The sequence below is a fragment of the Streptomyces sp. NPDC052036 genome (genome assembly GCF_040680495.1).
In the GTDB taxonomy this organism is placed as follows: domain Bacteria; phylum Actinomycetota; class Actinomycetes; order Streptomycetales; family Streptomycetaceae; genus Streptomyces.
The window spans coordinates 1-57,671 of the sequence record NZ_JBFAWW010000003.1 but is presented as its reverse complement, the minus strand read 5'-3'; the positions used below and the strand labels follow the sequence as shown (position 1 = coordinate 57,671).

Below are 57,671 nucleotides of genomic sequence, written 5' to 3'. Positions count from 1 at the left end.
TCTGGCTGGCGAGCGACGAAGCGGCCTTCGTCCACGGCACCGTGGTGGATGTGGACGGCGGCAGGACAGGGGTCGCCGTCATCGCGTCGTAGCCGCTCAGGACCCGACCCCTGTCTGCCGGGCTCGCCGGGCTCGCCGTGTCTGCCGCGCGAGGGCGGCCGACACCCGAGCCCACGCGCTGCTGCGGCGGGCTCGGGCACGGCACATGCGCGGTCGATCCCCAGTGACGTTCCCTGGTTACCTGGTTACGTTCCCCGGTTACGTTCCCCGGTTCCGATCCCCGGTTACGATCCCCGGTTACGATCCGCTGTTCCCCTGCACGGTGAACGAGTAGTCGTAGGGCGCCGTCTGGAGACCGGAGCGGGTCGTCGCGTAGACCGTGAGGTCGGAGTAGCCGTCCGAGGCGGGGGTCCAGTCGATGCGCGCGGTGTGGTGGGCGTGCGCGGCGACCGTGACCTCCGGCTCCCCGTTGAAGGAGTACGTGTAGCTCACGACCCCCTTCACCTTCGGTGTGAAGGTGAAGGTGCCCGGGACGCCCACACCGCCGCCCGAACCGTTCTCGGGGTAGACCTCCGAGGCGACGGTGGGAGTGGTGTCGTAGCCGGTGCTCCACGAACCCGCGTCGCTGACCCAGCCGTTCGCGCTCTTGCTGGTCACCGAGAGGGACTCGCCGTAGAGGCCGTCCAACGTGAGCTTCACCTTCGCCGTGCCGTCCGCCGCAGCCTTGACGTCGACGGTCTCGTCGCCGTTGGGGCTGCCGACGGTGTGCACGGAGTAGCCGACGACCGGGCTCGTCGACTGAAGCGCGGCGTCGGGCAGGAGCGTGAACGTGGTCGGCCTGCCGAACTCGGGCGACGGGACGTCCGAGGTGACGGCGGGTGCCGTGGAGCTGACGAGGAAGCTGTAGCTGCTCATCGCCGACACGTTGTAGGCCCGGTCCAGGCTTCGCACCCACAGGGTCATCGGACCGGAGCCCGTCGGCGGTACCAGACTGAGGGTGGCCGAACCGCCCGGGGCGTCGGCGCGCGTGAAGTATCGCGGGTCCGCGTACGGGTCCACAGGCTGGGGAACACCGTGGTCGCCGATGGGCGTGCCGATGACCGGGAGGTCCTGCTGCCAGGAGTACTCGAACCCGGTGACGTCGTCGACGCCGTTGGCGCTCAGCGTGAACCTGACCGGCTCGCCGCCCCGGTTCCATGTGTCCGGCGGATAGTTCGGCGAGGAGACGGTGGGCGCGTTCGCCGGGCGGGTGTCGTCGATCGTGACGTAACAGGGGGCCGACCAGTCCGAGGCGGTACTTCCGGCCACCGTCTGCGCCCGCCAGGCGTAGGTCTGCCCGTCGGCGAGCGCGTCGGAGGGCAGTTGTCCGGGGGCCTCGAAGCCGGGGGTGGCGTGCTCACGGGTGACCGTCGTGGTCTGCGCCGGGTCGGTGACCGGCCAGACCTGGTACTGCACGCTGACCGACGGGTTGCCGGTGGTGTCGGTGGTGGCGGGAATGCCCTCGACGACAAGGCCGGTGCCGGCCCAGACGTAGGTGGGCCGGTCCGCGTCGGTCGAGCAACTCCGGTTGCCGTTGAACAACTGCGTGGGTGTGGTGGGCGTCCCGCCGGCCGCGCTCGCGGGCGACGCGACGGCCAGTGCCAGGCCGAGGGTTCCCAGAGAAGCGAGGACGGCACGCGAGCGCGCGCCGAAGGGCATGGTCAAGTGGTCCCTCCCGTTCGGATGCCCGCATAGGGTGCTGATGCGCACTGGTGTGCGGGCGGCGAGGGGATCGTATGAGGTGTCACAGGCCGGCGCATGAGAATTACGGGAGTTGAGGGAACCGGACGGCCGGACCGGGCCGCCCGGACAGGAAACGGCGTGCTGCGTACGGTCGTCACGACCGGGCGGCGGACGTCACCTGCCATGGCACTAGGATCCGGCCCATGGCGCTGACCATGAACGACGTGGACCGGTTCGAGGCCTCCAGGTCCCGCCTGGAGGCCATCGCCTACCGCCTGCTCGGCTCCGCGAGCGAGGCCGAGGACGCCGTACAGGAGACGTTCCTGCGCTGGCAGGCCGCCGACGTCGAGCACATCGAGGTCCCCGAGGCATGGTTGACGAAGGTTCTCACCAACCTGTGCCTCAACCAGCTCACCTCGGCCCGCGCGCGCCGCGAGACCTATGTGGGCCAGTGGCTGCCCGAGCCGCTGCTCGCCGGAGACCCGATGCTCGGCCCGGCCGACACCGCCGAACAGCGCGAATCGGTCTCGTACGCGGTCCTCGCCCTGCTGGAGCGCCTCTCCCCCGGCGAGCGGGCGGTGTACGTGCTGCGGGAGGCCTTCGCCTGTCCGCACCGGGAGATCGCCGAGATGCTCGACATCACCGAGGCCGCGAGCCAGCAGATCTTCCACCGCGCCAAGAAGCATGTCGCGGCCGGCAAGGCCCGCACCGAGATCGACGAGGCCGCCGCCCGGCGGATCATCGATGAGTTCCTGGCGGCCGCCACCACCGGCCGGACCGAACCGCTCGTACGGCTTCTCACCCAGGACGCCGTCTCGATCGGCGACGGCGGCGGAAAGGTCCCGGCCCGCGCCAAGGCGTTCGAGGGTGCCCTCGCGGTCGCGAAGTTCATGCGGGGCCTGTTCAAGCCCAGCAAGGCCAAGAGCGCCCTGGTCGGCGGTTCACCCGAGCTCTACGCCACGACCGCCAACGGCGGCCCCGCCGTGGTGGCGGTCGTCGACGGCCGGGTCATCGGCGTCATGTGCCTGGAGATCACCACCGAGGGCATCGCCGCGTTCCGCAACCAGGTCAACCCCGAAAAGCTCGACCGCGCGAGCCGGCGATGGGCGGCCGCCGACCGCGGCGAACCACTGCTCCGGCTCTTCTGACCCGATGTGAGGTGCTTCACATCGCGCTGCTGTCAGGAAAGGGCGGCCCGCCCGGTTCAAGGGGCGAACCCGCCGAAGACAGGAGCCAGGACATGCAGTACCGCATCGTCGTCCTCGGAGCCGGATACACCGGCGCCATCGCCGCCGGCCGCCTCGCCAAGCGCCTGCACCGCGAAGACGTCGCCATCACCCTCGTCAACGCCGAGCCCGACTTCGTCGAGCGCGTGCGGATGCACCAGCTCGCGGTCGGCCAGGACCTCATCCCCCGGCCCTTCAGCGAGATGTTCGCGGGTACCGGCGTCGAACTGAAGCTCGCCCAGGTCACCGCCGTCGACGTCGACCGCAGGACCGTCGCGGTCCTCGGCGCGAACGGCGCCGAGACACTGGAGTACGACACCCTCGTGTACGCCCTCGGCAGCGGCTGGAACGGCCAGGGCGTCCCCGGCACCGCCGAGCACGCCCACGAGATCGCCAGTCGCCCCGGAGCGCTCCGGCTGCGCGCACGCCTGGCCGGCCTGGACGCCGGACAGCCCGTGGTCGTGGTCGGCGGCGGCCTCACCAGCCTGGAGGCCGCCGCCGAGATCGCCGAGGCCCGCCCGGACCTCGACATCGCCCTCGTCGCCCGCGGCGCCCTCGGCAACTGGCTCTCGCCCAAGGGCGCCCGGCATCTGCGGAAGGTCTTCGGCAAGCTCGGCATCACGGTGCACGAGCACACCGTCGTCACCGGCGTCGAGGCCGACCGCGTCACCACCGCCGACAACACGACCGTCCCGGCCGCGGTCACCGTGTGGACCACGGGCTTCGCCGTCCACCCGATCGCGACGGCCACCACCCTGGAGGTCAGCGACACGGGCCAGATCGTGGTCGACGGGACCATGCGCTCGGTCTCGCACCCGGACGTGTACGCCATCGGCGACGCGGCCCTGGCGATGGGCCCGGGCGACAAGCCGCTGCGGATGTCGTGCGCCTCGGGCACCCCCGCCGCATGGCAGGCCGCCGACGCCATCGCGGCACGCCTGACCGGCGGGAAGCTCCCGAACGTACCGCTCCGCTACTTCAACCAGTGCATCTCGCTGGGCCGCAGGGAAGGCCTGATCCAGTACGTCACCGCCGACGACCGCGCGGTCCGGGCGGCCCTGACGGGACGGCCGGCCGCCGTCTACAAGGAACTGGTCTGCAAGGGCGCGGCCTGGGGCGTCGCCAACCCGACGATCGGCCTGCCGACCCGACGCCGCCGCGTCGTCGCACCGGAGCCGGCCCGGCCGGACTCGACGGCCAGGACGCCTGCCTGACGCACACCGTGAAGCGGGCTCCTTCGGCTCGGGGCGGCGCCCGCTTCACGGAGCCCTTGTCACAGTCCGAACAGCGTTGCCGCGTTGTCGTGGCACACCGCCCGCAGCCACTCCTGCCCGAGTCCCAGCCGCTCCAGGGCGTGGAGCTGGTGCACATAGGGATAGGGGATGTTGGGGAAGTCGGAGCCGAGCAGGATGCGGTCGCCGAGCCCGGCGAGCCGGGGCAGGGCCCGGCGGGGGAACGGCATGAACCCCTCGGCGAAGTCGGTGAACGTCATCGTCGTGTCCAGCCGCACCTGGTCGTACCGCTCGGCGAGGCCGAGGAACTCCTCGTACTCGGGCATCCCCAGATGCGCGACGATCAGCCGCAGCCTCGGGTGCCGCGCCAGCACCCGCGCGATCGGCTCGGGGCCGGTGTACTTGCCGGGCGCGGGCCCGGAGCCGCAGTGGATCACCACGGGGATCCGTGCCTCGGCCAGCACCCCCCAGGCCCGCTGGAGAAGTTCGTCGGCCGGGTCGTACGCCCCCACCTGCACATGCGCCTTGAACACACGCGCGCCCGCCTCGACGGCCTCGCGGACGTACGTCTCCACACCCGGCTCGGGATAGAGAGTGGCGGTGTGCAGACAGTCGGGGGTGCGGTGGGCGAAGTCGGCAGCCCATCCGTTCAGCCACCGGGCCATGCCGGGCTTGTGCGGATAGAGCATGGCGGTGAAGGTCCGGACGCCGAACTCCCGCAGAAGGGCGGTCCGTTCCGCCTCCTCCTTCCGGTAGGCGATCGGCCACTCGAGCCCGCCGATCAGCGGTCCGTTCGTGTCGAAGTAGTCCCAGACCTTGTGCAGGACACGTTCGGGCATGAAGTGCGTGTGGACGTCGATCAGCCCGGGAAGACCGAGCCGACCCCAGAAACGACGGACCTCCCCGGCCTCCTCGCCCGACGCCACGTCGTCACGCGTGGTTCCCGGTACGCCCGCGACCCCGCTCGCCCTCGGCGATCCGGCACCGTGCGAGGGGCCGTGGGAGGGGGTGGGTTCGGCGGAGCCGGCAGGGTCGACGGAAGCGTCGCGGTGATCGTCCATGCCGCTCACGATCGGCCTTGACGGGGGGACGGGTCCACCCCTCTCGACCCGCACCCTGGCTACGGAGGCCGAGGGGTGCCCGGAACGCAGCGTTCCGGACACCCTCGGTGTCGGCCGGTCAGTACAGGGCCTTGTAGCCCTGCCAGCCGGTGGCGATCTCGGCGCGGGGACCGATGGAACCCTTGCCGTCGCCGTGGTTGCGCCACAACTTGCCGGAGGTGTCGCGGGAGACGATGTCCGCCCTTCCGTCCCCGGTGATGTCGCCGGCGCCCACCACGACGTTGCAGGAGGCACCCCAGTTGTCGGCCACCTCGACCCGCGCCCTGAAGCTGCCGGTCCCCGTGCCCGCGTACCGCCACAGCTTGTTCGACGTGTCCTGTGCCAGCAGGTCCCCGTACCCGTCACCGTTGAGGTCGCCGACACCAATGATCTTCTTGTAACCGGTCCACTTGTGATCTTCTTGTAACCGGTCCACTTGGAGAAGATCTTCACCCGCGCCGAGAGCGTTCCGCTGCTGGTGGCCTTGTACAGGTAGATGTCACCGGCGGACGCCTGGCGGGCGATCAGGTCCGCCCGGCCGTCACCCGTCAGTCGCCCGGCGAGGTCAGCACGTTGTACTGGTTCCAGCCCGACGTTCCCCGAGTGGTGTACGTCGTGGATGTCGTCAGGGCTTTGCCGCACCCAGGGCGGTACGCCCGCAGCGCACCGCTGTTGAGCCGCACGAGCACGTCATCGCAGCGGTCACCGTTCAGGTCTCCGAACGGCACCGCCATGATCGAGGCCGGCCGGCCCGAAGCCGTCGTCTTCGTCGAGAACTTCCCCGCGCCGTCGCCTTGGTGGAAGGTGAGCGCGCCCGAGGGGGTGAGCGTGAGCAGGTCACCGATCCCGTCGGACCCGACATGGTCGCGTCTCACCGCGGCACCACCGGTCAGCTTCAGCGAGCCGGACGCCGTCGCCGACGCGCCGTGCTTGTCGGCCGGGGCCACCGTCAGCGTCCAGCTGTATGTGCCGCTGGGCACGTACGCACCCGTCGACGTCCTGCCGTTCCAGGACGTGCGGACCGCGTCGTGCGCGGCTCCACCGGACAGGGTGCGCAGGGTGGCGCCGGTCGCCCTGTTCCGGAACACCAGCGTCCATGACGCGGCCGGCTTCGACAGCCCGGTCCAGGACGGAGACCTCCCCGGCCGTGTTCCGGGTGACCGCCCGGCCGTCACCCGTACCCATCAGGTCGGGACAGCTCCCGTGGTCCCCGTCCATCACCCCGCACCTCTGGGTCGCTCCCCGGTCCGTGCGTGTGCCTGCCGTCAGGGTGCCCGCCGTGGCCAGCGAGCGGCTGTACAGATGCGTCGCCCCGTCGCCGGACTCGTACGTCATCAGCGGAGCCACGCATGAAAACATGACGAGTCACTTGGTTTCCCTCCCCTGCGGAGGGCCCCATCCCCCCGAACAAGCGGGCGGACCCTAGCACTTGTCGGGCACCACTTGATCAGACGTATCTCCTTGCCTTGATCTGTCATGTGCGTGGCGTGACTAAGATTGGCCGACTTCGGGTTCGGAGGGGGAATTGATGAGGGTGCGACGGAGATCGCTCGCTTTCGTCGGCGTGGCCGCGCTGGTACCGCTGGTCGCTTCCGCCGCTTCCACGCAGGCGGCGTCGGCCTCGCTGGCCGTCACCACGCTGGGGCGGCACGGCGGAAAGGTCTCGACGACGGTCACCGTCGTCGCCGTGCCGTCCGGTCAGACGTACATCGTCAGGTCCGGCAAGCGGATCAGCCTGCCGTCGGGGCGCTACATCGCGATGACCGACATCTACGAGAGCGCCACGGACGGTCTGGGCACCGACACCATCGGCGCTCAGGTCGTACAGGTGTCCGGCAGCAAGTCGGTGACACTCGACGCGCGCAAGGGCAAGACCGTCAAGGTGTCGCTCGATACGCCCGCCGACGTGACCGGCCCGCCGCGGATCAGCGCGCAGGTGTGCGCCGCCACCGTCAGCAACATGCCCTCCGCCTTCAGCGCGGGCGGCTGGAACGACGAGGGAGCCCTCTACGCCATCCCGGACTCCTCCAAGCTGCTGCAGTTCGGGTACATGGCGCAGTGGTCGGGAAGCGACAGCTACGTCGCCGTGCAGAACACCACGGGTATCCCGACCGCGCCCGGTGGGTCGTTCAAGCGGTCGAAGCTGGCGACGATGCGCTTCTCGGTACACAGCGGTACGCAGATGGCCGGCCGGAACGACACCGCGCTCCAGGCACGGCCGAAGACCGACGACTGCACGACCGACCTGATGGCCGGGGTCCGCGACGACAGCGCACCGTACAGCGCCGTCGTCCATGTGACTCCCGGGACCTGGCAGCCGCGCGACGACATCTTCGCGAACAACGGCGACGACATCGGCGGCGGTTTCCCGAAGGTCAGGACGCTGAAGGCGGGGCAGGGTTCCACCCAGTTCTTCGGCCGGGCCGCGTGGAGTCCGATCCACTACCTGCCGACGGTCGAGCGGAAGTCCGTCGCCTTCGTTCCGGACGCCTTGATCGGTGACCCCGACGTCGGAACCAACGGGGCCGACCCGACGAAGGAGACGGTGGTCCTGTCCAAGGGGAGCACCACCGTCAAGAAGCAGACCCTGACCAACTGGCGCTCTTCCGACGCGGAGTTCTCCGCCGGCATCCGCTCGGCCGGCTGGTACCGCCTGACCGTCGATGCCCATCGCTACCGTCCGGGCATCACTTTCCCCGCCGGCATGCTGTCGTCACGCGCCACCCTCGACTGGCACTTCAAGGCTGACCAGGCCAAGCCGATGGTCGCGCCCGTCTTCCTGACCCGCTTCCTGCCCACCGGGCTGAACAGCCGCAACCAGGCCGCACCGAACAGCACCACGACGGTCGACGTGAGTGCGGGGCGCGGCTCCCAGGGTCCCGACGTGAAGTTCACCGACGTGACCGCCAAGTCCGTCCGGTTCTGGTCGTCCGCCGACGGCGGCAAGACCTGGAAGGCAGCGACCGTCAAGCACTCCGGCGCGACCTGGCAGGCGTTCGTCCACAACCCGGCCTCCGGCGCCGTCGCCCTGCGCTCCGAGGTCACCGACTCCGCCGGGGACCGCTCGGTGGAGACGCTGTACCGGGCGTACGCCATCGGCTGAGGCCCTGGTCGCCGTCGCAGCAGAAGGGCGGCCGTCCACCGCAGTGGGCGGTTGCCCGGGCCGGCGACCGTCCACCCACCGTGTGCCCGCGCCGCATGTCATGACAACGCCGGGCACGTGCTTGGTGACGGCGCCGCCAGGGGGCGCTGCGCCGGACCGGGCCGCCTCGCCGCGGTGGGACACCTGCGGGTGCGGGATACCCCCGACGCACCGGCTTGCAGATGCACACGCCTAGGGCAGCGCAGGCGGTCTGAGGGATGATCCGCACCGTGCGCGGCGATTTCCTCGGCCGGTCAGGTGGGCCCGTCCGGGCTCCGGGAGAAGGCCGTGTCGCCGGCCATCGCCACGATCGCGTCCTGGACGAGCAGCACTCGCGGCGGGTAGTCCTGCGCTTTGTCCCCGGGGTCGTCCAGTGCGGAGCTGCGCCAAACCTGCGCTCCGGTGCGACTGTCCAGCGCCAGCAGACGGCCGAAGCGGTTGGAGAAATAGACCCGCTTGTACGTCGCTGACACCGCGGGCGCGGACAGACTCTCCACGTCCGTCACCTTCTGCCACAGTTGTTTGCCGCTGTCCGCCGACACCGCGGTGACCGACCCGTCGGACCGGACGAAGTAGACGACGCCGTCCACCAGGGTGGCCGCGCCGGTCAGCGGACGCGCCAGCGGTATCCGTTTGACCTGCCCGGTTTCCGAGGCCACCCGCAGCAGCGCGTTGTACGGCCGTTCGTACCCGCTTTCGTACACGTCCTTCGCGGTCTGGGGGGCGAGGAACAGGGGTTGCCCGCCGACAGTGCCGAGTGCTTCCGCCTTCTCGGGCAGTCTGGCGGTTCCGGTCAGGCTGCCGGGTCCGAGCTTCATCAGCTCGACCGGGGCCTGGCCGGGCTCGGTCCCCTCCGAGCACAGGGCGTAGGGGACGCCTCCCAGCGCCGACGGAGTGCAGTACTCGTCCAGCGAGGGCGCCCGCCACAGTTCCTTGCCGGAAGGCCCGTAGGCCACGAACGACGCGTAGTCGGGAGACAGGGTCAGCAGCCCGCCGCCGTACAGGACCGCGTCCTCGGACTTGTTGATGTCGCGTTGCCACCGCCGGTGCCCGGTAGCGGCGTCGAGAGCCACCACGCGCTTGGTCCTGTCGTCCGGATCCTCGTACACATAGACCAGCCCGTCGCGAACGCCGATCGGCTGCGCCCCCTGGGGGCGGGTGCCGGTCCGCCACAGGGTGCGGCCGGAGGCCGCGTCGATCCTGGCGACCGTGACGCCCGTACCGCCACAGAACAGGGCGCTTCCCTCCGCCACGCATCCGGGGCTGTCGTAGTCGAGAGGGACACCCTTCACGTCGTACCGCAGCTTCGTGCGCCACGGCCGCCAGCCGGCGGGCAGTGACGCGGCACGGGCGGTGGCCGTGGCGGTGGCGGTGGTGCTGTCCCGATCGGACACGGAGACACCCACCCCGACACACAGTCCCGTGACGGCCAGTGCCGCGCCGAGGCCGGTGAGCAGCATCCGTGCTCGGCGGCGCTTGCCGGTGCCGGTCGCGGCGTCCGTGGAGGTGGTGGCCGCGCTCCGAGAAGTCGGGGGGACCCGGGGTTTCGCGGACCGCCCGGTCTTCGGGGACTCGGTGACGTCGGACTCCGGCAGCGCCTGGAGCATGCGGTGCAGGTCCGCCAGTTCCGGCCGAGCGGCCGGGTCCTTGTCCAGGCAGCGCTCGACAATGCCCAGGAGCGCTTCGGGTACCCCGTCGAGGTCCGGGGTCCCGTACACCACCTGATAGCCGGTTATATACGGGCTGTCGGCGTCGAACGGTCCCGTGCCGACAGCCGCGAACACCAGCAGTGACCCCAGCGAGAACACGTCCGAGGCCGAGGTGACGTCTCGGGGAGCGGCCAGTTGTTCCGGCGACATGAAGGGCGGAGTGCCGATCATCCGCCCGGTCGTGGTGAGGCTCTGGTTGTCAGCAGCGCGCGATATGCCGAAGTCGATGACGCGCGGCCCGTCCTCGGTCATCAGGACGTTGCGCGGTTTGAGGTCCCGGTGCACCAGGCCCGCCCGGTGAATGTCGCGCAGCGCCTCGGTGAGCCCCAGCCCCAGCGCGCGCAGTTCCCGATGGCTCAGGGGGCCGTCCTTCTCCACGACTTCGGCAAGGTTGAGCCCCGGCACGTAGAGCGTCGCCATCCACGGCAGGTCGGCGTCCGGGTCGGCGTCCACGACAGGCGCGGTGAAGGCACCGCTCACCCTGCGCGCTGCCGCGATCTCCTGGCGGAAGCGTGTCCGGAACTCCTCTTCCTGGGCGTACGGCCCGCGCACGAGCTTGACTGCGACCTGCCGTCCCGAGGCGGAGACTCCCAGATAGACGACTCCCATGCCGCCCGCCCCGAGCCGACCGAGAAGGGCGTACCCGCCTATGGACGCCGGGTCCCCGGTGCTCAGGGGCGTCATCGCCGATCGTCCTTCCCAGCGCCTGCCTGCCTCACGGGGATCAGATTAGGGCCTGACGCCCCGGATACGGAGCCGCGCCTATCACGCGTCGGTGTCCCCGTGTCCCTGAGCCGTGCGATGGGTCATCCGTCCGGAGGAGGGCTCAACTCCCGGCCGCCCGAGCCGATGTCGATGTCGAACTGCGCCGAGGCGTTCATGCGTGGCCGTTTCGCCAGAGCCGGCGGTCTCGGGTGGGCGCCCCCACAGTCCTCCATCCCATTCGGCATCCCGGGAAGGCCGCGTTTCTGCAGTTCAGAGCTGATGCGAGCATTCCAGCATCCCGAAACTCCCGACGGGAATGGCGGATGGAACGCCGCATGGCACAGGCTTGGGCCATCGAGCACGGCGCCTCACCGGACATGGCGATCGTCCTCGCTCAACTCCGCGTTCATGGCCCGCACTTCCGGCGCGCCCACGCACACCACACGCAGCGCAACCAAGACAAGACCGACCGGCACAGCCCACAACCAGAAGATTATCTTCCGGATATTCGGAGAAAGCAGCCCACTCATGCGTATCGCTCCTCGTGTCCTCTCCCGCGCGGCCGCCTCCTCCATGGTCGTCGCCGCCGCCCTGGCGCTCGTCGGCTTCCAGGCCACCGAGCAGACCGCCTCCGCCGCCACCAAGAAGGCCCCCGCGGTCGTCACCTGCACCACGGCGAACACCAAGCTGACGGTCACCGAGGTGTCCCGCCCGATCAACCACCTGCTGCTCAAGGCGACCAACACCGGCACCAAGCCCTGCTACGCCTACATCGCTCCCTACCTGAGGGCCGGCGCCGACGCCCAGGCCCCGCTGCCGTGGGCCGAGGAGACCACGCCGCAGGCCGTGGTGACGCTCAAGCCCGGCCAGTCCGCGTACGCGGGCATCACGACGTCCACCCCCGACGGCGAAGGCGGAGCCAAGGAGAAGACCTTGGGCGTGTTCTTCGCCGACAGGGAGGGCAACGCGACCAACAAGGAGAAGACCCTGAAGCTGCCGAAGGGTGGTGTCTTCTTCAACAGCACTGCCACCGTCACCTACTGGCAGGACAACGCCACGGACGCCCTCTCCTGGTAGCCGCCCCGGCGCCCGCCGCCGGTCCACCTCGCCGGCGACGGCGATGACATGGCGGGCGACCCCCGACTTGGACTGGACAACGAAATAGGCCCCAGGTCACCGACCTGGGGTTTCTCTCTGGAGCGGATGACGAGAATCGAACTCGCGCTCTCAGCTTGGGAAGCGACGGCGCTTGGCACGGCGCCGTAGCACAGAGTCGGCAGCAGCCGGGTAGACCCCTCCCGGTCACAGATGACTTCGGCTCGCATGCCCGCCGAACGGCGTCGTCGCGAATGCGCACCTCGACGGCATGCCCCGCTCTCCTGAATCTCCCGTCCGGGCCGGCGGTATCAGCCCGGTTCAGCCGACGTTCGGGGAGCCGCAGAACGCCCCGGCCAACACGGGAACCAGCCACCGCTCGATCTGCTCAGGGGGCTCGGCGGCCAGTTCGGTACCTATGGGTGCCAACGTGAGCCAGTTCAGCAGGCCGGCCGCGCACCGGATGCGGAAGTCCAACTCCCGCTCGTCGACTCCGGGAATCTTCGCCGACAGCTGCCGGACGATGTCCCGCCGGGACTGCTGGAACTTCGCTGTCAGTCGGCCCCAGCCTTCAGGGGGGTCGATCCCGACGCGAGCCACCGTCCGCATGACCGCCAGATCCCGTCCGCCGGCCGCCAGCGCACGCATCATTGGCCTGGCGAACGCCGCGGCCAGATCTTCGACGCTGGATGCGGTGTCGAGCGAAGCGACCTCGTCGATCTGTGCGTCCAGGTACCGTTCCAGCGCGTTCTCGATCGCCGAATCGCACAGCGCCTTCAGCGACCCGAAGTGGTAGCTCACCGCCGAGACGTTGGCTCCCGCGCGTTCCGTGATCTCGCGGAGGGTCACACCCTCCTGGCCGCGTCGCGCGAGCAACTCCTGCGCGGCGGCCAGCAGGCCGTCCCGCGTCCGCTGGCCGGCCTCGCGGCGTTGATCTGTCCGTTCTGTCGCCATGGACAGAACTCAAACAGCTGCTTGATTTTGCTGTCAAGCGGCCGATCGCCCGACAGGCGGCCCACCAGCGGCCGCGGAACGCCAGGCCGACACCCCGCCCCCTCGGAGCGCGACGCCCGCCCAACACGTAAATCAAACACTCGCTTGACATGTCTGCAGCGCCGTCCATATAGTCAAGCGAGCGTTTGATTTAAAAAGCGCCCCGCCCGGCGCGAACCCGTCTCGACGCATCTCGGATCCCGAGAACCAACACGGAGGAACACGACATGAAGTCGCTCGGATGGAAGACGATCATCGCCACGGCCGCGGTCACGAGCCTGGCCGCTCTCGCCATTGCCGCCGCACCGACACAGGCCGCGAGCCCCGTTGCCGGCGGCGCGCACGTCCACACCGCCGGCAGCTCGGAGGCCCATGCGGCCCTGAGCCCTCGCGAACTGGCGGCGCTGCCGCTCACCAACCACCACTTGACCCGGCACGAGACAGCCAATCTCGCGGTCGTGCTGAACGCGTACCACGTGGCGGAGGGCAAGAGCCTGGACGTCCCCGCCTTCGTCAACAGCTTCGCCAAGGACGGCGTCTTCAACGACGAGGTCGCCGGCAAGACCTACCAGGGCAAGGCGCTTGGTGACGTTCTGCCCTACATGGCCAACCTCTTCCCCGATGTTCACCGTGACCTCAAGCGCATCACCGTGAACGGCGACGTGGTCAGCATCGAGCTGTCGATCCAGGGCACGTTCGAGGGGCCGCTTCAGACGCCGGCGGGCACCGTCAAGCCGACCGGCGCGAAGGTCGACGCGCCGACCGCCGACTTCTGGTACCTGCACAACGGCAAGGTCGAGCAGTTCAACTGCTACGTCGGCTACACGAAGATGTACTCCGACATGGGTGTGAACCTCGACTGGGCCTCGGCGGTCAACCAGCGCTGAGCCGTACCCCGGCCGGTGAGGCCTGGCCCTACCGGCCGTTCCTCACCAGCCGGGGCCCGACTGTCGCAGCATGCCGGGCTCCTCGCTCTCGACACCCCGCTGAACCGCATCGTCGCCGACTGGCGCCTAAGCCCCACGTGCAGCCGACGGTGCCCGCCAACCCACGACGGCGGGCACTGTCGCCGGGGCGTTCTGGCAGGAATGCGGCACGGGACAACTGATCACCCTGCACAGCAAAAAGGCCCGGGTCTCTGACCTGGGCCTTCTTCATGGAGCGGGTGACGAGAATCGAACTCGCGCTCTCAGCTCGGGAAGCGACGGCGCTTCGGTGGCATTGCCGCTCCTCAACTGGGGAAAGGTCGCATCCGGTGCAGCTTCGAGGGGCTGGCCTCTCGCCGCTGTTTACCGTGGTTGTCCGGTCTTATGGGCACGCTTTGGGCACAAGCTCGCGCGGGGATGTTGTGTGGGGGATCGACAAGTCCATTGCGGTGCTGCACCTCCGGGTGCGGGATGTCTCTAAAACTTCGGCTTGTAGGTGCACACTCCTGCGGCAGCGTATAGGAGGTCAGAAGTGAGCGGCGGCCCGCCGGGAAGTCAGAGGTCTCCCACAGGCCCACCACGCCAAGCAACTCGCAGCCTTGGAGTGATCACTCCGGACGCACCAGCGCCAGCTCCGGCCAGATGGACGACATGAAGACCGTCGAGACTCCATCATGCTGAGTGACGACCGCCGCGCTTCCCGCAGATGCGGCCGGACCCTCGCCGAAGAGGTCGAGCCCACACGGCGTGCTTGTCGGCACGGTCTGATCGGGAGGCCATATGGATTGCCTCATGGGACTCGCCCGACGGCTACGTCATGTGTGGAGCACGTGATCGGCCAAATGAAGAACTACAGATCCACCGCGACTGCCGTCAGGGCGGCGACGGCCTCCCCCACGCCAGGCCGTCGCGTACATGCCCATCCTCGCCCTCACGTCATGAGCAGCCCATCCACACTCACCAGCCTTGTACAACACGCTTTAGGCCGATTGCATGGTCCGTCGATGCCCGAACCAAGCTGCGCTGTCAGCCGCCTGGGTCGGTGGTGTGGCCGGCTTTCACCACCGCGGCTGGTCATCCTCTCCGGCGAGCACGTCACACCAGGCATTCGCGCACGAATTGCACAGACCTTCGGCTGCCCTGTCACTGCGCTTTACACCCTCGCCGAATCCGGCATCGCGGGCCATGAATGCGACGGCACCGATACCTACCATGTGGATGAAGCCAGCGCGTTCCTCGAGGTGGTGGGAGACGGGGGGCTGCCGTTGCCCGCCGGCGTGCCCGGCGACATCGCCGTGACCCCTCTCGCGAACTATGCGATGCCGCTCATTCGCTATGTGCCCGGAGACAAGGGTATCTGGGTCGACGGCCCCTGCGGCTGCGGACGTTCCGGCCCTCGCCTGCGGCTGTTGGCAGCCCGGTCCGAGCGTGTGGTGGTGACTGGCCCCAACGGCCGGGACCTGCGCATGATCGATCTCGCCAAGCTCTGCAGGCAACTGGATCTAGGTGTGACTCGCGTCGTCCGCGAAGGCGACGAGGTGGTACTTGAGCATCGAGACGAGCGGCCGGCCTCGAACGTGCAGCGCACGGTGGTCACCGCAGCGGTCAGAAGCTTGCTCGGAGCCGACCTGACGGTCCGTACTCGGCTGGTGGCGGGTGGGCCGTCGGCGGCCATGACACACACGGCGCCGGCCGCGGTAGAAAGGCCTGGGGTGCCCGCCCTTCCGACATCCGAAGAAATCGCGACTTGGGCCCGGAAGGTGCTCGTCGGGGAGCGGGATGTCCGAGCGGCCGTCCTGACCGGATCGGCGCTCGACCCCGCCTCGGTCAGCCGCTTCAGCGACATCGATATGACCGTCGTCGTTGTCGGCGACCCCTATAGCGAATACTGGCGCTCCCAAGCGACAGCCATGAACCGGAACATCGCTACCTTGAGAGTGAACGTCACCCAGGCCGAAGCTGTGGCCCGAACCCCGCTCGTCGCCTGCCGACTCCTGTCGGAACGCCACCCTGTAGTGGGCTCGCTGGAGCAGGCGGGTGTGGTATGGCCGACCATGGAAGCTCTCGCCGCTGAGGGGAGGTTCTGGGCGCAAACTGCGGAGAACATCCTCTGGACACGGCTGACCTCGGCCGATCGTACGCGCACAGACCCCCTTCGGGACGCCTGGCTCGCCTCGCGCTTCGGCCTCGACGCGCTTCGCTACAAGTTCCTGTGCGAGGGCATCCGCGTGACCTCGGCACGGAGCGTCCTGGGACTGGCAACCGAGTCAGGGGTGCCCCATGCGACGGGGATCGGACATGCCTTTGCCGTCGGCCGCGAGCACCAACCGCCTCCCATGGCCGGAACACCGGAAGCAGATCGTTTCCTGCTGGATGCCCTGTCGTGCGTGCGCTGGCTCTGGGATTTCTTGTAACTCAGGACCTGCGTCGCAGTACCCGGGATTACGCCCGAGGCTCATTTGGGTGCCTTTTGGCCTTGGCTCAGAGGTCGCGCAGACAGGCGCTGTGGGGGCCTCGTCGGCCCCGCACGGCTGCGCGTGGACACCGTCCGCTTCGGATGGATCGGCACCCCACTCCTGCACTCGCGGCCGGGCTGGACTCCGACGACGCGATCACCGCCGCCGGATCGACCACTCCTTTCGGCCGCTTCGGCACCGCCGAGGAAGCCGCCGCCTCGGCCCTTTACGACGAAGCGTCCGTCTGCTGGCATGCCGGGGTCGAGAAGGCGGCGAACGCAGCGTCCAGCAGTTTGCCGAGGTCCTCTTCGCCGTCGCTCGCACTCCATTGCCCGAGGACGATCCACAAGCATTCGAGCGCCGCCGCTACGCGAACGTTGGCGATGACCGATGACCCGTCGGTCGAGGAGGTTGTCTTCTGCAGTCGGGCGACGATCCCTGGTCGCCATTCAGCCTGCTTCTCGCGGAGGCGTGCGCACAGGGCTGGGGTCTGCTCGATGAGGCCGAGGATCGTCACGAGTTCCTGGACGTCGCGCACGAGGAACGTCACGGCTGACTCCAGGGCGTTGCGCAGCCTGCTCCAGTCGTCCTGGTTGGCCCGGTCAGCATCGAGCGCGTCAGTGATGACGTCACCGACAGGGTCGAAAACGAACAGGACCACGTCTTCCTTGGTGCCGAAGTAGCGCAGGAAGGTGCTCCGCGACACTCCGGCGGCTTCGGAGAGGTCGGCAAAGGTGACCTGGTTGAAGCCGGTGAGGCAGAACCGGTTGAACGCGACGCGGGCCAGCTCTGCTCGCACCGCGTGGCGGCTGATCTCACGGGTACCGACTGGCGCTGCGCTCATGGGCACGAGTGTACTCCGACACACTCGTTTGCTTCTTCGGATACAGGTTTCTAATCTGATACTCAGTGTCAGTCGGGACGCTGAGATTCGCGACGCTGTCCCCAGCCGGCGGCCCGATCACGGGCCGTCCCTTACCGCGAAATGGAGCCACCTCATGAGCTACGAAGACCTTCCCGCCCTGACGATCGACGTCTCGGACGGGGTCGCGACGGTGACCATCGATCACCCGCCGCTCAATCTGATGGACGCGGTCCTCCTGCCGTCACTCCGGGCATTCGTCGCGCGTGTGCGGGACGACGCCGACATCCGCGTCATTGTCTTCGAGAGCGCTGACCCGGAGTTCTTCATTGCGCACGGTGACATGGCCTACCTCACCGACCCTGACGCGCTGCCTGCAGCCACTCGCGCTGCGATCGCGGCCGCGCCGGGCTCGACCGTCCCGGAAGGCATGAACATCCTCCAGGCGATGAGCGAGGAGGTCCGCTCGCTGCCGCAGGTCACCATCGGCAAGCTGGCGGGCTTCGCGCGCGGCGCGGGCAACGAGTTCTTCATGTACCTGGACATGCGATTCGCGGCGATCGGCAAGTCGGGGCAGGGGCAGCCGGAGTCCTTGATGGGGATCCTCCCCGGAGGCGGCGGCACGGTGAACATGACACGCCTGGCAGGAAGGGCCCGCGCGCTGGAGCTCATCCTCGGCGCCGAACTCGTGGGCGCGGAGCTCGCGGAACGGTACGGCCTGATCAACCGTGCCCTGCCCGCCGCAGAACTCGATTCCTTCGTCGACACCCTCGCCCGACGGATCGCCGGCCTCCGGCCGGAGGTGATCTCCATCACGAAGGCTGCGGTCGACGCGGTCGCGCAGCCGATTCCGCGTGCGGCGTACGCCGTTGAGAACGAGGGCCTGTTCGCGGCGTTCGGCGATGAGGTCACCGAGCTCGCCCACAAGCTGCTCGCCGCTGGTATCCAGACCCGCGAGGGCGAACGGGACCACGAGCGCATCGCCAACAGCATCTGAGTGCCCAAGCTCTCGCCATCCGTGCGCAGAGGCTCCGTGGGAAGAGTTCCTCAGCCATTGCCGGCACGCGCGTTGTCGAGTGGTCAGGTCAACCACCCTGGTTCGCCGGGCCTGTCGGGAACACGACCGGCTGAAGCGCCGGAAACGGCGGGCAGGGCAGTGGATGGCGCAAGTAGCCGTAAGCTCGACAACGCTGTTCGGCCGCGCGGGCAGGCGCGGTTGGGAAGGTAGGTAGCCGAGCGGGCACAGGTCCCGTTGATCACGGAGTTGCTAACGCTCTGTGATCACCGAGGAGACCTGTGCCTGCGCTTCCATCATGGCTGACCGAGCCGCTCTGGGACCAATTCGCGGTCCTGCTACCCGAGCGGCCGGAATACCACCCGGACCATCCACTTGGCTGCCACCGCCGACGCATCAGCGACCGGATCATCTTCGACAAGATGCTGCAACTGCTGCGCTTCGGCTGTTCTTACGAGGCGATCGCCGACACAACCTGCTCGGCCACCACGATCCGCAGCCGCCGTGACGAATGGATACGACTGGGCGTCTTCGCCCGACTCAAGCAGATCGCGCTCGACGCCTACGACCGGATCGTCGGTCCCGTCCTCGACCAGATCGCCGTAGACGGCTCCATCACCAAAGCTCCAGGAGGCGGTGAGGTGGCCGGGCGTTCCCCGGTCGACCGCGGCAAACAGGGCCTGAAACGCTCGGGCATGACGGACGGATACGGCATTCCACCGGGTCGTGTTCTGGCCGGCGCCAACTGCCATGACTCCCCGCTGCTCGCCCCGACCCTGGACCGCCTGGACGACCTGGGTCCGTTGCCCGACGAGGTCACCGTCCACCCGGACGCCGGCTACGACTCGAACAAGACCCGCACGATGCTCGACGAACGCGGCCTGCACGGCCGCATCGCGCACAAAGGCCAGAAGGCGCCCATCCAGGCCAGTCAGCGCTGGCACGTCGAACGCACCCATGCATGGCAGAACGCCTTCCACCGGCTCGCCCGCTGCTACGAGCGGCGCGCCCCCGTCGTCAACGCATTCTTCGACCTCACCGACACGATCATCACCGTGCGCAGCCTGATCCGGCGAGCATGGATGACTCACCGCTGGGACGAACGCCCGAACCGCCGACCATGACCGCACCCCTTTCCGCGCCACCTCTTAGCTTGCTTAGGGCACACGGAGGCACGACACCCTTAAAATGGTCTAGACAACAAATAACCCCCGGGTCCATGACCTGGGGGTTTATATTGGAGCGGGTGACGAGAATCGAACTCGCGCTCTCAGCTTGGGAAGCTGATGTTCTACCATTAAACTACACCCGCGTAAGACGCCGGTTCAGCCCGGTGTCCGAACGTTCGCTCACTCTACCCCATGTCGGACCCCCGGTGTCGCAGCCGTGGGGTCCGGTGTCGTTTCGGAGTGTGGATGCGGGTGCGGGGGGCGGGAGTTGGGGCGTACGGTGGGGATGGTGGAGAGGGGTCCCGTGCGGTCGGAGTGCCGCCTGGAGGGCCGTCCCTTTGATCCCGTAATGTGGCTTTCGCCGTCCCGTCGCAGACGTGAGACGAAGGTTCTTGGGGAAGGGACTCAGAGGACTTGATGGAGCGCACCGTCGTCCGATGTGCCGAGGGGCACGTGTTCAGCACCGCTTCGTTCCCGATGCAGCAGGCCGAGCGCCTCGGACCCGGACGGCTCGTCCGGTGTCCGCGCTGTGCCCGGCTCCGCAGCGCGGTACCGGTGGTCTTGGAGAAGCAGTAGCGGCAAGCGATGAAGGCGCGTGGAGTCGTCACGATTGTGGCGACTCCGCGCGCCTTGCGTATTCTCGGGGCGTGCTTCTCTCAGACAAGGACATCCGGACCGAGATCGACAAGGGCCGGGTCGTTATCGACCCGTTCGATCCGACCATGGTGCAGCCCTCGAGCATCGATGTGCGGCTCGACCGCTACTTCCGGGTGTTCGAGAACCACAAATACCCGCATATCGACCCTTCGGTCGAGCAGGCCGACCTGACCCGGCTCGTCGAGCCCGAGGGTGACGAGCCGTTCATCCTGCACCCCGGGGAGTTCGTGCTCGCCTCGACGTACGAGGTCATCACGCTGCCCGACGATCTTGCGTCGAGGCTCGAGGGGAAGAGCTCCCTCGGGCGGCTGGGGCTCGTGACCCATTCCACCGCCGGGTTCATCGACCCCGGGTTCTCCGGCCATGTCACGCTCGAGCTGTCCAACCTCGCCACCCTGCCGATCAAGCTGTGGCCGGGTATGAAGATCGGGCAGCTGTGCATGTTCCGGCTCAGCTCGCCGGCCGAGTACCCCTACGGCAGCGAGCGGTACGGCTCGCGCTACCAGGGCCAGCGCGGACCCACCGCCTCGCGCTCCTTCGTCAACTTCCATCGGACCCAGGTGTGAGCCGGACATGACCGACATACGGGAGAACCTGAGCTACGAGGACTTCGGACGTGCCGTCCGCGAGCTCGCGCAGACCATCGCCGACGACGGCTACGAGCCGGACATCGTGCTCAGCATCGCGCGCGGCGGTGTGTTCGTGGCCGGCGGCCTCGCCTACGCCCTGGACTGCAAGAACATCCACCTGGTGAACGTCGAGTTCTACACCGGTGTGGGCACGACGCTGGAGATGCCGGTCATGCTGGCCCCCGTCCCCAACGCGATCGACTTCACCGACAAGAAGGTGCTGATCGCCGACGACGTGGCCGACACCGGCAAGACCCTGAAGCTGGTCCACGACTTCTGCCTCGAGACCGTCGCCGAGGTCCGCTCCGCGGTGATCTATGAGAAGTCCCACTCGCTCGTGAAGTGTGAGTACGTGTGGAAGCGCACGGACGAGTGGATCAACTTCCCGTGGAGTGTTTTGCCTGTAGTACGTAAGTCGGGCGAGCCGATCATGCCCTCGAAGGAGGCCCTATAGATCGAGGGTGGGGCTGGCGCCCCGGGTGACGACCGCCCGGTTGTCAGTGCCTACCGATATGCTTCGGCCGTCCACTTCCGGCCCATTCCGCGCCTCGGCCAGAGGGGCTGAGGACCCCGGCACCTTAGGGGTTGGCACCACCCGACGGGAAGTGGGACATGGCAGTAGAGCGAGAGCCGCAAGAGTCGGAGAGCGGTCAGGGCGGAGGCTCCACGAAGGCCCAGATCGTTGCCGCCAGGATTCGGGCTCACGCTGCGTGGAGCCGAACTACGAGGCGTCACTCGCTGTGACCGCCTGTCTCTTTGACCTGGTGCACAGATTTGCCCGCAGTCACGACTACAGCTTCCCGGTCGCCGTTGGTCCCCTCTGGTCCTCACAGGTTTTCGGCCTCTGCGGCCCGCGTGTCAAGTTGGTGCGGCGACTCTGATCAGGCTGGTAGGCAGCTGCTACAAGGGGCTTCGGGCCGAAGCTGTGGCCTCATCCTTATCAGGTCGATCACTGGGTCTGTCACCGTCGACCAACGGCCCCTGCGCCTCGGTCGGTCGTCCACTGAGGTCCGGCGCCGACCGCTGCTGTTCGTGCCTGTTGGTGTCAGCCGCCGGACGTAGCCTTGACAAGGTTCAGCGCCTGCTCGCCGTAGCGTTGATCGCCGCGATCCGGCCAAGTACGTCGAAGGTGATCTCGGCCGTGCTGCCGTCGGGCAAGTGTGCGTGGATCCGGTCGGCGGCTGCCTCGACGGACACACCATGGTGAGCGAAGTAGCCGATCACCACATCATGCGCGGAGTGCTGCAACACTCCCGCGCCGGTCAGCAGAAAGCGCGGCATGGTGATCGGGTCCAGCGCGGCAGGCTGGATCTGCGGGTCGTCCGGGGCGAAGTAGACCCGAACCCCGGGTCCGGCCGATTCCCCTATGTAGCCGGGCGCGCCCAGCACACCCATCTCGACGAGCGCGAGTGTCTCAGCGGCCAGGCGTGGATCGCCGAAACCCGACAGTTCCACACCCGGGTTCTGAAGCTCGGACACGCCGTTGTCCCGCCCGAACTCGGCGATGCGCTCGCTGGGGGCCACCACCGCACTCCCACCCAGGCCTGGATTGGCCCATCCCCAGAGCCAGGTCTGCTCGGCGAGGTCGTAGGTACCGAGGAGCCCGATCCGCATCGTGAGGCCGGCGCGCTGGTACACGCATTGGTCCGGGTCGGCAGTCCACGGACCGCGCGGCAACCTGTGGCCCAGGGCCTCGAGTTGCTCAGCTCCCAAGCGGCGTGACGCTCGGCCGTACGAAGAAAGGCGTCGGTGAATGTCGATATCACGGGGGAACTCCAGTGATCCGCGAGTGTCGGCCCCATACGTGATCGCGGGCAAGCTCGGGGGCCGGCAGCGTGGCCTGTCGGGCCTGTCGCTGGGGATCACCCCGAAGGCAAGTGATGAAATCGCACGCCTGCGATCTGCGGCTCCGTCCTTGGTCAGCCTTCTGACCAGCGGCGGAGCCGTCCACGTTTGTCAGCGTTGGTTGTCGTTGAGCACCCTCCGACGGCCCCGAGACGGCCCGGGCCGGTCATGAGCCATGGCGCCTGGTGCCCAGCCCGCATGCCGCTACAGACCGCGGAGTGCCTCGTACAGATCGTCGTAGGCTGACCAACACTCGATGCTGCCGTCGTCGTACAGGCTGCCCATGTACCAGTCGCCGTCATGAACCGGCTTCACGAGGCACAGGCTGTGGAACCCGAGAATGATCTCTGGATGCAGCACCTCGTGGGCTCCGGCGCCGGCCACCCACTTCACCGCCCGGTTTGGATCCAGCGCGACAGCCTCCCGGTCACCGGATACGTCGAGGATCTGGTGCTGTTCACGGACCTGGCCAGCCCCACCAGCAACGGCCTCTACCAGCGGCTCGGGTACCGCCCGGTCACCGACTTTGCGGTGCACGACTTCGAGTACGCGAAGTAAGAGGCCGCACAGATAGGCACGGTGGTGGTACCTCGGTAGCAAAGCAGGCACAGGTCTTGGTGATCATGGAGTTGCGACGCTCTGTGATCACCGGGGAGACCTGTGCCCGTACTTCCATCATGGCTGACCGAACCGCTCTGGGGCCAATTCGCCGCCCTGTTGCCCGAGCGGTCGACCTACGCACCGACGCATCCGCTGGGCTGCCACCGCCCACGCATCAGCGACTGGATCGTCTTCGACAAGATGCTGCAGCTCCTGCGATTCGGCTGCTCCTACCAGGCGATCGCCGACACGACCTGCTCGGCCACCACGATCCGCAACCGCCGCGACGAGTGGATCCGGCTCGGCATCTTCGCCAAACTCAAGCAAATCGCCCTGGAGTCCTACGACCGGATCATCGGCCTCCTCCTCGACCAGATCGCCGTCGACGGCTCCATCACCAAAGCCCCCGGCGGCGGAGAGGTCGCGGGGCGCTCACCGGTCGATCGCGGCAAACAGGGCCTGAAACGCTCGGGCATGACGGATGGTTACGGAATTCCGCTGGGGCGCGTGCTGGCCGGAGCGAACCGTCACGACTCCCCGCTACTCGCCCCGACCCTGGACCGCCTGGACGACCTGGGACCGCTCCCTGCCCACATCACCGTGCACCTGGACGCCGGCTACGACTCGGACAAGACCCGCACCCTGCTCGACGAACACGGCCTGCACGGCCGCATCGCGCACAGGGGTGAGAAGGCGCCCATCCAGGCAAGCCAGAGGTGGCACGTCGAACGGACCCACGCCTGGCAGAACGCCTTCCACCGCCTCGCCCGCTGCTACGAACGCCGAGCCACCGTCATCAATGCCTTCTTCGACCTCGCCGACACCATCATCACCGTGCGCAGTCTGATCCGCCGAGCGTGGACCACTCACCGCTGGGAGGACCGTCCCCGCCGCCGCCCGTGACGGACCACCATCCACGCCAGCTCCAAGTCGCGTGCGCGAGAAGCGCTCGGCGGGACCCAAACGGAGCCTTCCCCGGCCACGGCGCCCGCGCCTGCTCATTCAGGGAGCTTCGCAGTGGTCCATGGGCCGTACCAGTGCAGCCAGGCGGCAAGACCTGGCTGGTAACTTGACCCCATGACGGTGGCATTGATCGACTCGGGATTTGGCCTCCTTTCCACTACAGGCTGGCTTCGGCACCTGGCCCCGGAACTCGATCTGCTTCTGCTTCTGGACCCCGACGGCGCTCCCTGGGGATCGAGAACGGCCTCCTTCGTTACGGACCGCCTGTTCACCGCCGCTCAATTGGCCGTCCAGCGGGGCGCGGAGGCCATCGTGGTCCCCTGCAACACCGCCACCGTCACCGCGATCGACGCTCTGCGCGAGAGGTTCGAACCGCGCGTACCCGTGATCGGAACCGTGCCCGCCGTGAAATCGGCCGTAGCAACCGGCCAAGGCATCGCCGTGTGGGCAACCGTCCGGACCACGTCGAGTGACTACCAGGATCGCCTGATCGCGGACTACGCGAACGGCATGCCGGTCGCGCGTGTCGCATGCCCCGGTCTGGCCGAGGCGATCGACCACGGCGACATGGCCGCAGCAACGGAAGCGATTACCGACGCAGCCGAGCGAACCCCCAAAAATTGCGACTCCGTGGTGCTGGGATGCACGCACTACCCCCTGGTGGCGCCAGAGATTCTGCAGAGCCTGCCCACCGGAACCTCCCTGTACGACAGCGCGGAGGCAGTCGCCCGCCAAACACTGCGGCGATTGGACAGAACCACGGAATCGCACAGCACCATGGGCTCCATCGACGTGGTACTCAGCGGTCGCCGCGGAAACCTCCCAACAGGCGCCCACGCCTACCCAGTGGGCCGCGCCCTTGCCGCAGCAGGGCGAGTACCCCGCGAAATTCTCCTCTCCGCCGTAACTCGCTCCCCGATGGCTGCACCGGCGATCTGAGCAAGCCCCAGATCCTCTGCACCTTCTCGGCCAGGCGTACAGTCACTCCGCTCCAGGTAGATCCCGGTGATCACAGAGCGTGGCAACTACGTGATCGCACAGGGCCTGTGCCTATCTCGTGACAGGGCTCCCCACCGCGCCTATCTGCGCGACCTCTAAGCCGTTCGTGGGCCCTGTTAAGAGGACGTCTCATTTGGCGTCGCTGAGGCCCGCTGTGACGAGTAGGGCAAGCTGGCGCAAGCGCTGGTAGTACTGGATTCCTGCGGGATCGGTGATCTCAGGGATGACTCGGTCCAGGTCCTCGATGCAGCTCTGCAGGATGCGGCTGCGTTCTGGGTCGAGGGTGCCACCGTTGTTCAGCCACGTAAGAACGCAGCCAGCGGTGTCCGCGTCGAGCATGACCATGTCCGTGCCCCCGAACTCGGCACCTCGTAGGCAGGCCGGGAAGGGGGCGTGGCGGTGTTCGCGCCAGAGAGGAGCTGCGTTCTGTACCTGCTGGGATGATCTGCTCACCTGCACCATCTTGCTGCAACCGACGGTGAACCAGGTGTGCGTTCACGTGGTCAGACGGCGGTAGCAGATGAGGGTGCAGGCGATGCCGGTGAAAGCGAGGAAGTGGTCGATGTCGGTCAACGGGTGCTGTACCGCGGCTGGTCGGTCACTGAGGTTCGGCCTCGGCCGCTGTCGTTCGCGACTGTTGGTGTCAGCTGCTGGTGTCAGCATTCGGAGCGGTCTTGACGCGGGCCCACCTTGCCGACTCACGCCCGTAGCGGACAGCTGCCATCGTGAGCCCTGAAGCCAGGAAGCATCGCACGATTGTGTCGTCTTCGGTGATCAGGAAGATCAGAAGTGGTATCACGACCGCCAGGTGCCAGAGTGGGTGATTCCACCGACTGTTCTTGTCTGCCATCTCGCCCCTCTTTCAAGCGGCACCTTAGCGCGCGGTTGGCCAGCGGATCGGAGCGGTTCCCGTGTTGGTCAACCCACCACCTTCCCCAGCTCCCCGCGCACGCCACCACTCCGTCGGCACTCGCGTACGGCGCCCCCGCCATCTCGGAGCCGACACTGTCACTTGATCGACCTGGTGGTGCCTGTGGCCCTGCGCGAGGACGGCTCCGCGTTCGAGACGTGCCGCAGAGGCTGTTCGAACGGGCTCCTAGCGTGAGTGGTCCAGAGGGCGGTCGGGGGCCCTGGCCGTATGAGGGACCGCGGGGCTTCGCTCGTCCGCGTCCTCGGGGAGCCGTTCGACGAGCACCATGGCCACGTCGTCCATCAGGGAGTCCGCGGTGTGGCGGATCAGTCGGCGGTGGAGTTCTTCCAGGAACTGCCGCGGGGTGACCGCGTTCACCGCTTCCATGGCCTCGGGCAGGGGGAAGAAGTCGCCGCAGCCGTTGCGGGCCTCCACCACGCCGTCCGTGTAGAGGAGCAGCCGGTCGCCCGGCGCGAAGGTGTGGGTCTCCGTGGCGGGCGGAGGGCCGGTCATCAGGTCCTCCAGACCGAGGGGCGGCATGGGCGCGCCGGGTCCGAGGGCCCGGACCTTGCCCTCGTGCAGGACCAGCGGAGCCGGATGGCCGCGGTTGGCGAGATGGACCACGCACTCGTTCGTTATCTCGCCGACGAGCACGGAGACGAAGCACTCCATCCGGTACTCCTCGTCGTGGTCGGCGGCGGCACGTTCTCTCCGCATGGCGGCCGCGCAGTGATGGACGACCTCGGCCAGATCGCGTTCGTAGTGGACGGTTTCCCTGAACGCGCCGAGTACGGCCGCGGCCGCACGGACGGCGGGCAGGCCCTTGCCCTTGGCATCGCCCACGATCATCCGGACCCCGTACCGGGTCTGGAGGGCTTCGTACAGGTCACCGCCGATCTGCGCCCCGGACTCGGCTGCCACGTAGAGGCTGGCGGCACGGAGCGGGCCCAGGCTGGGGCTCACGGGCCGCAGCAGGACGTCCTGGGCCGCTTCGGAGACCCGGCGGATCTGGTTCAGCTCGCGCTGTCTGCGCTTTCGCATGACGTCGCTGATCGTGACGCAGGCGACGGACACCACGAAGAGGCCGAGGAGGTTGCCGTAGACCTGCTCCTCACCCCAGGAGTGGTGGAGGGTGGCGGAGATGCCGTTGACGGCCAGCGTGCCGACCGCCGCCGACAAGGTGCCCACGGGGCCCATGGTCAGTGCGGCGACCGCCGGCATCGCGGTGAGGAGCGGCCCGGTGTACATGAGGTGCATCGGTGAGAGTTCGATGCCCAGCCCGATGAGCAGGACCGCGAAGGGCAGGCACTGCCCCAGCCTGACGCGGACCCGGTCATGAGCACCCGCTCCTGACTCGGCAGACGTGCGGAAGAACCATCCCATGAGTCGCCGCATGAGCCACCGCATGACAACAGCCTCTCTCTCCCGCGCCCTGGTCTTCCACCCGCGCGGCAAGTGGTCCGTCGGCCCCGCGCACGGCGTGCGTACCGCTTGTGTCCGGTCGGAGACGCCCGGTGCGCGGCAAGGAGGGGCGGTACGGGGCTGCCGTACGGGATACGAGAAGGCCCCGTCGCCCGTGGCGACGGGGCCTTCCGCGTGGGGCCCAGGCGAGTGCGGCGCTAGAACGTGCCGAGCTTCACGATCGACAGGATCGCGATCAGCTGGATCGCCGAAGCGCCCAGCGCCTTCGGCCACGGCAGGTCGTGCGACTTGGAGACCATCAGGGTGAGCAGCGCACCCGCCGCCACCCAGGTCGCCCAGCCCAGGAACTGTACGAAGGGGGCGTTGCCGCCGAAGAACATCGCGACGATCAGGCGCGGCGCGTCCGTGATGGACATGATCAGCATGGACAGGCCCACCGTGGGCTGCCAGGCGCCGTCGCCGCCGAGCTGGCGGGCCAGCGTGTGGGTGACCACGCCGAGGACGAGGGAGCTGAGGACGAACGCCACGGCCGTGGTCAGGACGATCGGGATCGCGCTCGACAGGGTGGCGCTGATCGCGTCCTTGCGGGCGCCGTCGAAGCCGAAGACCGCCAGCAGGCCGTAGAGGAAGGTCACGATGAGGGCCGGGCCCCACATCGTGTAGTCCCGCATCTGGAGGAAGGTCTGACTCGGGGAGAACACCACGCCCCGCAGCAGGTCCTTCCAGTGCAGCCGCGGACCGACGGGCGGCGCCGGGGTGTGGCCCGCACGGTAGGTCTCGCCCTGGCTGTACCGGTCCTCGCCGACGGAGAATGCCTGGGTATGGCCCGGGTTGTTGGCCGCGTACGGGTCCGGGGTCAGGGGATGGCCCTGGCCGCCGTCGTCCCCGAAGTACTCCGGCTCGCCCTGGCCCTGCGGGGCACGCCACTGCGGCTGACCCCCCTGGGGTCCTGCGGCCCCGTAGGGCGCCGCGCCGCCGTACTGCTGCTGCGGCGGCGCGGAGGGGTAGCCGTGCGGCGGGCCCTGCGGCGCCTGCCGTCCGTACGGGGGTTGTTGCGGTCGCGCTTGAGGAGCGCCGTTGTCCCGGCCGCGTCCGATCCTGAATCCAGCCACGTCTTCGAACGTACCTGGTCCCGGAGGGTGACATGCCGGACCCAGGCCAACGGGACGGGCTTTGCTGCCGAGCTGTGACATCCCCTAAGGGGTCCTGGGGAGGGGAGTCAGGGGAATCAGGGGGACGAGGGGAGGATCAGAGGAACACCGGGAGGATTGGGGGCCGGGGATCGGGGAACGAGCGGGTCTCGCCCCCCGGCCCGCCTCACGCCCCGGCCCGCCTCATCGCCCCGGCCCGCCTCGCCGCCCTCACCCGGCCGGAAGGTCTCACCGCCCACGCCCCCGCGCCCAGTACGCCCCCGTGAGGGCGATGAAGCGGGTGTTGCCCACCGCGTAGCGCAGGAACATGCGGCGTGGCTCCTGGGCCAGGCGGTGGAACCATTCGAGGCCGGTCCGTTGCATCCAGCGCGGTGCCCTGCTGCGCACTCCCGCCACCACGTCGAAGGAGCCGCCCACGCCGACGACCAGGGCGCAGCCCAGCTCCTGCTGCCGGCGGGCGAGGAAGTACTCCTTGCGCGGGCTCGGCACGGCGAGGAACAGCAGGTCAGGGCGGGTCTCGCGGACGGCCGCCACCACCTCGGGCTCCTCGGCCTCGGTCCAGTAGCCGTCCCGGTGTCCGACGACGTGGACGCCCTGCCGGGCGGCGATGCGGGTGGTCTCCCGGACCACCTCCGGCTCAGCGCCGAGCAGATAGACCCGGTATCCGCCGCGCGCGGCGCTGCGCCACATCGCCAGCATGAAATCGATGCCCGCGACCCGCTCGGGCAGCGGGCTGCCGAGCAGGCGGCCCGCCCACACGACCGACTGTCCGTCGGCGTTGACGAGCGAGCACGAGCGGATGATGCCCGCGAGTTCCGGATCGTCGTGCGCCTGCACGATCTTGGCGGCGTTCAGCACCACATGCTGGTGGGGGCCGCCGTCCGCGATCAGCGCCTCGGCGGCCGCCACGGACTCCTGAAGGGTGAGCGGGTGGACGGGCAGCCCGCACACCGTCACCGGCCGGCCCGGGCCCCTGGGTCCGGCCGGCGCGTCCTCGTTCACGAGCGGGGTGGTCGGCATGCCGTGTCTCCGTTCCGTCAACGATGCCGGGTCAGGCCCAGGTTCTGCCAGAACCGCACGAACTCCTCGGTGACACGGTCGGGTTCGTACCGGGGTCGTAGCTCCTCCCAGGCCTTCTGCTGGCGTCGCCGGATGTCGTCGATGTCGTCCGCGCACGCCTTGAGGAACCCGGCCACGGACTCGGCCGTCGCCCGGACCGGCTCCACACAGCCCTGGCCGAAGAGTTCGGCGCTGCCCGGCGACGGGGTCGCCGCGACCGCGCAGCGCGCCTGGAGTCCTTCGAGCAGGACGAAGGGAAGCCCCTCGACCCAGCGGGCCGGCAGCACGAACACATCGACCTTCGACCAGAACGACAGGGCCTCCGACAGGTCGAGGACCCCGAGGTCCTCGTCCACGCACGCCATACGGCTGAGCGGTACGTCGTGCCGCATCCCGGCGACCCGGAACTCGACCCCGAGTCCGTGTCCCTTCAGCGTCTCGACCGCTGCGCAGACGAGGTCGAACCCCTTGACCCGGCTCATCGTGCCGATCCAGCCGACGCGCAGCGTCCGGGACGGGGCGGACTCCCGTGCGGGTGGGGCCGCCGGGGGCGCGGGGTTGCGCAGCACGGTGACCGACGCGGTACGGCAGCCGCCGGACCGCAGCTGCTGCGCCACCTCCTCGCTGAGCACGATCCAGTGGCATCCGCCCAGCGACGCGCGCAGCGCACGGCTCGCGGCGAGCCGTGCGGGCAGTTGGGCGCCGTGGAGGTGCAGGACCGTGGCCGAGCCGGCCAGCTTGGCGACCAGGACGAGGAGCACATCGCGCAGCAGGGGCAGGCCCCACTGGGAGACCGGCAGATAGACGGCGCTCGGTGTCGTCCCGATCAGCGTGCGGGCGGCCTTGGCGAGGGCCGCCACGGTGGCTGAGGCCTTGGCGGGCCAGGAGGCCGCCAGCCGGTCGGAGCCGTCCCGGCTCGCGGAGAGCGAGATGACCGCCCGTACCCGGCAGCGGCCGGTGAGGACGGGTGTGAAGAACTCGGCCGCCCGGCCCATTCCACCGAGACGCGGACTGTGTCGGAAAACAAGGATGGTCGGCCCGGCGGATCGCCGCGGAAAACGTGGACGGACGGGAAACATTCCCTGTCTCCAGGCATGGGGTGCGGGATTGCGTAGTTCGGGTGAAATCCGGGTGGAATTCGAGCGAGAAGGCCAGTGAATCAACCGAAGCACCTGGTCGGCGGGGAAGTCCAGCGCAACACGTCGGAACGCTTTCTTCATACGGTATGCGGGGGCGTGGCTTCAGAGGTGTGTCACTCGCGGGCGGCAGAACCGTTATTGCGGACCGGCGTGATATGAATCGGCGGAGTTGGCAAAAGGGAGAGCTGTGAGCTTTTTCAACTCCACTCCACAGTTTTGTTCCGACTTCGCCGTGGTGTGTGCCGCCGTATCCGTCGTCAGCTTTCTGGTGCTGGCCATGTGTCTGCGCGGGGTGGGCTGGCTGCTCTGGGCGGTCTGCCTGGTGCCGCTCTTCCTGCTGGGCAGGACGTACGCGACGGTGGGCGTCGCCCCGTTCTACGCCCTGGACGTGCTGGCCGCCTTCGCGCTGCTCGCGACCCTGCACCAGTGGGGGCCCAGGGTGTTCTCGGAGACGCGGTTGCGCTGGTTCCGCGCGGTCGCGGCGGGGCTGGCGGTGATGACGTGCCAGGCGGTGTACCGAGGGATGGCCGCCGGATACCCCGAGGCCCTCAAGGGCCTGATCCTCGGCCTCTACCCGGTCCTCGGATGGTGTGCCGCGACCTGGTTCCTCACCCGGCCCGCGCACGAGGCCGTGCGATGGCGGTGGGTGCTGTACGTGCCGACCGCCGGGCTGCTGCCGGCGTGGGCCCTCCATGTCCCGCTGCCCGCCGCGGCCTGGGGCCTCTATCTGGCGATCGCCGGCGCGTTCGGTGCGCAGCTGAGACTGCGGGGAAGCAAGGGGCTGCTGCTGTGGACGCTGGTCGGAGCGGCCCTGATGACCGCCATCGCGAGCAAGCGGGGCCCCGTGCTGGCGGTGCTGGCGGCCGTGGCGGCCACCACGGTGGCCGGGCGGGCGTACGACCGGCGCCCCCGCCGACTGCCGGTGCTGTCGTGGGGCATCGCCGCGCTCGGGATGGTGGGCGTGCTCGGGTTCACCCTCTCCGGGCAGGACGTCTCCGGTATGCCCGTGGTCGGCGGTCTCGCGGCCCGGGTGTCGCGGTCCCATGACACGAGCACCGAGGCGGGCGCGAACGTCGAACTGCGGCTGGAGATGTGGAAGGAGGCCCTCAGGGAGGTCCGGGAGGATCCGCTGCTGGGCGCGGGGGCCGGACATCCCATCGAGGTGGTCGAACACGGCAAGCATCTGAACGCCCCCCGGGCCGGCCCGCACAACTCGTTCGTCGGATACCTCTACTACCTGGGCTGGCCCGCGGGCATCGCCGTGGTCCTGCTCGTCGCCGCGACCCTGCGCCGGACCTGGCGGGCCCGGCACCATCCCGTGGCCGCGTCCTGGTTCGGGGCGACGGTGGGGGTCTCCGTCACCGCGTTCACCAACGTCGCCTTCGAGACCACGTACATCGGACTGCCCTCGTGGCTGGTGCTCGCCTGCGCCTATGCGCTGGTCGGTGTGGTGCGGGGGGACGGGGAGGCCGTCGGCGGCACCCGCGTCGTGGTGTCGGCCGGCCGCGGGGTTCCCGCCGGGCGCTCCCGCTCCCGCACCGGACGTCCGCGGCCCGCGCCGGCGGCGATGCCCGTCTGCCCCTGACCTCCACGCAGGCGTGCACGGAAATGTTCGCGAATCCCGGGGAATACGGCCGCACGGGGGATGTGCGGCCACGATCGTGAAGGGATTCCCGAAATATTTCCTAGGCTGTGCTCGGGGGGAGGTGTGAACCGGCCACCCGGGAATGGAAAATGAAAATACGGTCAGCCGTCGAATTGCTGAATCGCCCGCCGCACCCCAGGGAGTGTGAGTGACAGACAGAAAGGCGCTCATCACCGGAATCACCGGCCAGGACGGCTCCTATCTCGCCGAGCTGCTCCTGGAAAAGGGTTACACCGTTCACGGGATCGTCCGGCGTGCCTCCACGTTCACCACCAGCCGTATCGAACACCTCTACCAGGACCCGCACGATCCCGACGCCCGGCTGTTTCTGCACTACGGCGATCTGACGGACGGCAGCAGGGTCGCGGGTCTCCTCGAACGCGTACAGCCCGACGAGGTCTACCACCTGGCCGCCCAGTCGCATGTGCGGGTCTCCTTCGACGAGCCCCTGTTCACCGGGGACACCACGGCGCTCGGCACCACCCGGCTGCTGGAGGCCATCCGCACCACCGGCCTGCCCTGCCGCTTCTACCAGGCCTCCAGTTCCGAGATGTTCGGCGCGTCGCCCCCGCCGCAGCACGAGGGGACCCCGTTCCACCCGCGCTCCCCGTACGGGGTCGCGAAGGTCTACGCGTACTGGATCACCCGTAACTACCGCGAGGCGTACGGCCTGCACGCGGTCAACGGCATCCTCTTCAACCATGAGTCGCCGCGCCGGGGACCCACGTTCGTCACCCGCAAGATCGCCGCCGCGGCCGCCCGTATCAAGGCCGGCCTCCAGGACACCCTGTATCTGGGCAACCTCGACGCGCGGCGGGACTGGGGCTACGCCGCCGAGTACGTCGAGGCGATGTGGCGGATGCTGCAACAGGACGAGCCCGACGACTACGTCGTCGCCACGGGCAGCAGTTACAGCGTGCGTGACTTCGTCGAGCACTGCTTCTCCCACGTCGGCCTGGACTGGCGTGAGCACGTGCGCTTCGACGAGCGGTATCTGCGCCCCGCCGAGGTCGACGACCTCGTCGGCGACGCGTCCAAGGCCGCACGCGTCCTCGGCTGGCGGCCCGCCGTGCGGGCACCGGAGCTGGCGCGGCTGATGACCGAGGCGGAACTCGACGCCCTGCGGGGCGTCGAGCGGTCCCTCGCGGCGACGATCCCCGCGCCGGCCCAGGTGCCGGCCGTCCACGGGCGTCAGGCGGGAGTGCCGTGACAGCCCCGCGCCCCTCGCGCGGTCTGAGCCCGGCCGGGCGGCCGTCGGGGGCCGTGTCGGTTCCCGCGGCCCGCACGCCCGAAGGGGGAAGCGGCTCGCCGAGGCCGCGTTTCGCCGGTGCCCTCGCCCGGTCGATCGGCGCGCGAGCCGTGACGCTCCCTGTCACCGCGGTGGCCAGTCTGGCCCTCGCGCACACCGTGGTCGGCGCGGTCGGGGTGCCCGGCTACGCGCAGTTCGCGCTGGTCACCACACTGCCCGCGGTGCTGCCCCTGACAGATCTGGGCGCGGGAGCCGCCATCACGGAGGCCGTCGCCCGCGACACCTCGCGCGAACGGCGGCTGGTGCGCGGCGCGGTCCTCACCTCGGCGCGCAATCTGATGTGCGCGGGAGCCGTCATCGCCGTCCTGGGCGTGATGCTGGCCCTGTTCGGGATGTGGGACACGCTGCTGGGGCAGGCGGCCCGGCCCGGGTCGGACCTGACGGTCGCCGTCGCCGCGGTGCTGTTCGGGTGCAGCATGCCGCTCGGGCTGAGCAGATCCGTGCTGCTGGCTGTGAACCGCAACGACGTCGCGTTCCTGCTCCAGGGCGCCGGCAGCGTGCTGCTGCTCGCGCTCGTGCTGCTCGCCGACCGACTGGGCGCTCCCACGGGCGCGTTCGTCGCGGCGGCCTTTCTCTCGCAGTGTCTGGTGAGCGCCGCGGGCGGGGTGCTCGCCGGCCGGTACCTCGGTATGCCGCTGCTCGGTATGACCGTGGGCAGCGTCCGCGCGTCGGCGGTGCGGGAGCGGGCGCGCATCGCGCATCTGGCCCTTCCCATGACCGTCATCACCGCGGCCACCGCCGTCGCTTACGCCACCGACCGGCTCGTCCTCAGCCACACGGCCGACGCGGCCGCAGTGGCCGGCTACTCGGCCGGCGCCCAGTTCTTCGCGCCGGCGAGCAGTCTGCTGGGCGCGGCCGGGCTGCCGCTGTGGGCCCTGTTCGCCCGCCGCAGACGCTCGCCGGGCGCGCCCCGGCGGCAACTCGCCGCCTTCACGGTCTGCTTCGCGGCGGGCAGCCTGGTCGTGGGCGCCGGGATCATCGTGCTCGGGCCGTTCGCGGGCACCTGGATGATGCACGAGCGCATCCAGGTGGGGACCGGCCTCATGACCGCGTTCGCCGCGCTGCTGTTCGTGCAGGCGGCCGCCTACCCGGCCACCATGTGGGCGACGGACGAGGCGGGGCTCCGCTTCCAGGCGGTCGCCTGCAGCCTGATGGCCGCGGTGAACCTCGCCGTGTCCATCCCCCTGGCGAGACTGGGAGCGGAGGGCCCCGTCATCGGCTCCGTCACCTCCTACGCCCTCTTCGTGCTCGTCCCCACCCTGTTCCGAGCCTTCCGCCCCTGGACGGCGCCGCCGTCGGCGCGAGGGCACCACCGCGTGTCGCCGCAGAGGTTCTCACCGTGATCAAGCTGATCAAGTCCACCTTCCACCGCGAGGCCGAGACCCGGCGCGCCCTCGCCGAGTTCGTGCTCCGCGAGGACGTGCTGAGCATGAACGAGCAGTGCCGGACGTTCGAGCAGGCCTTCGCCGCCCGGCAGGGACGCCGTCACGCCGTCTTCGTCGGCAACGGCAGCGTGGCCGACCTGCTGCTGATCCAGGCCCTGCTGAACGAGGGCCGGCTCCGCCGGGGCGACCGGGTCGGCTTCTCGGCCCTGACCTGGCCGACCAATGTCATGCCGCTCATCCAGCTCGGTCTTCAGCCGGTGCCGGTCGACTGTGAGCTGGAGACGCTCAACGTCTCGCCGGGCACCCTGGAGCCGCATCTCGCCGGTCTGCGGGCGCTGTTCCTGACCAATGTCCTCGGGTTCTGCGACGATCTGCCCGCGCTGCGGGTGATGTGCGACGACCACGGTGTGCTGCTGCTGGAGGACAACTGCGAGGCGCTCGGGTCGCGTACGGCGGGCACGTTGCTCGGCAACTTCTCGCTCGCCTCGACGTTCTCCTTCTTCGTCGGCCACCATCTGTCCACCGTCGAGGGCGGGATGGTCTGCACCGACGACGAGGACCTGCACGAGCGGCTGGTGATCGCCCGGGCGCACGGCTGGGACCGCAATCTGCCGCCGGAGCGGCAAGCGAGTCTGCGGGCCGACGCCGACGTGGACGACTTCTACGCCAGGTACACGTTCCACGATGTGGCGTCGAACTTCCGGCCCACCGAGATCAACGGGTTCATCGGCAACCGGCAGATCCCGTACTGGGACGAGATCGTGGACGCCCGCGCGGCCCACTTCGCGCGCTTTTGCCAGGCCATGGCGGGCAACGGGGACGTCCACCAGTACGAGCTGTCCCACATGGACCTCGTGTCCAACTTCGCGATGCCGGTGGTGTGCCGCACGCCGGAACTGGCCGGGAAGTACCGTGCCGAGTTCGAGGCGGCCGGGGTGGAGATCCGTCCGGTCATCGCCGGCGACATCACCCGGCAGCCGTTCTACCGCCGTCATGTCCCCGGCACCGCCGAGCGCCCGGTGGCCGGTCTCGTCCACACCAACGGCTTCTACTTCGGCAACAACCCCGACCTCACCGAGGACGAGCTGGCCACGCTGTGCGAGCTGCTGGGCGGATGAGGGACGTGATGGACCCGCGAGCACGGATCTACGTGGCCGGTCACACCGGCATGGTGGGCGCAGCCGTCGTCCGGCGGCTGCGCGAGGCGGGGTACGACGACCTGGTGCTGCGGACCCGTGCCGAACTCGACCTCGCCGACCAGGCGGCCGTACGGGACTTCATGGCCGCGCACCGGCCCGCGTACGTCGTGGACTGCGCGGCCCGGGTCGGCGGCATCAAGGCCAACATGACCCGTCCCGCGGAGTTCCTGTACGAGAACCTCCAGATCCAGAACAACCTGATCTGGTCCGCCCGGGACACGGGGGTGCAGACGTTCCTCTTCCTCGGCAGCTCGTGCATCTACCCCCGGGGTTGCCCGCAGCCGATGCGGGAGGAGTACTTCATGACGGGCCGTCCCGAGCCGACCAACGAGGCGTACGCCTACGCCAAGATCGCCGGGATGAAGCTGTGCGAGTACCTCCACGAGGAGTCCGGCAGGAACTTCGTCTCCTGCATGCCGACCAACATCTACGGCGAGGGCGACAACTTCGACCCGGAGACCTCCCATGTGATCCCGGCCCTGCTGCGGCGGATGCACGAGGCCCGCGAGGCCGGAGCGCCGGAGGTCGTGATCTGGGGGAGCGGGGACAGCCGCAGGGAGTTCCTGCACGTCGAGGATCTGGCCGACGCGGTGCTCTGGCTGCTGGCCCACCACCGCGCGAAGCGGTTCCTGAACGTGGGCACGGGCCAGGACATCTCCGTGCGGGAACTGGCGGAGCGGATCCGGCGCCTCGTCGGATACGAGGGCGCGCTGGTCTTCGACGCGTCCGAGCCGGACGGCATGCCGAGGAAGGCGCTGGACGTGTCCGCGTTGCACGCGGCCGGCTGGCACCACCGGATCGGCTTCGAGGAGGGCCTGCGGCGCACGTACGACTGGTATCTCGCCCATGTCGCGCGCACCGGGGTGCCGGCGTAGGCGGTCAGGGTCCTTCCCCGGTCAGATCAGACCGCATCTCGTCGTCGCGCCCCACACCTTGCTGACCCCCTGCGCGAGGGGCCACCAGCACGACTCCAGGCGCAGCGCGGTGGGGCCCAGATAGCGGCGCATGACACGGCGCCCCTCGTCGTCGGGGCAGGGGTTGGTCACCGTGAGGGAGGTGGAGTGGACCCGGAAGCAGCCGAGGACCCGCGGCAGGTACACCATGCCCCCGCCCTGCCGCAGCCGCAGATGCAGGTCGAAGTCCATGGCGTAGCGCAGCTCCGGATCGAGCATCCCCGCGCGCAGCACGGCGCTGCGGCGGTAGAGGGAGCCGGGTTGGCCGACGAAGTTCTGGCCGTACCGGGAGAGCCAGGAGGCGAAGGCGCCCGGACGCAGCGTGTACAGGGTGCGGTCGTCGGCGTCGATGACCCGGAGCCGCCCGTAGGCCATGGCGGCCCGCGGAGCCCGGTCGAGCGCGTCGCGGGCCGCGGTCAGGCTGTCCCCGGTGAGCAGGTCGTCGTCGCCGAGCCAGGCCAGATACTCCGTGCCGGCGTCCCGCCAGCCCTGGTTGACCGCGTTGCTGAGCCCCCGCTCCTCCTCCACGAGGAAGCGGCACCCGTGGCGCTCGGCCGCGGCGCGCAGACCGTTCTCGGCCCGGGCGGGTCCGACGAGGACGACCTCCACGGCCTCGCGCTGCCGTCCGACGGAGGCGAGGCACTGTTCCAGGTACTCGGGGCGCTCCCCGTTGGTCGGCACCACCAGCCGGACTCGCGGAACGGTTCGGGAATTCATCGCCTGTGTGCCTTTTCTGCTCGGCTTTTCTGCTCGGCCTGCCGCGGCCGGTGCATACGTAGAGCTACACCCGATCGGACGGCCCCCGCGCCCGACACGGCCTGTGCCCGCCGAAAACGATTCGTTCGGAACATGCGCGGCGCGTTTGCGCCGGAAGGTACAAGGGGCGGGGCCATGCTGTCCGAGCCTTTTCGTTTTCCGTGGAAGACCCTCAGCCAATTCACCTGCGGCTCATTTCCGGAAAGGATTCCTTCTGGTGTTCTCCACTGTGTGCGTGATCGGTCTCGGCTATATCGGACTCCCCACCGCCGCCGCGCTCGCCACGAACGGGATCGACGTCGTCGGCGTCGATGTGAACCCGGCGACCGTCGGCCTCATCAACGCCGGCCGTGCCCCCTTCGTCGAACCGGACCTGGCCGTGGCCGTCAGCGGCGCCGTGGCGATGGGGCGGCTGCGGGCGACGGGGGTGCCCGAGCCCGCGGACGCCTTCATCATCGCCGTACCCACCCCGCTCCAGGACGACCGTACGGCGGACCTGTCGTACGTGAGGGCGGCCGCGGCCTCGGTGGCGCCCGTGCTCAAGCCGGGTGACCTCGTGATCCTCGAGTCCACCTCGCCGCCCGGCACAACGGTGGAGCTGTCCCGGTGGCTCGGCAAGCACCGGCCCGATCTGTCGTTCCCGCACGAGTCGGGCGCGGTGCCCGATGTACAGGTCGCCCACTGTCCCGAACGGGTGCTGCCGGGGCGCACGATGATCGAGATCGTCACCAACGACCGGGTCGTCGGCGGGGTGGGGGAGGGCTGTGCCGAGCGGGCCCGGGCGCTCTACGAGGTGTTCACCAAGGGGGAGTGCCTGCTCACCGACGCGACGACGGCGGAGATGGCCAAGCTCAGCGAGAACGCCTTCCGGGACGTCAACATCGCCTTCGCCAACGAGCTGTCCATGGTCTGCGACCACCTCGGCATCGACGCCGGTGACGTCATCGCCCTGGCCAACCGCCACCCCCGGGTCGACATCCTGCGTCCGGGGCCGGGTGTGGGCGGGCACTGCATCGCCGTGGACCCCTGGTTCATCGTCGGCACCGCGCCCGGCCAGTCCCGGCTGATCCGGCTGGCCCGCGAGGTCAACGACGGCCGGCCCGACTATGTGCTGGGCGAGGTCGTCCGGACGGCCGGCCGGTTCAAGGACCCCGTGATCGCCTGCCTCGGCCTGGCCTTCAAGGCGAACATCGACGACCTGAGGGAGAGCCCCGCCCTGCACATCGTCACGCAGTTGGCCGAACGCCAGGTCGGACGGCTGCTCGTCGCCGAACCGCACATCAGGGAACTGCCCGAGTCACTGGCACGCACAGGCACCGTCGGGCTCGTCGACGTCACCACGGCCGTGCGGGACGCGGACGTCGTGGTGCTGCTCGTGGACCACGACGCCTTCCGCGGCGTCAGACGCACCGCGCTGCGCGGCAAGGCGGTGTTCGACACCCGCGGCTTCTGGCGCTGACGCCCGCCCGCCCGCGCCGCGCTCCGCGGCTCCGCACGCGGCGGAGTCCGGCGCGGGCGGGAATTCCGCGGAGTCCGGCGCGGGACGGAACTCCTCGGGAGGGGGGCACAGCCCCAGCCAGTGCCCGACGGCCCGTACGGTACGGTCCGCGGCGCGTCCGTCGCCGTACGGGTTGACGGCCTTCGCCATCGCGGCGTAGGCCGCCCGGTCGTGCAGGAGCCGGCGCACCTCCTTCACGATGCGCTCGCGATCGGTGCCCACCAGCCGGGAGGTGCCCGCCCGCAGGGCCTCGGGACGTTCCGTGGTGTCCCGCATGACCAGCACCGGCTTGCCCAGCCCCGGCCCCTCCTCCTGGATGCCGCCGCTGTCGGTCAGGATGAGATGCGCGCGGTTCATCAGCCGGGCGAAGGCGCCGTAGGGCAGCGGCTCGGTGAGGCGTACGCCGTCGAGGCCCGCCAGCTGCGGCAGGATCGCGGCCCGCACCACCGGATTGGGGTGCAGCGGCAGCACGATGAGCAGCCCGGGCTCGCTGCGGGCCAGATCGGCCAGGGCACCGCCGATGGACTCCATGCCGCCGTCCCAGGACTCCCGGCGATGGGCCGTCACCAGCAGCACCCGGCGGGGGAGGTCGTCGAGGTCGGCGAGGGCCGGGTCGCCGTAGTGCGCCGTACGCCCGACCGCCCAGCGCAGGGCGTCGACGACGGTGTTCCCGGTGACCACGACCGACGACGGGGGGACGCCGTCGCGCAGCAGGTTGTCCCGCGCATGGGCGGTGGGCGCCAGATGGAGGGACGCCAGCTGTGTCGCGAGCCGGCGGTTGATCTCCTCGGGGAAGGGCGCGTACCGGTCGTCGGTGCGCAGTCCCGCCTCCAGGTGCGCCACGGGAACGCGGTGGTAGAAGGCGGCGAGCGCCCCGGCGAACGCGGTCGTGGTGTCCCCCTGGACCAGCACCGCGTCCGGCCGCTCCCGCTCCAGCACGGGGCACAGTCCGGCCAGGACCCGCACGGTGATGTCGGCGAGGGACTGGTGCCGGCTGAGGATGTCGAGGTCGTGGTCGGCGCGGATGCCGAACAGCGCGTGCACCTGGTCGAGCAGACCGCGGTGCTGGGCGGTCACCGTCACCGTCGGTTCGAAGAGCGGCGACCGGTCGAGGGCCTCGATGACGGGGGCCATCTTGATGGCCTCTGGTCTCGTTCCGTAGACGACCATCAGTCGTTTCACCCGAGTCTCCTTCCGCACGGCGCCGGACCGCTGCCGGGGCGGCACCGCACGGGCGGCCGTGCCGTCCGGGAGCGGGAGAAGCGCTCTTCGGGCACCAGCGAACCGCTGTTCGGCGACGGTCCGGGCCACGCCGAGGGCGTGTTCACCCGGCCGAATGGAGATGTTCGGCCGTCTGGTCCGCTCGCCGGGACAAGGAACACGCTCCGTCACACGGCCGTCCCTACAGTGCGCGGTGGCCCACGTACCGCTCCCGAGGCGGGCGTTTTCCCTCCCGTAAAGGCAGGAAATGAAAACAGTCCTCCTGTCCCCGCGCACCGGTGCCGTCACGGTGGGAGACATTCCCGCCCCCGAAGCGAGCCCAGGGGTGGTGGTGATCCGCAACGAGTGGTCGCTCATCAGCGCGGGTACGGAGCGGGCCACGGTCTCGACCGGCGCACAGAGCCTGATCGGCAAGGCGCGGCAGCGCCCGGACCAGGTGGCGCAGGTGATCGACAGCGTGCGGCGCACCGGCCTGGCCGAGACCTACCGGACCGTCAAGGAGCGTCTGGACCGCCCGGTGCAGCTCGGCTACTCCTGCGCGGGCACGGTTCTGCGGGCGGGCGAGGGCGTCGAGGACCTCCGCCCCGGGATGCGGGTCGCCGCGGCCGGGGCCCGCTACGCGTCGCACGCGGAGATCGTCGCGGTGCCCCGCAACCTCGTGGTCCCGGTGCCGGACGGGGTGGACACCCGGTGGGCCGCGTTCGCCACCGTCGGCGCGATCGCCCTCCAGGGCATCCACCAGGCGGAGGCGCTGCCGGGGTCCCGGATCGCCGTCATCGGCCTCGGACTGGTGGGCCAGATCACCCTTCAACTGCTGCGCGCCTACGGCTACGACGCGGTCGGCGTCGACCCCGACCCCGCCATGGTGGCGCTCGCCGAGTCGGCGGGGCTCGTGGCCTTCCCGCGGAGCGCGGACGGTCTGCCGGGCGCCGTCCTGCGGCACTGGGCGGGCGCCGGCGCGGACGCGGTGCTCATCACCGCCGCCACCGCCAGCTCCGACCCCGTGGAGTTCGCCGGTCAGCTCGCGCGGGACCGGGCCACCGTGGTCGTGGTCGGCGATGTGGGCGTCGTACCGCCGCGGTCGTCGTACTACCACAAGGAACTGTCGATCCGTTATGCCCGCTCCTACGGCCCCGGCCGCTACGACCCCCGCTTCGAGGAGGGCGGCCACCCCTACCCGGAGGGCTATGTCCCCTGGACGGAGCGCCGCAATCTCGCCGAGGTGCTGCGGCTGACGGCGGCCGGAGCGCTGGACCTCTCGCTGCTGAACCCGCGGGTCTTCCCCGTCGAGGACGCGGCCGACGCGTACGAGGCGCTGAAGCCGTCGTCGCCCGGCGGACGCGGTGTCGCCCTGCTGCTGCGCTACGCCGGGACCGCCGAGCTGCCGGAGCCGCCCGCCGCCCCGGCCGCCGTCGGCACCTGGACCGCCCCCCGGGGCGCGCTGCGCCTGGCGGCGATCGGCGCGGGCAACTTCGCCACCAGGACACTGTTTCCCGAGCTGAAGCGGCAACCCGGCGTCGCCTTCTCCTGGGTCGCCGGCGGACGGGGGCTGTCCGCCGCGCACCAGGGGCGGCGATGGGGTTTCCGGACCGTCGCCGACAGCGTCGAGGGCGGTCTCGCCTCCGGTGACGCGGACTGTGTGATGGTGCTCAGCCGCCACGACAGCCACGGCCGGTACGCGGCCCGGGTGCTGCGCGGCGGCGCCGCCCTGTACTGCGAGAAGCCCCTCGGCCTGACCGAGACGGAACTGGAGGACGTGGCCGACGCCTGGCTGGCCTCGGGCGCCCCGGCGATGGCCGGGTTCAACCGGCGGTTCGCGCCCGCGGTGCGGGACCTGCGGGCCGCGCTGCCCACCGGGGCGCCCCTGCAGGTGGTCTACCGGGTGTTCGCGGGCCGGCTCCCCGCCGACCACTGGTACTTCGACCCCCGGCAGGGCGGCCGGCTGCTCGGCGAGGTCTGCCACTTCATCGACACGGCCGGCTTCCTCGTGGCGGGCCGGCCGGTCGAGGTGCGGGCCGTCGGCGTGGACGGCCGGGACGCGGCCACCGCGCAGAGCGTCACCCTCCAGCTGACGTACGACGACGGCTCGACCGCCGCCGTCGTCTACGGGGGACTGACCCCGCCGGGCGCTCCGAAGGAACTCCTGGAGGTCGCCTGCGACGGGGCGGCGGCCAGGATCGACGACTTCCGCTCGCTGACCGTGTGGAAGGGGGGCAGGGCGGTCACGACGGCCTACCGGGGCGGCCCCAAGGGGCACGCGGCCGAGATGCGGGGCCTCGTCCGGCTGGTACGGGGCGAGCCCCTGGGCGAGGCGGCGGCTGCCGCCGACTTCCCCTCGGCGCTGTGGAGTTCCCTGGTGGCCTGTCGCGCGGTCCGCTCGCTCACCGAGGACCGCGTCGTGGAGACGACCCCCGCCACACCCGCGCTGGCCCGGGCGCTGGGCTGCCCGGCGCCCGGGCCCGGTGCCGCGGCCGGGGTACCGAAACCCGGCGGCCCTGCCGCGGCCACGGCGGTGACCTGATGTGCGGTTTCGTCCTGCTGCTGAACCAGGCCGCCGCACGCCGTCGGCGGCCGTCGGACCCGGACCCGTGCGCGGCGCTCGCGCACCGCGGGCCCGACGCCGACGGCCATCTGCACCTCGACGGCGGCGGCTGGCGGGCGGAGCTGCACTTCCGCCGGCTGGCCGTGGTGGACCTCGACCCGCGCAGCGACCAGCCCTTCGGCGCCCCCGAGCGGGGGACGCTCGTCTACAACGGCGAGATCTACAACGTGCCGCCGTTGCGTGAGCTGCTGCGCGGGCGGGGGGTGGCGTTCACCACCGAGGGCGACACCGAGGTCCTCTACGAGCTTCTGCTGCAACCGGACGCCTCACAGCTGCTCGACCAGGTGGACGGGATGTTCGCCTTCGCCCTCGTCCTGCCCGACGGCGAGGTCCGCTACGGGCGCGACCGGCTGGGCGTCAAACCCCTGTACGCGGCTGCGGACGCGGGGGGCCGGCTGGTCGCGCTCGCCAGTGAGATCGAACCGCTGCGGGCCGCCGGTCTGGCCGGTGACGCCGATCCGGTCGCGGTGGCCCAGGGCGCCATGTTCCTGTGGACACCGCCGCCGCGGACCGGCTGGCAGCGGGTGCGTGCCGTACCGGCCGGCACGGTGCTCGCCGTACGCGCCCCCGGATATGACGAGGTGTCGGTGCGCTGGCGGGCGGGTGCCACGGCGCCCGTCGCGGACATCGGCACGGCGGTGCGCACCTCGGTGGCCCGGCAGCTGCGCGCGGATGTGACGGTGGGTCTGCTGCTGAGCGGGGGTCTGGACAGTACCTGGCTCGGTGTGGAGATGGCCCGGCACGGCTTCGCGGGGCCCTCCTTCGCCGCACGCCCCCGCGCCTCGGCGGCCGGCGCGGAGCCCTTCGAGGACGACGCCCCCTACGCGGCCCGGGTGGCCCGCCGGCTGGGGCTGCCGCTGACCTGGGTGGACCTCGACGTCGATGTGCTGCGCCGGGTCCCGGAACTGGTCGCCACCACCGAGGTGCCCTTCGGGGATCCCGCCGCCGTCGCCCTGTTGCAGCTCTCGCACGCCGCCCGCGGCGAGGCCACCGTGCTGCTGTCGGGGCTCGGGGTGGAGGAGCTGTTCCTCGGCTACGAGCGCTACCAGGCCGTCTGGCTGTTGCAGCGCTTCCCCGCGTGGGCGCGCCCCGCCCTCGGAGCCACCAGCGCGGTCCCCGCGCCCCGCCGCTACCGGGGCCGCGCGGACAAGTTCGGGCGGCTGCTCCAGCTCGGCGCCCGCGACTGGTCCTGGGCGACGCAGGCGTACTACTCCGGGCGGGAGTGGGCGGCGCTGTCCCCGTACGTCGGCCTCGACGCGGTCACCGAACGGCACCGCGAGGTGGCGGGCGGCGTCCTGGACACGGGCGGCACACCGCTCGCCGCGCTGGCGGAGTGCGACCGGCGGCTGTTCCTGCCGGGGCTGAACCTGCTGTACGCGGACCGGGCGTCGATGCGGGCGAGCGTGGAGCTGCGGGTGCCCTTCCTGGGCGAGCCGGTGGTGGCCGCCGCGCTCGGTGCCGTCGCCGAGGACCAGCTCCGGCTGGGCGACGGCAAGGCGCGTTTCCGCGCGGCCGCGGTGGCGTCCGGCGTGCCGCAGTTCGTCGCCCGGCGCCCCAAGACGGGGTTCGGGGCCCCGGTGCGGTCGCTGCTGCGGGAGCACGGGAGCCGGCTGTGGCGGGAGGTGCGGCGCTCGCCGTTGTTCGACGACGTCCTCGACCGGCGGACCGCGGACCGGTTCGTCGCCGAGCATGTCCAGGGCCGGCGCGACCGGGGGCTGGCGGTGTTCGGTCTGCTGTGCGCGGCCGTGTGGTGGGAGCGGAACGCGGTGGCGGGCGCGGGACGGACCGCGGACGTCCTGTCGGGCTACGAGGCGGCCGCCGTCGGCTGACTCCCGGGGGCGGCGGGTTGCGGTCCGTCGCACAGGACGCGGTACAGGGCGGTCAGCGCGTCCAGCAGGGGTGCGGCGCTCCAGCGGGGCGACTCCCACAGGGCCCGGTTCCCCCGGGGGTGCCCGGCCTGACGGCCGAGGGCGGGGTAGCGGTCCACGACGGCCGCCAGTACGGCGCACGCGAACTCGGGGGTGGCGAAGCCGCTTTCGGCCGCCCAGGCCGCCATCCGTACCGCCGTCGCGTCGTTGTTCGGGTCGCGGCGGGGCCGGCCGTCCGCGAAGTAGCGGGGCAGGGGCCCGTCGAACAGGTCCCGCAGATAGTGGCGCGCCCCTCGTTCGAGCGGGGCCCTGACGTCCATGCCGAGCCGGCTGCCCGCCTGGTGCAGGCGCAGCAGCACATATCCGGTGTGGAAGCCGTCCACCCAGTGCAGGTTCGGGCGGTCGCCATACGGCCATGAGCCGTCGGCGCGCTGACCGGCGAGGCTCACCTCGACCGCGTCGCAGGCGGCGACGGCCAGGCGGTCAGCCAGACCGCCCGGCAGACTGCCGGCGCGGGACAGCCGGGCGGCGAGCGCGGCGCCCATCAGGTTGGCGTTGTGGACGAGGACGCCGCCGGCGGGGGTGTAGGTGAAGAACTCGCCGTTGTGCAGATGTTCCAGCAGCGCGTGGGCGAGGGCGAGTACGGCCGGGTCGTCGAGTGTTTTGGTGTCCAGGCAGCCGTCCGCGCAGAAGGTGGTGGCCACCAGGTTCGGGACCGAGGCGGGGTAGTGGGCCCAGCGGGTCTGCACGTCGAACTCGTAGCGCCACAGCCCGGCGTAGCGCCCGGACAGCTGCTCGGCCGCCGTCCGCCGGCCCAGCCGCAGGGCGCGCTCGCTCCAGACGGGGGAGGCGGCGAGCCGGGCGCAGGCGCTCGCGGCGGTGCCGGTGGCCGTCGCGGTGCGCAGCGGGCGGATGCCGAGGAGGGGGCGCAGATCGAGCGGGCTGCGCTTGACGGTCTGCAGCAGGCCCTGCCGGAGCACGCGGTGCACGGCCGCCCGTCCCAGCGGCCCGGTCAGCCCGTCGTACGGGTCGGGGCCCGCCCAGTCCCGGTCATCGGCCCAGGCGAGGAGCCGCTCCGCGAGGGCGTGGACCTCCGTGCTGTCGTAGGGCGTCCGGAGAGCGGCACGTGCGGCGGGCAGGCCCCGCCTCGGGGAGTCGGCGGAGGCGGTGGTCGACGGCATGAGCCCTCCCGGGAGGTTCGCCGGTGTGTGGTGGGGGTCGGGGGCCGCTGTGGCGGCTCAGTAGGCGCCGGTGCCCGCCAGTACGGCGCGCACCGTCCGCACGAGCACCCCGGCGTCCAGGGACAGGGACCAGTTGTCCACGTATCCGAGGTCCAGGGCGACGGTCTCGTCCCAGGACAGATCGGAGCGCCCGCTGACCTGCCACAGACCGGTGAGCCCGGGTTTGACGGCCAGCCGGCGCAGTTCCACCTCGTCGTAGCCCGCGACCTCGTCGGGCAGCGGCGGCCGGGGGCCGACCAGGGACATGTCCCCGCGCAGGACGTTGAACAGCTGGGGCAGCTCGTCCAGGGAGTAGCGGCGCAGCACCCGGCCGACACGGGTGACCCGGGGGTCGCGGCGCATCTTGAACATGCGGCCGTCGTTCTCGTTGGTCCCGGCCAGCTGGTGTCGGAGCCGCTCGGCGTCGGCGACCATGGTGCGGAACTTGGCCATGGTGAAGGGCACCCGGCCGCGGCCGACGCGTGTCTGCCGGTGCACGACGGGGCCCGGCGAGTCCAGGCGCACGGCGAGGGCCACCGCCGCGAACACCGGGGAGAGCAGCGCGATCAGCAGTGCCGCGCCCAGGCGGTCCGTCACCGACTTCAGCAGCGCGCGCAGCCCCCGGCGCACCGGCGGGGCCACGTTCAGCAGAGTGAGCCCGGCCACGGAGGAGACACCGACCCGGCGTCCGGCCACCTCGGTCAGGCCCGGTACGACCACGAGCGGGCACTGGGCGCCGTGCAGGGCCCAGGACAGCCGCCGCAGCCGGGCTCCGCTCAGCTGCGGTCCCGGTACGACGGCCACGACGTCCACGCCGAGCCGCCGGGCCGCCTCCAGTACCGGCGCGGAGTCGGCCGACATGCGTGCCGGCGCCTGTCGTCGCAGCCGGGCGGCGACCGGGGCCAGGTCGTGAGGGTCCTCGTCGCCGATGGGACACACCCCGACGACGACGAACTCGTGGTCGGTGCGTCTGGCGAGATGGCTCACCAGACCGTCGACGGCCTCCGCCTCCCCGATCACCAGGGCCCGGCGGACGGCCCGGCCGGTGCGGCGCCGGGCGAGCAGATGACGGTGGATCAGTGTGTGCACGGCGACGCTCGCCGGGGCGCACGGGACGAGGGCGGCCAGGGCGAGAAGAAAGGGGGACTCCTCGCCCGTCACCGCCCGTACCACCGCGAGCAGTCCGATCAGCACCGGCCAGTCCTGGAACGCGGGGCCGACGTTGTCGCGCTCACCGAGCCGGCGTTCGGCGTAGCGGTCGCGTGCGGCCCGTACGAGCAGCCAGGCCAGGGCCGCCACGGTCGCGTACGCCGCCGCGTTCCTGCCGTCGGCCGGGGCGAAGGCCGCCCACACCGGCGCCCCGGCGGCCGCCGCGTCGCCGAGGACGGCCGCGGGCGCGTACCAGGCGGGCTTGCCGGTGCGGCGCCCGGCGGGTGGCTGCGCTCGGATGACCTGCGTCCGCGCGGGTCTCGTCGTCGGTGCGTGGGGCATTGTCTCCCCGAACAGCCACATGCGCCCTCCAGGAGGATCGGAAAGGACGAATCGAGTCTGTACGGCGGTCAGCGGGGGAGCGGGGCACGACGCGGGAGACGGGGAAGTCTCACCCGATGAGCAGAGCTGCGGACCCGATGAGCAGAGCTGCGGACCCGGTGTGCACGGGACGGGGGCCGGTGTGCACGGGACGGGGGCCGGTGCGCCGCGGCTGCCGGCACACGCACGAGGGGCCGGGGTCGCTCGGCTGGCGACTCCGGCTCCTCGTGGCGGTGGGCGGACGGGCTACTTCACGGGCTCCGGCTCCGGCGCGTTCGCCGTCTCCGCCTCGCCGGCCGGGTCGACCGGCGTCCTGACGGAGTCGAGCAGCAGCTGGGCCACGTCGACGACCTGGACGGACTCCTTGGCCTTGCCCTCGTTCTTCTTGCCGTTGACCGAGTCGGTCAGCATGACGAGGCAGAACGGGCAGGCCGTGGAGACGATGTCGGGGTTGAGGGAGAGGGCCTCGTCGACACGCTCGTTGTTGATGCGCTTGCCGATCCGCTCCTCCATCCACATCCGGGCACCGCCGGCGCCGCAGCAGAAGCCGCGCTCCTTGTGGCGGTGCATCTCCTCGTTGCGCAGGCCCGGGACCTTGCCGATGATCTCGCGCGGGGGCGTGTAGATCTTGTTGTGGCGGCCCAGGTAGCACGGGTCGTGGTAGGTGATGATGCCCTCGACCGGGGTGACCGGGACCAGCTTGCCCTCGTCGACCAGGTGCTGGAGCAGCTGGGTGTGGTGGATGACCTCGTAGTCGCCGCCGAGCTGCGGGTACTCGTTGCCGATGGTGTTGAGGCAGTGCGGGCAGGTCGCGACGATCTTCTTCGCCGACCTCGGCTTCTTCGACTCCGCCGTGACCTTGCCCTCGTCGTCCAGCTCCTCGCCGAACGCCGTGTTCAGGGCCATGACGTTCTCCATGCCGAGCTCCTGGAACAGGGGCTCGTTGCCCAGGCGGCGGGCGGAGTCACCGGTGCACTTCTCGTCGCCGCCCATGATCGCGAACTTGACGCCCGCGATGTGCAGCAGCTCGGCGAAGGCCTTCGTGGTCTTCTTGGCGCGGTCCTCCAGGGCGCCCGCGCAGCCGACCCAGTACAGGTACTCGACCTCGGTGAGGTCCTCGATGTCCTTGCCGACGACCGGGACCTCGAAGTCGACCTCCTTGGTCCACTCCAGGCGCTGCTTCTTGGCCAGACCCCAGGGGTTGCCCTTCTTCTCCAGGTTCTTGAGCATCGTGCCCGCCTCGGACGGGAACGCGGACTCGATCATCACCTGGTAGCGGCGCATGTCGACGATGTGGTCGACGTGCTCGATGTCGACCGGGCACTGCTCGACGCAGGCGCCGCAGGTGGTGCAGGACCACAGGACGTCCGGGTCGATGACGCCGTTCTCCTCGACCGTGCCGATCAGCGGCCGCTCGGCCTCGGCGAGAGCGGCGGCCGGCACGTCCTTGAGCTGCTCGGCGGAGGCCTTCTCCTCGCCCTCCATGGTCTTGCCGCCGCCGGCCAGGAGGTAGGGGGCCTTGGCGTGCGCGTGGTCGCGCAGGGACATGATCAGCAGCTTCGGGGAGAGCGGCTTGCCGGTGTTCCAGGCCGGGCACTGCGACTGGCAGCGGCCGCACTCGGTGCAGGTGGAGAAGTCCAGCAGGCCCTTCCAGGAGAACTGCTCGACCTGGGAGACGCCGAAGACGTCGTCCTCGCCGGGGTCCTCGAAGTTGATCGGCTTGCCGTCGCTCGTCATCGGCAGCAGCGCGCCGAGCGCGGTCTCACCCTTCGCGTTCCGCTTGAACCAGATGTTCGGGAAGCCCAGGAAGCGGTGCCAGGCCACACCCATGTCGGTCTTCAGGGAGACCGTGATCATCCAGATGAAGGAGGTGGAGATCTTCAGGCACGCGAAGAAGTAGGTGAGGTTCTGGAGCGTGGAGGCGTCCATGCCCCTCAGCCACGCCACCACCGGGTAGGAGATGAAGAACGACGCCTCGTAGCCGTTCACATGGTGCTGGGCGCCCTCCAGCGCGTGCAGCATGAAGATGCAGACGCCGATGATGAGGATGACGGCCTCGACGAAGTACGCCTGGCCGAAGTTGGAGCCCGCGAAGCGGGACTTGCGGCCCGGCTTGTTCGGCTTGCTCAGCTGGCGGATCACGATCAGGACCAGGATGCCCAGCGTCGTCGTCGTGCCGATGAACTCGACGAAGACGTTGTACGGAGCCCAGTCGCCGAGGATCGGCAGGAGCCAGTCGGCCTTGAACAGCTGGCCGATGGCGTTGACGATCGTCAGCACCAGGGTGTAAAAGCCCACCGCCACGAACCAGTGCGCGACACCGACGATGCCCCAGCGGTTCATCCGGGTGTGGCCGAGGAACTCCCTGACCACGGTGATGGTGCGCTGGGCGGGCTCGTCGGTGCGGGTGCCCGCGGGCACGTTCTGGCCGAGCCGCATGAAGTTGTAGATCTGCAGGAGGGCGCGGGCGAACAGGGCCACGCCGACCACGATCAGAACCAGCGACACGATGATCGCGGCGAGTTGCATTTGGGGGCTCCTCGGGCCTGCGAGGGGGTTGCCTTCGATGTACGTCCTGTGTACTCCGAAGGTGCGATTACTAAGCGGTAACTTATGCAGTCCGTCTGAGACTACCCACTTATGCCGCCGCACTGTAGTGGCGCAAGCGGTGATCTGCGTCGCTGTGGCCCTGCCGCCGGGCTCAGCGGCCCGCGCCGCCGACCGGGGCGAACGTCACACGGAACATTCTGGACCAGTACTTCCCCGTGATGAGGAACTGGTCCGTCCCGGGGACGGCCGCGATGCCGTTGAGTACGGCCCCGGGGGCGAGTCCGTCCGCCCGCACCAGGCCCGAGGCGTCGATGTCCGCGGTCACCGCGCCGGTGGCCGGGTCGATCCGCACGATCCGGTCGGTGGAGAACACATTGGCGTACACGGCGGCGCCGACGCACTCCAGCTCGTTCAGCCGGGTCAGCGGAGCGCCGTTCTCGGTGACCGTGACCCGGCCCGTGGCCGCGAGCGTACGCGGGTCGCGGAACGTCAGCCGGGCCGAGCCGTCGCTTGTCACCAGCCGGTGCCGGTCCTTCTGGAAGCAGATCCCCCAGCCCTCGTCCGGGTACCGGACGCGGCGCAGCTCCTTCAGGGTGGTGGCGTCGCGCTCGACGGCGATCCGGTCCCGCCAGGTGAGCTGCCACAGGGTCCGGCCGAGCACGGTGAGCCCCTCGCCGAACAGCGGCTCGGGCAGGGTCGCGCGCACCGTGGGCTTCCGGCCCGGGGGCCCGGCCTGCACCCAGGAGCCGCCGGAGATGCCGGTGCCCTCGTAGAGCGTGCGGCCGGCCAGTTCGAGGCCCTCGGTGAACGCGGCGGGGTTGTGCGCAAGGGTCTCCAGCACCTTGACCCGCAGCCGCTCGACGGCCCGGTGCGCGGCGGGCGCGCCCGCGGCGGGGGCCGGAGAGCGGCCGGGACTGCGGTCCGCCGCGGGCGCCGGAGAGGGGCCGGGGGCCGGGCCCCCCGCGGCGCACGACACCAACAGCAGCGCCCCGGCCAGCAGGGCCGCTCTGGGCAGGGCCGGTCTCGTACGGTCACGCATGGCAGGCACCGCCCGGCTTCAGGACCGTCCGCACGGGGGTGACCAGGGGCTGGCGCAGCAGCGTGGGGGTGCGGTCGGCGTGGGGTTCCAGCAGATGCAGGACCAGGGTGCGCCGGGAGCGGGCGGGCAGCTCCAGGTCCAGGGTGAACACCGAGTGGCCGCGTTCGACGCCGGGCGAGAGCATCGCCGGGCGGCCGTCCAGCTCGGCGCCGGTGAGGGTGGCGCCGACACCCGCGTAGTACGAGACCAGCAGGCGGTTGTCGCCCGGTCTGGTGCGGTAGGGCGGGTGATCCTCCCGCAGCGTGACATAGGAGGGCAGGCCGGCGGCCGGGGCCCGGTTGGCCAGGGTCACGGTGGCGGTGACCGGGCGGTCGCCGGCCGCGCAGCCGTCCCCCTCCGCCTGCCACGCCAGGCTCCGGTCGAGGTAGTAGTCCAGCTTGGAGCCCGCCGCGTTGTTCACCACCAGGCCCGCGAAGGGGCCCGGGGTGTCCGGGAGCGTGCCGGCGTAAGGGCGGGACGCGAGGAGCTGCTGCTCTTGGGCGTGGGCGCTCCACACCTTCAGCCGTCCGTCCCGCTCGGCGCCGTGCGCGGCGAGCAGCAGTCCCGGCAGCGTCCGGGCGTCGTCGGCCGCGGCCATCAGCCGCCCGGCGGCGGCACGGGCCGCCTCCACGAAGAACGCCTTGCGCCGGGTGAGGTCGCCGTAGCGCGCGTAGCTGGTCCGCTCGGTGAGGTCCACGACGTTGGCGGCGGTCAGCTCGGTGCCGTCGGCCGTGCGGGCCGGCCCGGTGACCTGGAGGAAACGGCTCAGGGTGACCGGGTCGACGGCGAGCACGCCGTCCACCCGTTCCCCGGTGTGCTTGCGCCATGCCGCCGCCCAGATGCGGGCGGCGTAGGGGAAGTGCGGGCTCATGTTGGAGTTGGCCCACACCCGGGTGGGCGCGTCGCCCTGGTAGCGGGCCGTGAAGTCGGGCCCGAGGTCGAGGTCCGCATCGACCGTGGACATCTCGGTGTTGTTGCCGAACCGTTCGAAGGACAGCCGGCCCCGGTCGGCCCGCAGCACGGCGAAGGCCCCCGGCACACCTCCGGTGCCGCGTGCCTCGGCGATGTTCTGGAAGGCGAGGAAGTAGTGCCGCTCCCCCTGCGCGCCGAGCATGGGCGGCAGGACACGGGCCGCCACGGAGACATCGGTCATCACGGGCGCGAGGCGGTCCAGCTGCCGGGCGAGCCGGTCGCGGGCCCGGTCGGCGGCGGACAGCCAGGTGGTCCCGGGCAGCCGGTGCACATCGGCCCGTACCTCGGCCGTGACCTGTGCGGCCCGCACCAGCCGCGGCGCGTACTGCCGCAGTCCCATGAGGGCCTTCGCCATCCCGCCGCCGTGGCCGTCCGGGGCGGCCGCCGGAAGGGCGCCCGCCAGCGGGGTCAGGACCTCGCCGGCCAGCCGGTCCGCCGCGGACGCGGCCCCGCGCACGGTGCTGAGCGGCTCCCCGGCGACGGGCAGCAGGGCCGCCGTGTACCAGGCCGGGCCGCTGCTCAGGCGGTGCGCCCGGGCGGCGTGCACGGCCGCGGAACGCACCGCCGCCAGCCGCTGCCGGGCAAAGTGGGAGGACTGGGCGGACATCGCCGGCTGCCGTAGCGCCTCCAGGTCCCGCTGGGCCGCCACCAGCTCGGAGCGGGCGAACACTCCGGTGACCCCGATCCAGACGGCGGCGGCCACCGGGAGCGCGGCGACGGTCAGCAGGGCGGCCTTGAGCACGCGCCGGCGGATCCGGGCCTCCGCGCCGGGCGGGCCGTCGCCGGGCACGCGGACGGCGTCCCGGCGGGGGCCGCCGGGACGCCGTGATGCCGCGGGAGGGGTGCCCTGCTCCGTCATGAACTGCGGCGACGGCGTACGGCCAGCATGGTGCCGCCGCCCGCCGCGATCAGGCCCGCCGCGGTGCCGCCGACGGCCAGGGCCTTCTCGCTGCCGGTGGCCGCGAGGCCCGCACGGTGCCCGGAGTGTTCCCAAGAGCCGTGGCGGCCGTGACCACCGTGACCACCGCCGGGTCCGCCGGGTCCGCCGGGTCCGCCGGGTCCGCCGGGTCCGCCGGGCGCGCCGAGCCTGGGCATCACCCGGATACGGACCGCGGCGCTCATACGGGGGTTGTGCTCGACGACGCGGAAGGTGTGGAAGCCGGTGTGGACCCTCCTCGGGATGGTCACGGTGCCGTCCACCGTTCCGTCGGCGTGGATCGGGAAGTGTCCGAGGACGACGACCGGACGCGACTCCACCTGGGCGGTGATGAACCGCGTAGGGAGGGAACCCGTGGCAGGAGCGAAGCCCGTGGCGTGGAAGGTCAGCGTCCCGCCGATCCGCACCGTGGTCAGGTTGAGGGTCAGGGCGGGGGGCGGCGGCGGGTACTGCGCGTGGGCGGTCTGGGCCCCCATCAGCGGTGCGGTCACGAGCACAGCAGCCGTTGCTGCGGATGCCAGTGCGCACCGCCATCTGGGCGATGACGTCATCTTGTTCACTCTCCTCGACTTCGGTCCGGGCCAGGCGGCTGCTGCGTCGGCCGTAAGTAAAACCTGGATACATCGAATAAATGGGACATTTGGCTGCGACGGACCCGGTACTGCCCAGAAGTCACCGGATGGGGGAGTACTCGCTTCCTCGATGGCCCACGCGATCGTGCCGATGGAGTGACGGGGTGGTGTGCGTCGCCGGGGTCGTTTGCCGGGCCGACATGCGCCGCCTCCCCCGGTTGGTGCGCGCGAGTCCCTATCTTCGGCTGTGCGCACAGGGAACGGAACGCCTCAATTCGGGCGGTTCTCTTGGTTCTATGAGGGGTGCAGCTTGGATCTCCACGGATTCCTGAAGGCTCTTGCCAGACGCTGGCCGACCGTCCTGGTCTGTCTGGTGCTCACGATCGGGGCGGCGTTCGCCGCGACGGCGCTGAGTACCCCCGTCTATGAGGCCCGGACCCAGCTCTTCGTCGCCACCCGCACCGGTGACGACACCGCCCAGCTGAACCAGGGTCAGAGTTTCTCGCAGGCGCGAGTCCAGTCGTACGCAGCCATTGTGACGACACGTCAGGTGACCGGGTTCGTGGTGAGGAAGCTGCGTCTGCGCACCACCCCCGAGGAACTGGCCTCCCGGATCACCGCCGAGGCCCCGCTCAACACCGTGCTCATCGACATCACCGTCCGGGACACCGTGCCCCGGCGCGCGGCCCGTATCGCCAACGCGGTCGCCGGGCGGTTCGGCGATGTCGTCGAGCGGCTGGAGGCACCCCGGCGCGCGGCCGGGTCCGAGCGCTCCGGGAGGCCCTCCTCGTACGGCGGGACGCTTGCCTCTCCCGTCTCGCTGGGCGTCACCCAGGAGGCCGTCGCCCCCGCCGTTCCGGTCTCGCCCCGCCCGGTGCTCAATCTGGCCGCGGGGGCGCTGGCCGGTCTGCTGCTCGGGGCCGCGCTCGTCGCCGTGCGCGAGAACCTCGACACCACGCTCAAGACGAGTGAGGCGCTGGGCGAGTTCACCGCGCTGCCGGGCCTCGGCAGCATCCCCTACGACAAGAGCGCGCCCAAGCAGCCGCTGGTCAGCGCCGATGTGCACTCCCAACGTGCCGAGGCCTTCCGCAAGTTGCGCGCCAATCTGCAGTTCGCGCAGGTCGACGACCGTCCGCGGATCATCGTGGTGACCAGTTCGGTGCCCGGCGAGGGCAAGACCAACACCGCGGCGAACCTCGCCCTCTCGCTCGCCGAGGCGGGCGTGTCCACCTGCCTGGTCGACGCCGATCTGCGCCGTCCCTGTGTGGCCGGGGCCTTCGGTCTGGTCCAGGACGCCGGTCTGACCACGGTCCTCATCGGGCAGGCCCGGATCGAGGACGTGCTCCAGGAGGGCGGCGGCCGGCTCGCGGTGCTCACCAGCGGTGCCGTCCCGCCGAACCCCACCGAGCTGCTCGCGTCGGCGCGGATGAAGGAGGTGCTGCGCGAGCTGGCGGACAGCTATGAGGTCGTGATCGTGGACACAGCGCCGCTGCTGCCGGTCGCCGACACCGTCGGACTCGCCTCGCTCGCCCAGGGCGCGCTGCTCGTCGTCCGCGCGGCGCGCACCGGCCGGGACCAGGTCCGCTTCGCCGCCGAGTCGCTGGAGCGGGTGGGCGTCCGCGTCCTCGGCACCGTCTTCAACATGGACCCGGCCCCGAAAGGCGACCGGTACGGCCCCTACGGCAGGTTCGGCGAGCTGCCCGCTCCCCGCGCCTCGACCCCCCGGGGCGGGGCCGGCGCGCCCCCGGCGGCGCGTGGCGTGGGCGGATCGTGATGCGGGACGGCGGGGCATGACCCGGGTTCTGTTCGTCTGTACGGGCAATGTGCACCGCTCGGTGCTGGCCGAGCGGTTGCTGGCCGCGCGACTGCGGCCCGGTTCGGCCGTGCTCCCCGAGAGCGCGGGCACCCAGGCGTGGCCTCGGGCCGGCATGGAGCGCGCCACCCGGGTCCTGCTGGAGGAGCTGGGCGGCGACGGCTCGGGCTTCGTGGCCCGGCCGCTCGGCGTGGAGCTGGTCGCGGACGCGGCGCTGGTCCTCGGGCTGGCCCGCGAGCACCGGGAGGCGGCCGTGCGGCTCGCCCCGGTGGCGCTGCGGCGCTGCTTCACCCTGAAGGAGTTCGTCCGGCTGGCGGCCGGGGCCGCGCTGCCGCCGGACGACGGCCGGATCGACGGCCGGATCGGCGCAACGGTGGCGGCCGTGGCCGCCCGCCGGGGCCGCGTCGCCCCGGTCGCTCCGCACGAGGACGACATCGCGGACCCTTGGGGCAGGCCGCACCATGAGCTGGGGGGGTGTGCCCGGGAGATCGACGGGCAGGTGACCAGCCTCGCCCGGCTGCTGGAGGGCGCCGGGGCGGACGTCTGAACACCGGCTGACCCGCCCGTCTCACCCACTCTGACCTGGTGCTTTCCCGTCATTGCCGTGCTGTGCCGGATGAAAGTTGAGTCCGGTCGACTCAGGTCTATTGACGCTTTGCGATCCCTCGTGCATCCTTGAGCCTGTTCCACTCAAGTCACTGGAGGAATCGAAATGGCACGTGCGGTCGGCATCGACCTGGGCACGACTAACTCCGTCGTCAGCGTTCTGGAGGGCGGCGAGCCCACCGTCATCACCAACGCCGAAGGCGCCAGGACCACGCCGTCCGTCGTCGCCTTCGCCAAGAACGGCGAGGTGCTGGTCGGTGAGGTGGCCAAGCGTCAGGCGGTCACCAACGTCGACCGGACCATCCGGTCCGTGAAGCGTCACATGGGCACCGACTGGAAGATCGCGCTCGACGGGAAGGACTTCAACCCGCAGCAGATCTCCGCGTTCATCCTGCAGAAGCTGAAGCGGGATGCCGAGGCGTACCTGGGCGAGAAGGTGACCGACGCGGTCATCACCGTCCCGGCGTACTTCAACGACTCCGAGCGTCAGGCCACCAAGGAGGCCGGCGAGATCGCGGGCCTGAACGTCCTGCGTATCGTCAACGAGCCGACCGCGGCCGCGCTGGCCTACGGCCTGGACAAGGACGACCAGACGATCCTCGTCTTCGACCTCGGTGGCGGCACCTTCGACGTGTCCCTGCTGGAGATCGGCGACGGCGTCGTCGAGGTGAAGGCGACCAACGGCGACAACCACCTCGGTGGTGACGACTGGGACCAGCGCGTCGTCGACTACCTGGTCAAGCAGTTCGCGAGCGGCCACGGCGTGGACCTCGGCAAGGACAAGATGGCCCTCCAGCGCCTCCGTGAGGCCGCCGAGAAGGCCAAGATCGAGCTGTCCTCGTCCACCGAGACCTCGATCAACCTGCCGTACATCACCGCGTCCGCCGAGGGCCCGCTGCACCTGGACGAGAGGCTCACCCGGGCCCAGTTCCAGCAGCTGACGGCCGACCTGCTGGAGCGCTGCAAGACGCCGTTCCACAACGTCATCAAGGACGCCGGCATCTCCATCAACGAGATCGACCACGTCGTCCTCGTGGGTGGCTCGACCCGTATGCCCGCCGTCGCCGAACTGGTCAAGGAACTGACCGGCGGCAAGGAGGCCAACAAGGGCGTGAACCCGGACGAGGTCGTCGCCATCGGCGCCTCGCTCCAGGCCGGTGTCCTCAAGGGTGAGGTCAAGGACGTCCTGCTCCTGGACGTGACCCCGCTGTCCCTCGGTATCGAGACCAAG

General features: G+C 70.4%; 45 protein-coding genes, 1 tRNA gene and 2 pseudogenes (1 of these 48 running past the window's edge). 25 read left to right on the top strand and 23 right to left on the bottom strand.

Annotated elements, in window-relative coordinates; all coding sequences use genetic code 11:
- Window positions 1-92, top strand: partial view of a glucose 1-dehydrogenase gene (locus AB0L95_RS06605; protein WP_365157937.1) — the final stretch only. The gene continues 679 nt to the left of window position 1, outside the view; the window shows 92 of its 771 coding nt (coding positions 680-771); its start codon lies off the left edge, out of view; its stop codon occupies window positions 90-92.
- Window positions 93-297: 205 nt separating this feature from the next.
- Here the strand turns inward: AB0L95_RS06605 and AB0L95_RS06600 are convergent, their stop codons facing one another.
- Window positions 298-1,698 (bottom strand): hypothetical protein, encoded by a 1,401-nt coding sequence (locus tag AB0L95_RS06600; protein ID WP_365158726.1) that lies wholly within the window; start codon window positions 1,696-1,698, stop codon window positions 298-300.
- A gap of 227 nt (window positions 1,699-1,925) precedes the next feature.
- On the opposite strand from AB0L95_RS06600, the gene sigJ reads away from it, so the two are divergent.
- Window positions 1,926-2,870, top strand: coding sequence for an RNA polymerase sigma factor SigJ (sigJ, locus tag AB0L95_RS06595; protein WP_365157934.1), 945 nt, complete (start codon window positions 1,926-1,928; stop codon window positions 2,868-2,870).
- Window positions 2,871-2,962: 92 nt separating this feature from the next.
- Window positions 2,963-4,162 carry an FAD-dependent oxidoreductase gene (locus AB0L95_RS06590; RefSeq protein ID WP_365157931.1) on the top strand — a complete coding sequence of 400 codons (1,200 nt, stop codon included), beginning with the start codon at window positions 2,963-2,965 and terminating at the stop codon, window positions 4,160-4,162.
- A 59-nt stretch (window positions 4,163-4,221) separates the two neighbouring features.
- Here AB0L95_RS06590 and AB0L95_RS06585 read toward each other — a convergent pair whose 3' ends face one another.
- The 3 genes from AB0L95_RS06585 to AB0L95_RS06575 all read right to left on the bottom strand — a co-directional run bounded on the left by AB0L95_RS06585 (window position 4,222) and on the right by AB0L95_RS06575 (window position 6,368).
- Window positions 4,222-5,241: an amidohydrolase family protein gene (locus AB0L95_RS06585; RefSeq protein ID WP_365157928.1), complete on the bottom strand. Its 1,020-nt coding sequence runs from the start codon at window positions 5,239-5,241 to the stop codon at window positions 4,222-4,224.
- A gap of 118 nt (window positions 5,242-5,359) precedes the next feature.
- On the bottom strand, window positions 5,360-5,716 hold the full coding sequence (locus AB0L95_RS06580; protein WP_365157925.1) for a VCBS repeat-containing protein: 357 nt from the start codon (window positions 5,714-5,716) through the stop codon (window positions 5,360-5,362).
- 112 nt (window positions 5,717-5,828) lie between these two features.
- Window positions 5,829-6,368 carry a VCBS repeat-containing protein gene (locus AB0L95_RS06575; RefSeq protein ID WP_365157922.1) on the bottom strand — a complete coding sequence of 180 codons (540 nt, stop codon included), beginning with the start codon at window positions 6,366-6,368 and terminating at the stop codon, window positions 5,829-5,831.
- Window positions 6,369-6,814: 446 nt separating this feature from the next.
- Here AB0L95_RS06575 and AB0L95_RS06570 point away from each other — a divergent pair, with 446 nt between their 5' ends.
- Window positions 6,815-8,383 (top strand): hypothetical protein, encoded by a 1,569-nt coding sequence (locus AB0L95_RS06570; protein WP_365157919.1) that lies wholly within the window; start codon window positions 6,815-6,817, stop codon window positions 8,381-8,383.
- A gap of 293 nt (window positions 8,384-8,676) precedes the next feature.
- Here AB0L95_RS06570 and AB0L95_RS06565 read toward each other — a convergent pair whose 3' ends face one another.
- Both AB0L95_RS06565 and AB0L95_RS06560 read right to left on the bottom strand, forming a co-directional pair.
- Window positions 8,677-10,815: a PQQ-binding-like beta-propeller repeat protein gene (locus AB0L95_RS06565; RefSeq protein WP_365157916.1), complete on the bottom strand. Its 2,139-nt coding sequence runs from the start codon at window positions 10,813-10,815 to the stop codon at window positions 8,677-8,679.
- Between the two features lie 389 nt (window positions 10,816-11,204).
- Window positions 11,205-11,366, bottom strand: coding sequence for a hypothetical protein (locus AB0L95_RS06560; RefSeq protein ID WP_365157913.1), 162 nt, complete (start codon window positions 11,364-11,366; stop codon window positions 11,205-11,207).
- On the opposite strand from AB0L95_RS06560, the gene AB0L95_RS06555 reads away from it, so the two are divergent.
- Complete coding sequence (locus AB0L95_RS06555; RefSeq protein WP_365157910.1) at window positions 11,365-11,913, top strand: DUF4232 domain-containing protein; 549 nt, start codon at window positions 11,365-11,367, stop codon at window positions 11,911-11,913. The genes AB0L95_RS06560 and AB0L95_RS06555 overlap by 2 nt on opposite strands.
- 339 nt (window positions 11,914-12,252) lie before the next feature.
- Here AB0L95_RS06555 and AB0L95_RS06550 read toward each other — a convergent pair whose 3' ends face one another.
- Window positions 12,253-12,885 (bottom strand): TetR/AcrR family transcriptional regulator, encoded by a 633-nt coding sequence (locus AB0L95_RS06550; protein ID WP_365157907.1) that lies wholly within the window; start codon window positions 12,883-12,885, stop codon window positions 12,253-12,255.
- A 266-nt stretch (window positions 12,886-13,151) separates the two neighbouring features.
- Here AB0L95_RS06550 and AB0L95_RS06545 point away from each other — a divergent pair, with 266 nt between their 5' ends.
- Both AB0L95_RS06545 and AB0L95_RS06540 read left to right on the top strand, forming a co-directional pair.
- Complete coding sequence (locus AB0L95_RS06545; RefSeq protein WP_365157904.1) at window positions 13,152-13,811, top strand: nuclear transport factor 2 family protein; 660 nt, start codon at window positions 13,152-13,154, stop codon at window positions 13,809-13,811.
- A gap of 1,043 nt (window positions 13,812-14,854) precedes the next feature.
- On the top strand, window positions 14,855-16,264 hold the full coding sequence (locus AB0L95_RS06540) for a hypothetical protein (protein ID WP_365157901.1): 1,410 nt from the start codon (window positions 14,855-14,857) through the stop codon (window positions 16,262-16,264).
- Between the two features lie 268 nt (window positions 16,265-16,532).
- Here the strand turns inward: AB0L95_RS06540 and AB0L95_RS06535 are convergent, their stop codons facing one another.
- Window positions 16,533-17,150 (bottom strand): TetR/AcrR family transcriptional regulator, encoded by a 618-nt coding sequence (locus AB0L95_RS06535; RefSeq protein ID WP_351084005.1) that lies wholly within the window; start codon window positions 17,148-17,150, stop codon window positions 16,533-16,535.
- A gap of 154 nt (window positions 17,151-17,304) precedes the next feature.
- Here AB0L95_RS06535 and AB0L95_RS06530 point away from each other — a divergent pair, with 154 nt between their 5' ends.
- Window positions 17,305-18,165, top strand: a complete 861-nt coding sequence (locus tag AB0L95_RS06530; protein ID WP_365157898.1) for an enoyl-CoA hydratase/isomerase family protein — start codon at window positions 17,305-17,307, stop codon at window positions 18,163-18,165.
- Window positions 18,166-18,464: 299 nt separating this feature from the next.
- Window positions 18,465-19,307, top strand: coding sequence for an IS5 family transposase (locus AB0L95_RS06525; RefSeq protein ID WP_365157895.1), 843 nt, complete (start codon window positions 18,465-18,467; stop codon window positions 19,305-19,307).
- 114 nt (window positions 19,308-19,421) lie between these two features.
- Here AB0L95_RS06525 and AB0L95_RS06520 read toward each other — a convergent pair.
- A tRNA-Gly gene (locus AB0L95_RS06520) sits at window positions 19,422-19,495 on the bottom strand.
- Window positions 19,496-19,999: 504 nt separating this feature from the next.
- Between AB0L95_RS06520 and dcd the strand changes: the two genes are divergently transcribed.
- Window positions 20,000-20,575, top strand: coding sequence for a dCTP deaminase (dcd, locus tag AB0L95_RS06515; RefSeq protein ID WP_365157893.1), 576 nt, complete (start codon window positions 20,000-20,002; stop codon window positions 20,573-20,575).
- Between the two features lie 7 nt (window positions 20,576-20,582).
- Window positions 20,583-21,092, top strand: a complete 510-nt coding sequence (locus tag AB0L95_RS06510) for a phosphoribosyltransferase (protein ID WP_365157890.1) — start codon at window positions 20,583-20,585, stop codon at window positions 21,090-21,092.
- A gap of 620 nt (window positions 21,093-21,712) precedes the next feature.
- Here the strand turns inward: AB0L95_RS06510 and AB0L95_RS06505 are convergent.
- Window positions 21,713-22,504, bottom strand: a complete 792-nt coding sequence (locus AB0L95_RS06505) for a DUF6882 domain-containing protein (RefSeq protein ID WP_365157887.1) — start codon at window positions 22,502-22,504, stop codon at window positions 21,713-21,715.
- A 420-nt stretch (window positions 22,505-22,924) separates the two neighbouring features.
- Here AB0L95_RS06505 and AB0L95_RS06500 point away from each other — a divergent pair.
- The 3 genes and pseudogenes from AB0L95_RS06500 to AB0L95_RS06490 form a co-directional block, all read left to right on the top strand.
- Window positions 22,925-23,041: pseudogene (locus AB0L95_RS06500) on the top strand (GNAT family N-acetyltransferase); the annotation flags it as partial.
- Between the two features lie 102 nt (window positions 23,042-23,143).
- The gene (locus AB0L95_RS06495; RefSeq protein ID WP_365157884.1) at window positions 23,144-23,986 is read left to right on the top strand and encodes an IS5 family transposase; all 843 of its coding nucleotides are present in this window, start codon (window positions 23,144-23,146) and stop codon (window positions 23,984-23,986) included.
- 174 nt (window positions 23,987-24,160) lie between these two features.
- Complete coding sequence (locus AB0L95_RS06490) at window positions 24,161-24,985, top strand: aspartate/glutamate racemase family protein (RefSeq protein ID WP_365157881.1); 825 nt, start codon at window positions 24,161-24,163, stop codon at window positions 24,983-24,985.
- Window positions 24,986-25,174: 189 nt separating this feature from the next.
- Here the strand turns inward: AB0L95_RS06490 and AB0L95_RS06485 are convergent, their stop codons facing one another.
- The 5 genes from AB0L95_RS06485 to AB0L95_RS06465 all read right to left on the bottom strand — a co-directional run bounded on the left by AB0L95_RS06485 (window position 25,175) and on the right by AB0L95_RS06465 (window position 30,582).
- Window positions 25,175-25,384, bottom strand: coding sequence for a hypothetical protein (locus AB0L95_RS06485; protein ID WP_365157878.1), 210 nt, complete (start codon window positions 25,382-25,384; stop codon window positions 25,175-25,177).
- A 757-nt stretch (window positions 25,385-26,141) separates the two neighbouring features.
- Window positions 26,142-27,338: a PP2C family protein-serine/threonine phosphatase gene (locus AB0L95_RS06480; RefSeq protein WP_365157875.1), complete on the bottom strand. Its 1,197-nt coding sequence runs from the start codon at window positions 27,336-27,338 to the stop codon at window positions 26,142-26,144.
- 236 nt (window positions 27,339-27,574) lie between these two features.
- Window positions 27,575-28,570 carry a YIP1 family protein gene (locus AB0L95_RS06475; protein WP_365157873.1) on the bottom strand — a complete coding sequence of 332 codons (996 nt, stop codon included), beginning with the start codon at window positions 28,568-28,570 and terminating at the stop codon, window positions 27,575-27,577.
- Window positions 28,571-28,756: 186 nt separating this feature from the next.
- Window positions 28,757-29,548 carry a WecB/TagA/CpsF family glycosyltransferase gene (locus tag AB0L95_RS06470; protein WP_365157870.1) on the bottom strand — a complete coding sequence of 264 codons (792 nt, stop codon included), beginning with the start codon at window positions 29,546-29,548 and terminating at the stop codon, window positions 28,757-28,759.
- A gap of 17 nt (window positions 29,549-29,565) precedes the next feature.
- Entirely contained in the window at window positions 29,566-30,582 is a 1,017-nt protein-coding gene (locus AB0L95_RS06465) for a glycosyltransferase family 4 protein (protein WP_365157867.1), read from the bottom strand.
- 331 nt (window positions 30,583-30,913) lie between these two features.
- Between AB0L95_RS06465 and AB0L95_RS06460 the strand changes: the two genes are divergently transcribed.
- The 5 genes from AB0L95_RS06460 (at window position 30,914) to AB0L95_RS06440 (ending at window position 37,139) form a co-directional block, all read left to right on the top strand.
- Window positions 30,914-32,311 (top strand): O-antigen ligase family protein, encoded by a 1,398-nt coding sequence (locus tag AB0L95_RS06460; protein WP_365157864.1) that lies wholly within the window; start codon window positions 30,914-30,916, stop codon window positions 32,309-32,311.
- Window positions 32,312-32,519: 208 nt separating this feature from the next.
- A complete protein-coding gene (gmd, locus tag AB0L95_RS06455) occupies window positions 32,520-33,581 on the top strand; it encodes a GDP-mannose 4,6-dehydratase (RefSeq protein ID WP_365157861.1) in 1,062 nt (353 codons plus the stop codon).
- 149 nt (window positions 33,582-33,730) lie between these two features.
- Window positions 33,731-35,023, top strand: coding sequence for a hypothetical protein (locus tag AB0L95_RS06450; protein WP_365157858.1), 1,293 nt, complete (start codon window positions 33,731-33,733; stop codon window positions 35,021-35,023).
- Window positions 35,020-36,183, top strand: a complete 1,164-nt coding sequence (locus AB0L95_RS06445) for a DegT/DnrJ/EryC1/StrS family aminotransferase (protein ID WP_365157855.1) — start codon at window positions 35,020-35,022, stop codon at window positions 36,181-36,183. Before AB0L95_RS06450 ends, AB0L95_RS06445 begins: the two co-directional genes overlap by 4 nt.
- 8 nt (window positions 36,184-36,191) lie before the next feature.
- Window positions 36,192-37,139: a GDP-L-fucose synthase gene (locus AB0L95_RS06440; protein ID WP_365157852.1), complete on the top strand. Its 948-nt coding sequence runs from the start codon at window positions 36,192-36,194 to the stop codon at window positions 37,137-37,139.
- Window positions 37,140-37,160: 21 nt separating this feature from the next.
- Here the strand turns inward: AB0L95_RS06440 and AB0L95_RS06435 are convergent, their stop codons facing one another.
- A complete protein-coding gene (locus AB0L95_RS06435) occupies window positions 37,161-37,934 on the bottom strand; it encodes a glycosyltransferase (protein ID WP_365157849.1) in 774 nt (257 codons plus the stop codon).
- 7 nt (window positions 37,935-37,941) lie between these two features.
- Here AB0L95_RS06435 and wecC point away from each other — a divergent pair.
- Window positions 37,942-39,369, top strand: a pseudogene (gene wecC / locus AB0L95_RS06430) (UDP-N-acetyl-D-mannosamine dehydrogenase); the annotation flags it as partial.
- Here the strand turns inward: wecC and wecB are convergent.
- The gene (wecB, locus tag AB0L95_RS06425) at window positions 39,271-40,653 is read right to left on the bottom strand and encodes a UDP-N-acetylglucosamine 2-epimerase (non-hydrolyzing) (protein ID WP_365157846.1); all 1,383 of its coding nucleotides are present in this window, start codon (window positions 40,651-40,653) and stop codon (window positions 39,271-39,273) included. The pseudogene wecC and the gene wecB sit on opposite strands and share 99 nt — an antisense overlap.
- Window positions 40,654-40,939: 286 nt before the next feature.
- On the opposite strand from wecB, the gene AB0L95_RS06420 reads away from it, so the two are divergent.
- Together AB0L95_RS06420 and asnB are read left to right on the top strand one after the other, a co-directional pair.
- Entirely contained in the window at window positions 40,940-43,213 is a 2,274-nt protein-coding gene (locus tag AB0L95_RS06420) for a bi-domain-containing oxidoreductase (protein ID WP_365157843.1), read from the top strand.
- Entirely contained in the window at window positions 43,213-45,123 is a 1,911-nt protein-coding gene (gene asnB, locus AB0L95_RS06415; protein WP_365157840.1) for an asparagine synthase (glutamine-hydrolyzing), read from the top strand. Before AB0L95_RS06420 ends, asnB begins: the two co-directional genes overlap by 1 nt.
- Here the strand turns inward: asnB and AB0L95_RS06410 are convergent.
- From AB0L95_RS06410 to AB0L95_RS06385, 6 genes are all read right to left on the bottom strand, one after another.
- On the bottom strand, window positions 45,099-46,343 hold the full coding sequence (locus tag AB0L95_RS06410) for a hypothetical protein (protein ID WP_365157837.1): 1,245 nt from the start codon (window positions 46,341-46,343) through the stop codon (window positions 45,099-45,101). The two genes, asnB and AB0L95_RS06410, sit on opposite strands and share 25 nt — an antisense overlap.
- A gap of 57 nt (window positions 46,344-46,400) precedes the next feature.
- The gene (locus tag AB0L95_RS06405; protein WP_365157834.1) at window positions 46,401-47,873 is read right to left on the bottom strand and encodes a sugar transferase; all 1,473 of its coding nucleotides are present in this window, start codon (window positions 47,871-47,873) and stop codon (window positions 46,401-46,403) included.
- A 285-nt stretch (window positions 47,874-48,158) separates the two neighbouring features.
- Window positions 48,159-50,441 carry a (Fe-S)-binding protein gene (locus AB0L95_RS06400; RefSeq protein WP_365157832.1) on the bottom strand — a complete coding sequence of 761 codons (2,283 nt, stop codon included), beginning with the start codon at window positions 50,439-50,441 and terminating at the stop codon, window positions 48,159-48,161.
- 172 nt (window positions 50,442-50,613) lie between these two features.
- On the bottom strand, window positions 50,614-51,501 hold the full coding sequence (locus tag AB0L95_RS06395; protein WP_365157829.1) for a glutaminyl-peptide cyclotransferase: 888 nt from the start codon (window positions 51,499-51,501) through the stop codon (window positions 50,614-50,616).
- Window positions 51,494-53,371 (bottom strand): DUF4012 domain-containing protein, encoded by a 1,878-nt coding sequence (locus AB0L95_RS06390; RefSeq protein ID WP_365157826.1) that lies wholly within the window; start codon window positions 53,369-53,371, stop codon window positions 51,494-51,496. The genes AB0L95_RS06395 and AB0L95_RS06390 overlap by 8 nt, the downstream gene beginning before the upstream one ends.
- Complete coding sequence (locus AB0L95_RS06385) at window positions 53,368-53,940, bottom strand: hypothetical protein (protein ID WP_365157823.1); 573 nt, start codon at window positions 53,938-53,940, stop codon at window positions 53,368-53,370. Before AB0L95_RS06385 ends, AB0L95_RS06390 begins: the two co-directional genes overlap by 4 nt.
- Before the next feature lie 391 nt (window positions 53,941-54,331).
- Between AB0L95_RS06385 and AB0L95_RS06380 the strand changes: the two genes are divergently transcribed.
- From AB0L95_RS06380 to dnaK, 3 genes are all read left to right on the top strand, one after another.
- Window positions 54,332-55,795, top strand: a complete 1,464-nt coding sequence (locus tag AB0L95_RS06380) for a polysaccharide biosynthesis tyrosine autokinase (RefSeq protein ID WP_365157820.1) — start codon at window positions 54,332-54,334, stop codon at window positions 55,793-55,795.
- Between the two features lie 16 nt (window positions 55,796-55,811).
- The gene (locus tag AB0L95_RS06375) at window positions 55,812-56,381 is read left to right on the top strand and encodes a low molecular weight phosphatase family protein (protein WP_365157817.1); all 570 of its coding nucleotides are present in this window, start codon (window positions 55,812-55,814) and stop codon (window positions 56,379-56,381) included.
- Window positions 56,382-56,546: 165 nt separating this feature from the next.
- A partial coding sequence (dnaK, locus tag AB0L95_RS06370; RefSeq protein WP_365157815.1) for a molecular chaperone DnaK occupies window positions 56,547-57,671 on the top strand: 1,125 nt, incomplete at its 3' end.

Excerpts from the sequence above, each read along its gene's own strand:
- AB0L95_RS06600 (WP_365158726.1), bottom strand. The coding sequence starts at position 1,698 with ATGCCCTTCGGCGCGCGCTCGCGTGCCGTCCTCGCTTCTCTGGGAACC.
- sigJ (WP_365157934.1), top strand. The coding sequence starts at position 1,926 with ATGGCGCTGACCATGAACGACGTGGACCGGTTCGAGGCCTCCAGGTCC.
- AB0L95_RS06590 (WP_365157931.1), top strand. The coding sequence starts at position 2,963 with ATGCAGTACCGCATCGTCGTCCTCGGAGCCGGATACACCGGCGCCATC.
- AB0L95_RS06585 (WP_365157928.1), bottom strand. The coding sequence starts at position 5,241 with ATGGACGATCACCGCGACGCTTCCGTCGACCCTGCCGGCTCCGCCGAA.
- AB0L95_RS06565 (WP_365157916.1), bottom strand. The coding sequence starts at position 10,815 with ATGACGCCCCTGAGCACCGGGGACCCGGCGTCCATAGGCGGGTACGCC.
- AB0L95_RS06555 (WP_365157910.1), top strand. The coding sequence starts at position 11,365 with ATGCGTATCGCTCCTCGTGTCCTCTCCCGCGCGGCCGCCTCCTCCATG.
- AB0L95_RS06560 (WP_365157913.1), bottom strand. The coding sequence starts at position 11,366 with ATGAGTGGGCTGCTTTCTCCGAATATCCGGAAGATAATCTTCTGGTTG.
- AB0L95_RS06550 (WP_365157907.1), bottom strand. The coding sequence starts at position 12,885 with ATGGCGACAGAACGGACAGATCAACGCCGCGAGGCCGGCCAGCGGACG.
- AB0L95_RS06545 (WP_365157904.1), top strand. The coding sequence starts at position 13,152 with ATGAAGTCGCTCGGATGGAAGACGATCATCGCCACGGCCGCGGTCACG.
- AB0L95_RS06540 (WP_365157901.1), top strand. The coding sequence starts at position 14,855 with ATGCCCGAACCAAGCTGCGCTGTCAGCCGCCTGGGTCGGTGGTGTGGC.
- AB0L95_RS06535 (WP_351084005.1), bottom strand. The coding sequence starts at position 17,150 with ATGAGCGCAGCGCCAGTCGGTACCCGTGAGATCAGCCGCCACGCGGTG.
- AB0L95_RS06530 (WP_365157898.1), top strand. The coding sequence starts at position 17,305 with ATGAGCTACGAAGACCTTCCCGCCCTGACGATCGACGTCTCGGACGGG.
- AB0L95_RS06510 (WP_365157890.1), top strand. The coding sequence starts at position 20,583 with ATGACCGACATACGGGAGAACCTGAGCTACGAGGACTTCGGACGTGCC.
- AB0L95_RS06490 (WP_365157881.1), top strand. The coding sequence starts at position 24,161 with ATGACGGTGGCATTGATCGACTCGGGATTTGGCCTCCTTTCCACTACA.
- AB0L95_RS06485 (WP_365157878.1), bottom strand. The coding sequence starts at position 25,384 with ATGCTCGACGCGGACACCGCTGGCTGCGTTCTTACGTGGCTGAACAAC.
- AB0L95_RS06480 (WP_365157875.1), bottom strand. The coding sequence starts at position 27,338 with ATGGGATGGTTCTTCCGCACGTCTGCCGAGTCAGGAGCGGGTGCTCAT.
- AB0L95_RS06475 (WP_365157873.1), bottom strand. The coding sequence starts at position 28,570 with ATGTCACAGCTCGGCAGCAAAGCCCGTCCCGTTGGCCTGGGTCCGGCA.
- AB0L95_RS06470 (WP_365157870.1), bottom strand. The coding sequence starts at position 29,548 with ATGCCGACCACCCCGCTCGTGAACGAGGACGCGCCGGCCGGACCCAGG.
- AB0L95_RS06465 (WP_365157867.1), bottom strand. The coding sequence starts at position 30,582 with ATGGGCCGGGCGGCCGAGTTCTTCACACCCGTCCTCACCGGCCGCTGC.
- AB0L95_RS06440 (WP_365157852.1), top strand. The coding sequence starts at position 36,192 with ATGGACCCGCGAGCACGGATCTACGTGGCCGGTCACACCGGCATGGTG.
- AB0L95_RS06435 (WP_365157849.1), bottom strand. The coding sequence starts at position 37,934 with ATGAATTCCCGAACCGTTCCGCGAGTCCGGCTGGTGGTGCCGACCAAC.
- AB0L95_RS06420 (WP_365157843.1), top strand. The coding sequence starts at position 40,940 with ATGAAAACAGTCCTCCTGTCCCCGCGCACCGGTGCCGTCACGGTGGGA.
- asnB (WP_365157840.1), top strand. The coding sequence starts at position 43,213 with ATGTGCGGTTTCGTCCTGCTGCTGAACCAGGCCGCCGCACGCCGTCGG.
- AB0L95_RS06410 (WP_365157837.1), bottom strand. The coding sequence starts at position 46,343 with ATGCCGTCGACCACCGCCTCCGCCGACTCCCCGAGGCGGGGCCTGCCC.
- AB0L95_RS06405 (WP_365157834.1), bottom strand. The coding sequence starts at position 47,873 with ATGCCCCACGCACCGACGACGAGACCCGCGCGGACGCAGGTCATCCGA.
- AB0L95_RS06400 (WP_365157832.1), bottom strand. The coding sequence starts at position 50,441 with ATGCAACTCGCCGCGATCATCGTGTCGCTGGTTCTGATCGTGGTCGGC.
- AB0L95_RS06395 (WP_365157829.1), bottom strand. The coding sequence starts at position 51,501 with ATGCGTGACCGTACGAGACCGGCCCTGCCCAGAGCGGCCCTGCTGGCC.
- AB0L95_RS06390 (WP_365157826.1), bottom strand. The coding sequence starts at position 53,371 with ATGACGGAGCAGGGCACCCCTCCCGCGGCATCACGGCGTCCCGGCGGC.
- AB0L95_RS06375 (WP_365157817.1), top strand. The coding sequence starts at position 55,812 with ATGACCCGGGTTCTGTTCGTCTGTACGGGCAATGTGCACCGCTCGGTG.